The organism is Streptomyces sp. NPDC007945 (assembly GCF_042958885.1).
Classification (GTDB): Bacteria; Actinomycetota; Actinomycetes; order Streptomycetales; family Streptomycetaceae; genus Streptomyces.
Window position 1 is genome coordinate 59,139 of the sequence record NZ_JBIBJV010000003.1, and the last position, 56,468, is coordinate 115,606.

Annotated in this window: 47 protein-coding genes, 8 tRNA genes, 1 other RNA gene and 1 pseudogene (1 of these 57 only partly in view); 31 read left to right on the top strand and 26 right to left on the bottom strand. The window is 72.6% G+C overall.

What is annotated here, in order from left to right; genetic code table 11:
• The 3 genes from ACFZCF_RS10980 to ACFZCF_RS10990 form a co-directional block, all read right to left on the bottom strand.
• Window positions 1–1,761 (bottom strand): DEAD/DEAH box helicase (locus ACFZCF_RS10980; RefSeq protein WP_391286110.1); only part of this gene is annotated, 1,761 nt, incomplete at its 3' end.
• A gap of 213 nt (window positions 1,762–1,974) precedes the next feature.
• A complete protein-coding gene (locus ACFZCF_RS10985; RefSeq protein WP_391286113.1) occupies window positions 1,975–2,631 on the bottom strand; it encodes a hypothetical protein in 657 nt (218 codons plus the stop codon).
• A 232-nt stretch (window positions 2,632–2,863) separates the two neighbouring features.
• Window positions 2,864–3,214 (bottom strand): metallopeptidase family protein, encoded by a 351-nt coding sequence (locus ACFZCF_RS10990; protein WP_030496497.1) that lies wholly within the window; start codon window positions 3,212–3,214, stop codon window positions 2,864–2,866.
• A gap of 106 nt (window positions 3,215–3,320) precedes the next feature.
• On the opposite strand from ACFZCF_RS10990, the gene ACFZCF_RS10995 reads away from it, so the two are divergent.
• From ACFZCF_RS10995 to ACFZCF_RS11005, 3 genes are all read left to right on the top strand, one after another.
• Window positions 3,321–3,393 (top strand) — tRNA-Glu (locus ACFZCF_RS10995).
• Between the two features lie 40 nt (window positions 3,394–3,433).
• Window positions 3,434–3,507: transfer RNA gene (locus ACFZCF_RS11000), tRNA-Asp, on the top strand.
• A 22-nt stretch (window positions 3,508–3,529) separates the two neighbouring features.
• Window positions 3,530–3,603 (top strand) — tRNA-Phe (locus tag ACFZCF_RS11005).
• Between the two features lie 39 nt (window positions 3,604–3,642).
• Here ACFZCF_RS11005 and ACFZCF_RS11010 read toward each other — a convergent pair.
• The 3 genes from ACFZCF_RS11010 to ACFZCF_RS11020 form a co-directional block, all read right to left on the bottom strand.
• Window positions 3,643–4,482, bottom strand: a complete 840-nt coding sequence (locus ACFZCF_RS11010; protein WP_391286116.1) for a cytochrome c biogenesis protein CcdA — start codon at window positions 4,480–4,482, stop codon at window positions 3,643–3,645.
• Window positions 4,479–5,270 (bottom strand): DsbA family protein, encoded by a 792-nt coding sequence (locus tag ACFZCF_RS11015; RefSeq protein ID WP_388441999.1) that lies wholly within the window; start codon window positions 5,268–5,270, stop codon window positions 4,479–4,481. The genes ACFZCF_RS11010 and ACFZCF_RS11015 overlap by 4 nt, the downstream gene beginning before the upstream one ends.
• 62 nt (window positions 5,271–5,332) lie before the next feature.
• Window positions 5,333–5,707 (bottom strand): hypothetical protein, encoded by a 375-nt coding sequence (locus ACFZCF_RS11020; protein ID WP_388442002.1) that lies wholly within the window; start codon window positions 5,705–5,707, stop codon window positions 5,333–5,335.
• A gap of 112 nt (window positions 5,708–5,819) precedes the next feature.
• On the opposite strand from ACFZCF_RS11020, the gene hrpA reads away from it, so the two are divergent.
• Together hrpA and ACFZCF_RS11030 are read left to right on the top strand one after the other, a co-directional pair.
• Complete coding sequence (gene hrpA, locus ACFZCF_RS11025) at window positions 5,820–9,812, top strand: ATP-dependent RNA helicase HrpA (RefSeq protein WP_391286118.1); 3,993 nt, start codon at window positions 5,820–5,822, stop codon at window positions 9,810–9,812.
• Window positions 9,813–9,897: 85 nt separating this feature from the next.
• Window positions 9,898–9,971 (top strand) — tRNA-Asp (locus tag ACFZCF_RS11030).
• Window positions 9,972–10,427: 456 nt separating this feature from the next.
• Here ACFZCF_RS11030 and bldC read toward each other — a convergent pair.
• Together bldC and ACFZCF_RS11040 are read right to left on the bottom strand one after the other, a co-directional pair.
• Complete coding sequence (gene bldC / locus ACFZCF_RS11035) at window positions 10,428–10,634, bottom strand: developmental transcriptional regulator BldC (protein ID WP_003949541.1); 207 nt, start codon at window positions 10,632–10,634, stop codon at window positions 10,428–10,430.
• Window positions 10,635–11,202: 568 nt separating this feature from the next.
• Window positions 11,203–12,057: a hypothetical protein gene (locus ACFZCF_RS11040; RefSeq protein WP_391286120.1), complete on the bottom strand. Its 855-nt coding sequence runs from the start codon at window positions 12,055–12,057 to the stop codon at window positions 11,203–11,205.
• Window positions 12,058–12,210: 153 nt separating this feature from the next.
• Between ACFZCF_RS11040 and ACFZCF_RS11045 the strand changes: the two genes are divergently transcribed.
• Both ACFZCF_RS11045 and ACFZCF_RS11050 read left to right on the top strand, forming a co-directional pair.
• The gene (locus ACFZCF_RS11045; RefSeq protein ID WP_388442011.1) at window positions 12,211–13,293 is read left to right on the top strand and encodes a Leu/Phe/Val dehydrogenase; all 1,083 of its coding nucleotides are present in this window, start codon (window positions 12,211–12,213) and stop codon (window positions 13,291–13,293) included.
• 290 nt (window positions 13,294–13,583) lie between these two features.
• Complete coding sequence (locus tag ACFZCF_RS11050) at window positions 13,584–13,835, top strand: DUF3073 domain-containing protein (protein ID WP_388442014.1); 252 nt, start codon at window positions 13,584–13,586, stop codon at window positions 13,833–13,835.
• A gap of 143 nt (window positions 13,836–13,978) precedes the next feature.
• Here ACFZCF_RS11050 and purM read toward each other — a convergent pair whose 3' ends face one another.
• Window positions 13,979–15,058: a phosphoribosylformylglycinamidine cyclo-ligase gene (gene purM, locus ACFZCF_RS11055; protein WP_388442017.1), complete on the bottom strand. Its 1,080-nt coding sequence runs from the start codon at window positions 15,056–15,058 to the stop codon at window positions 13,979–13,981.
• Between the two features lie 52 nt (window positions 15,059–15,110).
• The gene (gene purF, locus ACFZCF_RS11060; protein WP_388442020.1) at window positions 15,111–16,637 is read right to left on the bottom strand and encodes an amidophosphoribosyltransferase; all 1,527 of its coding nucleotides are present in this window, start codon (window positions 16,635–16,637) and stop codon (window positions 15,111–15,113) included.
• Between the two features lie 306 nt (window positions 16,638–16,943).
• On the opposite strand from purF, the gene ACFZCF_RS11065 reads away from it, so the two are divergent.
• Together ACFZCF_RS11065 and ACFZCF_RS11070 are read left to right on the top strand one after the other, a co-directional pair.
• Window positions 16,944–17,036 (top strand): putative leader peptide, encoded by a 93-nt coding sequence (locus ACFZCF_RS11065; protein ID WP_388442023.1) that lies wholly within the window; start codon window positions 16,944–16,946, stop codon window positions 17,034–17,036.
• A 1,386-nt stretch (window positions 17,037–18,422) separates the two neighbouring features.
• Window positions 18,423–19,826: a sulfatase-like hydrolase/transferase gene (locus ACFZCF_RS11070; RefSeq protein WP_391286124.1), complete on the top strand. Its 1,404-nt coding sequence runs from the start codon at window positions 18,423–18,425 to the stop codon at window positions 19,824–19,826.
• On the opposite strand, the gene ACFZCF_RS11075 is transcribed toward ACFZCF_RS11070, so the two are convergent.
• The gene (locus ACFZCF_RS11075) at window positions 19,820–20,644 is read right to left on the bottom strand and encodes an META domain-containing protein (RefSeq protein ID WP_391286126.1); all 825 of its coding nucleotides are present in this window, start codon (window positions 20,642–20,644) and stop codon (window positions 19,820–19,822) included. The genes ACFZCF_RS11070 and ACFZCF_RS11075 overlap by 7 nt on opposite strands.
• A gap of 271 nt (window positions 20,645–20,915) precedes the next feature.
• Entirely contained in the window at window positions 20,916–21,704 is a 789-nt protein-coding gene (locus ACFZCF_RS11080) for a sterol carrier family protein (protein WP_391286127.1), read from the bottom strand.
• Between the two features lie 66 nt (window positions 21,705–21,770).
• Here ACFZCF_RS11080 and ACFZCF_RS11085 point away from each other — a divergent pair, with 66 nt between their 5' ends.
• Window positions 21,771–22,178 (top strand): nuclear transport factor 2 family protein, encoded by a 408-nt coding sequence (locus tag ACFZCF_RS11085; protein ID WP_388442035.1) that lies wholly within the window; start codon window positions 21,771–21,773, stop codon window positions 22,176–22,178.
• Window positions 22,179–22,268: 90 nt separating this feature from the next.
• Here the strand turns inward: ACFZCF_RS11085 and purL are convergent, their stop codons facing one another.
• The 3 genes from purL to purS are packed head-to-tail and all read right to left on the bottom strand — an operon-like array spanning window position 22,269 to window position 25,440.
• Window positions 22,269–24,518, bottom strand: a complete 2,250-nt coding sequence (purL, locus tag ACFZCF_RS11090; protein WP_388442038.1) for a phosphoribosylformylglycinamidine synthase subunit PurL — start codon at window positions 24,516–24,518, stop codon at window positions 22,269–22,271.
• Window positions 24,518–25,198, bottom strand: coding sequence for a phosphoribosylformylglycinamidine synthase subunit PurQ (gene purQ, locus ACFZCF_RS11095; protein ID WP_388442041.1), 681 nt, complete (start codon window positions 25,196–25,198; stop codon window positions 24,518–24,520). Before purQ ends, purL begins: the two co-directional genes overlap by 1 nt.
• Complete coding sequence (purS, locus tag ACFZCF_RS11100) at window positions 25,195–25,440, bottom strand: phosphoribosylformylglycinamidine synthase subunit PurS (protein WP_015035032.1); 246 nt, start codon at window positions 25,438–25,440, stop codon at window positions 25,195–25,197. Before purS ends, purQ begins: the two co-directional genes overlap by 4 nt.
• A gap of 366 nt (window positions 25,441–25,806) precedes the next feature.
• On the opposite strand from purS, the gene ACFZCF_RS11105 reads away from it, so the two are divergent.
• The 8 genes from ACFZCF_RS11105 (at window position 25,807) to ACFZCF_RS11140 (ending at window position 30,364) form a co-directional block, all read left to right on the top strand.
• The gene (locus tag ACFZCF_RS11105) at window positions 25,807–26,148 is read left to right on the top strand and encodes an Lsr2 family protein (protein WP_388442044.1); all 342 of its coding nucleotides are present in this window, start codon (window positions 25,807–25,809) and stop codon (window positions 26,146–26,148) included.
• 112 nt (window positions 26,149–26,260) lie between these two features.
• A tRNA-Gly gene (locus ACFZCF_RS11110) sits at window positions 26,261–26,332 on the top strand.
• Window positions 26,333–26,413: 81 nt separating this feature from the next.
• A tRNA-Gly gene (locus ACFZCF_RS11115) sits at window positions 26,414–26,486 on the top strand.
• Window positions 26,487–26,624: 138 nt separating this feature from the next.
• On the top strand, window positions 26,625–27,575 hold the full coding sequence (locus ACFZCF_RS11120; protein ID WP_391286130.1) for an ATP-binding cassette domain-containing protein: 951 nt from the start codon (window positions 26,625–26,627) through the stop codon (window positions 27,573–27,575).
• Window positions 27,572–28,369, top strand: a complete 798-nt coding sequence (locus ACFZCF_RS11125; protein ID WP_391286132.1) for an ABC transporter permease — start codon at window positions 27,572–27,574, stop codon at window positions 28,367–28,369. Before ACFZCF_RS11120 ends, ACFZCF_RS11125 begins: the two co-directional genes overlap by 4 nt.
• A 23-nt stretch (window positions 28,370–28,392) precedes the next feature.
• Window positions 28,393–29,658 carry a sensor histidine kinase gene (locus tag ACFZCF_RS11130; protein WP_388442053.1) on the top strand — a complete coding sequence of 422 codons (1,266 nt, stop codon included), beginning with the start codon at window positions 28,393–28,395 and terminating at the stop codon, window positions 29,656–29,658.
• Entirely contained in the window at window positions 29,655–30,269 is a 615-nt protein-coding gene (locus ACFZCF_RS11135; RefSeq protein WP_388442056.1) for a response regulator, read from the top strand. Before ACFZCF_RS11130 ends, ACFZCF_RS11135 begins: the two co-directional genes overlap by 4 nt.
• A gap of 22 nt (window positions 30,270–30,291) precedes the next feature.
• Window positions 30,292–30,364, top strand: a tRNA-Gly gene (locus ACFZCF_RS11140).
• A 107-nt stretch (window positions 30,365–30,471) separates the two neighbouring features.
• Here ACFZCF_RS11140 and ACFZCF_RS11145 read toward each other — a convergent pair.
• The 6 genes from ACFZCF_RS11145 to ffs form a co-directional block, all read right to left on the bottom strand.
• A complete protein-coding gene (locus tag ACFZCF_RS11145) occupies window positions 30,472–31,380 on the bottom strand; it encodes a phosphoribosylaminoimidazolesuccinocarboxamide synthase (protein WP_388442059.1) in 909 nt (302 codons plus the stop codon).
• 105 nt (window positions 31,381–31,485) lie between these two features.
• A complete protein-coding gene (locus tag ACFZCF_RS11150; RefSeq protein WP_388442062.1) occupies window positions 31,486–32,946 on the bottom strand; it encodes a N,N-dimethylformamidase beta subunit family domain-containing protein in 1,461 nt (486 codons plus the stop codon).
• 168 nt (window positions 32,947–33,114) lie between these two features.
• Window positions 33,115–35,283 carry a hypothetical protein gene (locus ACFZCF_RS11155; RefSeq protein WP_391286135.1) on the bottom strand — a complete coding sequence of 723 codons (2,169 nt, stop codon included), beginning with the start codon at window positions 35,281–35,283 and terminating at the stop codon, window positions 33,115–33,117.
• Window positions 35,284–35,533: 250 nt separating this feature from the next.
• The gene (gene purD, locus ACFZCF_RS11160) at window positions 35,534–36,784 is read right to left on the bottom strand and encodes a phosphoribosylamine--glycine ligase (protein ID WP_391286137.1); all 1,251 of its coding nucleotides are present in this window, start codon (window positions 36,782–36,784) and stop codon (window positions 35,534–35,536) included.
• Window positions 36,785–36,845: 61 nt separating this feature from the next.
• The gene (locus tag ACFZCF_RS11165) at window positions 36,846–39,026 is read right to left on the bottom strand and encodes a DNA polymerase III subunit gamma and tau (protein ID WP_391286139.1); all 2,181 of its coding nucleotides are present in this window, start codon (window positions 39,024–39,026) and stop codon (window positions 36,846–36,848) included.
• Window positions 39,027–39,279: 253 nt separating this feature from the next.
• An RNA gene (ffs, locus tag ACFZCF_RS11170) (signal recognition particle sRNA small type) lies at window positions 39,280–39,378 on the bottom strand.
• A gap of 119 nt (window positions 39,379–39,497) precedes the next feature.
• Here ffs and ACFZCF_RS11175 point away from each other — a divergent pair.
• Window positions 39,498–39,582 (top strand) — tRNA-Ser (locus ACFZCF_RS11175).
• Window positions 39,583–40,144: 562 nt separating this feature from the next.
• On the opposite strand, the gene ACFZCF_RS11180 is transcribed toward ACFZCF_RS11175, so the two are convergent.
• On the bottom strand, window positions 40,145–41,377 hold the full coding sequence (locus tag ACFZCF_RS11180) for a DNA sulfur modification protein DndB (protein WP_391286141.1): 1,233 nt from the start codon (window positions 41,375–41,377) through the stop codon (window positions 40,145–40,147).
• Window positions 41,378–42,350: 973 nt separating this feature from the next.
• Between ACFZCF_RS11180 and ACFZCF_RS11185 the strand changes: the two genes are divergently transcribed.
• Window positions 42,351–43,025, top strand: coding sequence for an ATP-binding cassette domain-containing protein (locus ACFZCF_RS11185; protein WP_391286142.1), 675 nt, complete (start codon window positions 42,351–42,353; stop codon window positions 43,023–43,025).
• A gap of 156 nt (window positions 43,026–43,181) precedes the next feature.
• Complete coding sequence (locus tag ACFZCF_RS11190; protein ID WP_189949154.1) at window positions 43,182–43,397, top strand: DUF4287 domain-containing protein; 216 nt, start codon at window positions 43,182–43,184, stop codon at window positions 43,395–43,397.
• Between the two features lie 4 nt (window positions 43,398–43,401).
• On the opposite strand, the gene ACFZCF_RS11195 is transcribed toward ACFZCF_RS11190, so the two are convergent.
• Window positions 43,402–43,875 carry a carboxymuconolactone decarboxylase family protein gene (locus tag ACFZCF_RS11195; protein WP_391286144.1) on the bottom strand — a complete coding sequence of 158 codons (474 nt, stop codon included), beginning with the start codon at window positions 43,873–43,875 and terminating at the stop codon, window positions 43,402–43,404.
• Window positions 43,876–43,946: 71 nt separating this feature from the next.
• Between ACFZCF_RS11195 and ACFZCF_RS11200 the strand changes: the two genes are divergently transcribed.
• Window positions 43,947–44,936: an alpha/beta fold hydrolase gene (locus tag ACFZCF_RS11200; RefSeq protein ID WP_391286145.1), complete on the top strand. Its 990-nt coding sequence runs from the start codon at window positions 43,947–43,949 to the stop codon at window positions 44,934–44,936.
• 56 nt (window positions 44,937–44,992) lie between these two features.
• Complete coding sequence (locus ACFZCF_RS11205; protein ID WP_388442084.1) at window positions 44,993–46,057, top strand: aldo/keto reductase; 1,065 nt, start codon at window positions 44,993–44,995, stop codon at window positions 46,055–46,057.
• Between the two features lie 306 nt (window positions 46,058–46,363).
• Here ACFZCF_RS11205 and ACFZCF_RS11210 read toward each other — a convergent pair whose 3' ends face one another.
• The gene (locus ACFZCF_RS11210; RefSeq protein WP_388442087.1) at window positions 46,364–46,993 is read right to left on the bottom strand and encodes a MarC family protein; all 630 of its coding nucleotides are present in this window, start codon (window positions 46,991–46,993) and stop codon (window positions 46,364–46,366) included.
• 135 nt (window positions 46,994–47,128) lie between these two features.
• Between ACFZCF_RS11210 and ACFZCF_RS11215 the strand changes: the two genes are divergently transcribed.
• The 3 genes from ACFZCF_RS11215 (at window position 47,129) to ACFZCF_RS11225 (ending at window position 50,277) form a co-directional block, all read left to right on the top strand.
• Window positions 47,129–47,545: a YciI family protein gene (locus ACFZCF_RS11215; protein WP_388443473.1), complete on the top strand. Its 417-nt coding sequence runs from the start codon at window positions 47,129–47,131 to the stop codon at window positions 47,543–47,545.
• Window positions 47,546–47,744: 199 nt separating this feature from the next.
• Window positions 47,745–49,853 (top strand): TerD family protein, encoded by a 2,109-nt coding sequence (locus ACFZCF_RS11220; protein WP_391286670.1) that lies wholly within the window; start codon window positions 47,745–47,747, stop codon window positions 49,851–49,853.
• Window positions 49,854–49,989: 136 nt separating this feature from the next.
• Window positions 49,990–50,277: a metal-sensitive transcriptional regulator gene (locus ACFZCF_RS11225; protein ID WP_043224790.1), complete on the top strand. Its 288-nt coding sequence runs from the start codon at window positions 49,990–49,992 to the stop codon at window positions 50,275–50,277.
• 67 nt (window positions 50,278–50,344) lie between these two features.
• Here ACFZCF_RS11225 and wrbA read toward each other — a convergent pair whose 3' ends face one another.
• The gene (gene wrbA / locus ACFZCF_RS11230; protein ID WP_391286148.1) at window positions 50,345–50,953 is read right to left on the bottom strand and encodes an NAD(P)H:quinone oxidoreductase; all 609 of its coding nucleotides are present in this window, start codon (window positions 50,951–50,953) and stop codon (window positions 50,345–50,347) included.
• Between the two features lie 169 nt (window positions 50,954–51,122).
• On the opposite strand from wrbA, the gene ACFZCF_RS11235 reads away from it, so the two are divergent.
• The 5 genes and pseudogenes from ACFZCF_RS11235 (at window position 51,123) to ACFZCF_RS11255 (ending at window position 56,041) form a co-directional block, all read left to right on the top strand.
• Window positions 51,123–51,806, top strand: coding sequence for a TetR/AcrR family transcriptional regulator (locus ACFZCF_RS11235; RefSeq protein ID WP_388442094.1), 684 nt, complete (start codon window positions 51,123–51,125; stop codon window positions 51,804–51,806).
• A gap of 115 nt (window positions 51,807–51,921) precedes the next feature.
• Window positions 51,922–52,497: an RBBP9/YdeN family alpha/beta hydrolase gene (locus ACFZCF_RS11240; protein WP_388442097.1), complete on the top strand. Its 576-nt coding sequence runs from the start codon at window positions 51,922–51,924 to the stop codon at window positions 52,495–52,497.
• Between the two features lie 127 nt (window positions 52,498–52,624).
• Window positions 52,625–53,554, top strand: a pseudogene (pip, locus tag ACFZCF_RS11245) (prolyl aminopeptidase); the annotation flags it as partial.
• Window positions 53,555–53,691: 137 nt separating this feature from the next.
• Window positions 53,692–54,375, top strand: a complete 684-nt coding sequence (locus tag ACFZCF_RS11250) for an HhH-GPD-type base excision DNA repair protein (protein WP_391286151.1) — start codon at window positions 53,692–53,694, stop codon at window positions 54,373–54,375.
• A 115-nt stretch (window positions 54,376–54,490) separates the two neighbouring features.
• Entirely contained in the window at window positions 54,491–56,041 is a 1,551-nt protein-coding gene (locus ACFZCF_RS11255) for a M28 family metallopeptidase (RefSeq protein WP_388442103.1), read from the top strand.
• A gap of 178 nt (window positions 56,042–56,219) precedes the next feature.
• Here the strand turns inward: ACFZCF_RS11255 and ACFZCF_RS11260 are convergent, their stop codons facing one another.
• A protein-coding gene (locus ACFZCF_RS11260) for a helicase HerA-like domain-containing protein (protein WP_391286154.1) crosses the window boundary here: on the bottom strand, window positions 56,220–56,468 show its final stretch. 1,392 nt of this gene lie beyond the right edge of the window; only the last 249 of its 1,641 coding nucleotides appear in the window; the start codon falls outside the window, past its right edge; the stop codon is at window positions 56,220–56,222.

Sequence of the window (56,468 nt, forward strand, 5' to 3'; positions counted from 1 at the left end):
ACGGAAACCGCCCGACGGACGCTCGTTGTCGCGGCGGAAGCCGCCACGGTCGCCACCGCGGTCGTCGCGGTCGCGGAACGACGGACGGTCGTTGTCGCGGCGGAAGCCACCGCGGTCACGGCGCTCGTAGTTGCCGCGCTCGTCGCGGGCGGGGCGCTCCTCGCGGCGCTGCTCCTCGCGGGCGGTGCGCTCGGCCTCGGCGGCAGCGGCGGCCACCTCGGCCTCGGCGGCCTCCGCGACGGCGGCGACGGCGGTCTCCGGGTCCTCACCGCGCTCGCGGGCGGCCTGCGCGACGAGGCGGTCGGCCTCCTCGCGGAGCTCGACGGCGCGGCGCTGGAGGCGCTCCAGCTGACGGGTGAGGTCGACGACCTCGCGCTCGGCCTGCTTGGCCGAGTTGTTCGCGGAGTCGGCCTGGACCTCGGTGAGCGAACGGGCGCCGGTGATCTCGGCGACCTCGGGGTCGAAGGCGCCGGCGCCGCCGACGATGTGGCGCGAGGCGTCGACGCCCGCGTCCTCCATGAGGCGGAAGATCTGGCGGCGCTGGTGCGGCAGGGCCAGGGAGACCACGACGCCGGAGCGGCCGGCGCGGGCGGTGCGGCCCGAGCGGTGCAGGTAGTCCTTGTGGTCGCCGGCCGGGTCCACGTTGAGGACCAGGTCGATGCCGTCGACGTGGATGCCGCGGGCGGCGACGTCGGTGGCGACGAGGACGTTGACGTAACCGTCCTTGAAGTCGGCGAGCGTGCGGGTGCGGGCGCCCTGGGTCATGCCGCCGTGCAGCGCGTCGGCCTTCACGCCGGACTCGCGCAGCTGCTCGGCGACGCGGTCGGCACCGAGCTGGGTGCGGACGAAGATGATCGTGCGGCCCTTGCGGGCGGCGATGGCGGCGGTGACCGGGGCCTTGTCCTTCGGCTTCACGACGAGGACGTGGTGGGTCATGGTGGTGACGGCGCCGGCGGACGGGTCGACCTCGTGGACGACCGGGTTCACCAGGTAGCGCTTGACCAGGCTGTCGATCTCGTTCTCCAGGGTGGCGGAGAAGAGGAGGCGCTGGCCGCCGGCCGGGACCTGGTCGAGCAGCTCGGTGACCTCGGGCAGGAAGCCCAGGTCGGCCATCTGGTCGGCCTCGTCGAGGACGGCGATCTGGACCTGCTCCAGGGAGCAGGCGCCGCGGGTGATGATGTCGCGCAGACGGCCGGGGGTGGCGACGAGGATGTCGACGCCGCGCTCCAGGGCGTAGATCTGGTTGCCCATCGACGTGCCGCCGCAGACGACCTTCATCTTGAGGCCGAGGACGTCGCCGTAGGGCTGGAGGGCGTCCGCGACCTGCATCGCGAGCTCACGGGTCGGGGTGAGGATGACGCCGCGGGGCTTCTTCTTCTCCGTCTGGCCGCCGGCCAGGGTGGCCAGCAGCGGCAGGCCGAAGGAGAGGGTCTTGCCGGAGCCGGTGCGGCCGCGGCCGAGGATGTCCTTGCCGGCCAGGGCGTCCGGGATGGTCGCGGCCTGGATCGGGAAGGGGGTGGTCACGCCGTTCTGCGCGAGCTTGCGGACGATGCCCTCGGGCAGGCCCAGGTCACCGAAGGTGATCTCGGGGGCCGCGTCGGAGTCGGCGTCGTCGGCCTCGTCGGTCAGGTCGGAGACGTCGAGGGCCTCGGTGGCCTCGTCGGTGATCTCCGCGTCGTCGGAGAGCTCGACGATCTCGGTGATCTCGATGATCTCGTCGTTCTCGGGCATGACGGTGTGGTCAGAACTGGAAATGGACATGCGAAATGCGAAACCTTCCGGAGTCTCGGCACGCGCCCGTCAACTCCGTGTTTCGCCTTAAGACCGCCTCAATGCGGTCAGCCACGGCAAGGGGAGAGGTACGCGCCAGTCGCGGCGCTCTTCGATGGTGGCGCCGGGCAAATGGGATCAAACGATCTACCACCATACGCACCCTCCCCCACCGCTGGCAAGTCGCTCCGGGTGACCTACGTCTCATGCCGGGCTGACCTGCGGAGATGCCGCCGGTTCGGTGGCCGCCGCGACCGCCCGCATCCCACCCAGCTGCGTCGAGGGCCCCTCGGTCGGCGGATCGCTCGGGTTCGACGTCGGCTCGGGGGTGGGCTCCGGCGTCGGCTCCTGGGTCGGCTCCGGCGTGGGCGTCGGCTCCGGCGTCGGCTCCGGCGAGGGGGTGCCCCCGCCACCGCCCGGAGCGCCGCCGGCCTCGCCGCCGGTCCCGCCCGTGCCCCCGCCGTCCGTGCCGCCCCCGCCGGATCCGCCGCTGCCGCCGGGACCGCCCGCCTCCCCGCCGCCCGCGCTCCCGGCCGCGCCGCCCGTCCCGTCGTGGCCGCCGGCGGCCGCGCCGCCCGCCGGACGCGTCCCGGACGGCCGCGGCCCGCCGGGCCGGCCCGCCGCGGGGGGCTCCACGCCCCCGGAGGGCGAGGCGGAGGCGGAGGGCGAACCGCTCGGCACCGGGGACCTCCCGCCCCCGCCCGCCGCGTCGGGGCCGCCCGCCTGGCCGCCGCGCCCGTCGCCGTACGCCCCGCCGCCGCCGTCCGGCTCACCGGTGCCGCCGTCGGGCTCGGCCGAGGCCCCCGGCTTCCCCCCGCTCGCTCCGGGCGCGGGCCGGGCGCTCTCGTCGCCGACACTCATACAGCCGCTCAGACCGGCGCACGCGGCGACCGCGAGGGCGGCGGCGGCCCATCGAACGCGGGTGGGGACATGGCGCACGGAGGCACCTCCAGGACACAGAAGGCGGGGAAGGGAACGCGTCCCCCTGCCCAACTCCCCGGCCGCCACAAGGGACACGGGACGACGACACCCTTGTTCGATCCCGTCGGCCGGTCCCACCCGGATCCCGGCCCTCCGGACGGCCGGATCGGGCTCAGCCGTAGCCCAGCGCGTGCAGCCGCTCGTCGTCGATGCCGAAGTGGTGGGCGATCTCGTGGACCACGGTGATCTCGGTCTCGGCCACCACGTCCTCCCGGGACTCGCACATCCGCAGCGTCGGCCCCCGGTAGATCGTGATCCGGTCGGGCAGCACGCCCGCGTACCACTCCCCCCGCTCGGTCAGCGGCGTCCCCTCGTAGAGGCCGAGCAGCTCCGGGTCGTCCGGAGAGGGCTCGTCCTCCACGAACACCGCCACGTTGTCCATCAGCCGCGTCAGCTCCGGCGGGATCCGGTCCAGGGCCTCGGCGACAAGCTCCTCGAACTCCTCGCGCGTCATCTCCAGCACGGGCCCATTCTCCCCCGGGTGGAAACCGTTTTGGCGATACCGCCTGCCATCCCATATGCTTCTCACGTCCCCGACGCGCTGATGAAGCGCCCAGGTGGGGCCGTTAGCCCTCATCGTCTAGTGGCCCAGGACGCCGCCCTTTCAAGGCGGTAGCACGGGTTCGAATCCCGTTGGGGGCACGCACAACCGTGTGCGAGACTAGTGCTCGTACACAAGCAAGGCTCTGTGGAGCAGTTGGTTAGCTCGCCACCCTGTCAAGGTGGAGGTCGCGGGTTCAAGTCCCGTCAGAGTCGCCGAAGCTGGAAACAGCTTCGTGGCTGGGTAGCTCAGTTGGTACGAGCGATCGCCTGAAAAGCGATAGGTCGCCGGTTCGACCCCGGCCCCAGCCACAGCAGAAGGGCCCCGTTCGCGAGAACGGGGCCCTTCGTCTATTCCGGCTGCTCCGCCCGCCGCGCACGGCCCCGGCCCCGCAGCGCGAGGACGAGACCGACCGCCGCCACGACCCCGACCAGCAGCGCCCAGTCCGGGACCGCCCGGCCCCACTCGGCGACCCGCCGCTCCACGGCGAAGGAGCCGTCCACCGAGAGCAGCCCCGGCAGCGCCGTCGTCCCGTCGAAGACCAGGAACAGCGTGCCCAGGGCCACGAAGAAGAGGCCCGACGCCAGCGAGGTCGAGTGGACCTCGAAGCGGCCGACCCGGAGCGGCCGGCCGCGCAGCCAGCGCCGCCGCCCGAGGTCGTACCGCTCCCACAGCAGCGCGAGCACGAACAGCGGCACCGCCATCCCCAGCGCGTACACCGCGAGCAGCAGGCCGCCGTACGCCGGGCTGCCGCTCAGCGCCGCCACCGTCAGGACGCTGCCGAGGATCGGGCCCGCGCAGAAGCCCGCCAGGCCGTAGACGAGGCCCAAGGCGTAGACCGAGACCGCCGAGGTGGGGCGGATCCGGCCGCTCGCCTCCGACATCCGGCGCGAGGCGAAGCCGAGGCCCAGGATCTGGAGGACGCCGAGCCCGATGATCAGCCAGCCGCCCGCGGCGACCAGCAGGTCCCGGTGGCCGTAGAAGAAGCGGCCCGCGAGCGAGCCCGCCGCGCCCAGCGGTACGAGGGTGGTGGCGAGGCCCGCGTAGAGGATCGCGGTCCGCGCCACCAGCTTCGCCCGGTTCTCGATCGAGTACGCGAAGAACGCCGGCAGCAGCAGGGCGCTGCACGGGCTGAGGAGGGCGAGGAGGCCGCCGAGGAAGGCCGCGAAGTAGCCGATCCCCGAGGTCACCGCCCGGCCGCCTTCTCCGGAGCCGGGGCGGCCGACTTCTCCCGCGCCGACGCGGCCGCCGCCTCGATCGTCTCCGTGAAGGTCTCCAGGGGCTGGGCGCCCGCGATCGGCCGCCCGTTGATCAGGAAGGAGGGGGTGGAGGAGGCGCCGAGCGCGTACCCCTGCTCCTGGTCCTTCCGCACGGCCTGCCGGGCCGCCTCGCTGCCGCTGTCCTTCGCGAAGCGGGCGAGGTCGGGCACCCCGGCCTCCTTCGCGAGGGCGGCGAGCCGCTCGGTCCCGAAGCCCTTCTCCTTGGCCCCGTCCGCGTACGCCGCCTGGTGGAACTGCCAGAAGCGGTCCTGCTGCCCGGCGGCCCAGGAGGCGCGGGCCACCGCCTCGGACTCCTCGCCGAAGATCGGGAAGTTGCGCCACTCGATGCGCAGCGTGCCCTTCTCGACGTACTTCTCGATCAGGACCGGCTCGGTGTCCCGGGCGAACTTCCCGCAGTAGCCGCACTTGAAGTCGGCGTACTCGATCAGCACGACCGGCGCGTCGGCGCGGCCCAGGGCGAGCTTGTCGGCGGCGTCCCGGCGGGCGTACTTCTCCAGCTCCGCGTACACCCCGGCCTGCGGGTCGGCGGACACCTCGGCGACGGCGGAGGAGCCGGACGTACCGGGGGAGGAGGGCTTGGTGGCGGTGAACGAGACGACGCCGAGCAGCGCGGCGGCGACCGCCACCCCGGCGACGATCACGATCGGCTTGGACTTGGACGTGGACGCGGGCTTGGGCTTGGAAGCGGAGGTGGACATGCGGAAACGCTCCTGAGGGAGGAAGGCGGCGGAAGGGGCGGACGGCTGGGGCGGCCGTCCGCCTACACCCTCAGGACCGACAGCTCCACCGGCGTCGGCACGCGCGCGGGCGGCTCCCGCCCCGGCGGCGTGGCCGGAGCCCGGAGGTCCGGCTGCCGGACCCCGCTCGGCCCCCGGTCGGCGGCGAGCGCCGGCAGCAGCTCGGCGAAGCCGTGCGCACGAGGCGGTACGACGGGACCCGCGTCGCCCGACTCGGCCGGATGCCCCGGATCGCACCCCGGCACGGCGGCGCCCAGGGCGACCGGGCCCGCGCTCGGAGCCGAACCGCCGCCGGAGACCGTCCCCCCGGGAACCGGACCGCGGACCAGCAGGCCGAGCACCAGGGCCGTCAGCACCGCCACCGCGACGGACGCCGACGCGCGTGTGGTGCGGAACATACGAAACCTCTCCGGTCCGGGGCAGATGCCCGGAATACTACGCACCGCCGGCCGCCCCCCTTCGTAAATCGGTTCGCCGCTTCTCGGCCGCAGGTGCGATCCTGGATTCCGTATGTCTACTTCCTTCGCCGCCCTCCAGTCCGTCCTGGCCGAGGTCTCGCTGCGGGACTCCCACCGGCTCGGCCGCCGTCTCGAAGGCGCCCGCCGCATCCGCAAGCCCGAGGCCCGCGAGGCCGTCCTGGACGAGATCGCCGCAGAGGCGGCCAAGGCCAAGGAGCGCGTCGACGGACGCGCCGCCCGCGTGCCCGCCGTCACCTATCCCGAGCAGCTCCCGGTCTCGCAGAAGAAGGACGAGATCCTGGAGGCGATACGCGACCACCAGGTCGTGATCGTCGCCGGCGAGACCGGCTCAGGAAAGACCACCCAGATCCCGAAGATCTGTCTGGAGCTGGGCCGGGGCGTCCGGGGCATGATCGGGCACACCCAGCCCCGCCGGCTCGCCGCCCGCACCGTCGCCGAGCGCGTCGCCGAGGAGCTGAGCACCCCGCTGGGCGAGGCCGTCGGCTGGAAGGTCCGCTTCACCGACCAGGTGAACCCGGACGCGACCTTCGTGAAGCTCATGACGGACGGCATCCTGCTCGCCGAGATCCAGACGGACCGCGAGCTGCGCGCCTACGACACGATCATCATCGACGAGGCCCACGAGCGGTCCCTCAACATCGACTTCCTGCTCGGCTATCTGGCCCAGCTGCTGCCGAAGCGCCCGGACCTGAAGGTCGTGATCACCTCCGCGACCATCGACCCCGAACGCTTCTCCCGCCACTTCGGCGACGCCCCGATCGTCGAGGTCTCCGGGCGGACGTATCCGGTCGAGGTGCGCTACCGGCCGCTACTCGAAGAGGACTCCGAGGACGCCGACCGGGACCAGATCACCGCCATCTGCGACGCCGTCGACGAGCTCCAGAAGGAGGGGCCGGGCGACATCCTGGTCTTCCTCTCCGGCGAGCGGGAGATCCGCGACACCGCGGACGCCCTCACCAAGAAGAAGCTCTTCAACACGGAGATCCTGCCGCTCTACGCGCGCCTCTCCCACGCCGAGCAGCACCGGGTCTTCCAGGCCCACTCCGGCCGCCGGATCGTCCTCGCGACCAACGTCGCCGAGACCTCGCTGACCGTCCCCGGCATCAAGTACGTGATCGACCCGGGCACCGCCCGGATCTCGCGCTACTCCCACCGCACCAAGGTCCAGCGCCTCCCCATCGAGGCGATCTCCCAGGCCAGCGCCAACCAGCGCAAGGGCCGCTGCGGCCGTACGAGCGACGGCATCTGCATCCGGCTGTACTCCGAGGACGACTTCCTCACCCGGCCGGAGTTCACCGACGCCGAGATCCTCCGCACCAACCTGGCCTCCGTCATCCTCCAGATGACCGCCGCCGGCCTCGGCGAGATCGAGAAGTTCCCCTTCATCGACCCGCCGGACCACCGCAACATCCGGGACGGCGTCCAGCTCCTCCAGGAGCTCGGCGCGCTCGACCCCACGGAGAAGGATCCGAAGAAGCGGCTCACCCAGCTCGGCCGGAAGCTCTCCCAGCTCCCCGTCGACCCCCGGCTCGCCCGGATGGTCCTGGAGGCCGACAAGAACGGCTGCGCCCGCGAGGTCATGGTCATCGCGGCCGCGCTCTCCATCCAGGACCCCCGCGAACGCCCCGCCGACAAGCAGGCCCAGGCCGACCAGCAGCACGCCCGCTTCAAGGACGAGACCAGCGACTTCCTCGCCTTCCTCAACCTGTGGCGGTACGTCCGCGAGCAGCAGAAGGAGCGCGGCTCGTCCTCCTTCCGCCGGATGTGCAAGCAGGAGTACCTGAACTTCCTGCGCATCCGCGAGTGGCAGGACATCTACGCCCAGCTGCGCACGGTCGCCAAGCAGATGGGGATCCACCTCACCGAGCCCCGGGACGACGAGTCCTTCCCCGAGCAGGCCATCCACGTCTCCCTCCTCTCCGGCCTCCTCAGCCACATCGGCCTCAAGGACGTGAAGGACGCCAAGGAGGGCCGGGACCAGAAGCGGGAGGGCACCCGGAACGAGTACCTGGGGGCCCGCAACGCAAAGTTCGCGATCTTCCCCGGTTCCGCCCTCTTCAAGAAGCCGCCGCGGATGGTGATGTCCGCCGAGCTGGTGGAGACCTCGCGGCTCTGGGCGCGGGTGAACGCCCGGATCGAGCCCGAGTGGGTCGAGCCGCTCGCCCAGCACCTGGTGAAGAAGACGTACAGCGAACCGCACTGGGAGAAGGACCAGGCGGCCGTGATGGCCTTCGAGAAGGTCACGCTGTACGGCGTCCCGATCGTCGCCGACCGCAAGGTCAACTACGGCCGCGTCGACCCCGAGGTCTCCCGCGAGCTGTTCATCCGCAACGCCCTGGTGGAGGGCGACTGGCGCACCCACCACAAGTTCTTCGCCGACAACCGCAAGCTGCTCACCGAGGTCGAGGAGCTGGAGCACCGGGCCCGGCGCCGGGACATCCTCGTCGACGACGAGACGCTCTTCGACTTCTACGACAAGCGGGTCCCCGAACACGTCGTGTCCGGGGCCCACTTCGACTCGTGGTGGAAGCACAAGCGGCGCGAGGAACCGGAGTTCCTCGACTTCGAGCGCGAGATGCTCATCAACGAGAAGGCCGGCGCCGTCACCAAGGACGACTACCCGGACTCGTGGCGGCAGGGCGCGCTGAAGTTCCGCGTGACGTACCAGTTCGAGCCGGGCGCGGACGCGGACGGCGTGACCGTCCACGTGCCGCTCCAGGTCCTGAACCAGGTGACCGACGAGGGCTTCGACTGGCAGATCCCGGGCCTGCGCGAGGAGGTCGTCACCGAGCTGATCCGCTCGCTGCCGAAGCCGATCCGCCGCCACTACGTGCCCGCCCCGAACTTCGCCGGCCGCTTCCTGGACGCGGTCGTGCCGGTGCAGGAGCCGCTGACGACGGCGCTGGCGCGCGAGCTCCAGCGGATGGTCGGGGTCCCGCTGACGCCGGAGGACTTCGACTGGGCGAAGGTCCCCGACCACCTCAAGATCACCTTCCGGATCGTCGACGAGCGGCGCCGGAAGCTCGCCGAGGACAAGGACCTGGAGACGCTGCGCCTGAAGCTGCGCCCCAAGGCCCGTCAGGCGCTCTCCAAGGCCGCCCAGGCGGCCACGGCGGGCCCGGACGGCTCCGGGCCCTCCCTGGAGCGCGCGGGCCTGAAGGACTGGACGATCGGGACGCTCACCCGGGTCTTCGAGACCAAGCGGGGCGGGCAGCCGGTGAAGGCGTACCCGGCGCTGGTCGACGAGGGCGACTCGGTGGCCGTGCGGCTCTTCGACTCGGAGGCCGAGCAGGACCGGGCGATGTGGCGGGGCACCCGGAAGCTGATCATGCTGAACATCCCGGTGAACCCGGCGAAGTTCGCCTCCGACAAGCTCACCAACCAGCAGAAGCTGGCCCTGTCGGCCAATCCGCACGGCTCGATCCAGGCGCTGTTCGACGACTGCGCCACCGCGGCCGCCGACCGGCTGATCGCGGACCACGGCGGCCCGGTGTGGGACGAGGCGTCCTTCCGGAAGCTGTACGACAAGGTCCGCGCCGACCTGGTGGAGCTGACGATCCGGACGGTGGGTCAGGTCCAGCAGGTCCTGGCCGCCTGGCAGGCGTGCGAGCGGCGTCTGAAGGCCACCACGAGCCCGGCGCTGCTGCCGAACCTCCAGGACGTGCGCGGGCAGCTGGACTGGCTCATGCCGGCCGGTTTCGTGACCCGTACGGGTCTGAAGCGGCTGCCGGACCTGATGCGCTACCTGGTGGCGGTGGACCGGCGGCTCCAACAGATGCCGACCGGGGTCCAGCGGGACACCACCCGGATGGAGAAGGTCCACGAGATGCTCGACGAGTACGCGTGGCTCCTGGAGCAGCTGCCGAAGGGCCGGCCGGTGCCGGCCGAGGTCACGGACATCCGCTGGATGATCGAGGAGCTGCGGGTGAGCTACTTCGCCCACGCCCTCGGCACGGCCCATCCGGTGTCGGACAAGCGGATCGTGAAGGCCATCGACGCGGCCGTGCCGGGCCCGGCGCGGTAGACCGGGGGCCGACGGGCGGTGGGTTCGACCAGACCGCTGACCTGCTGTACAGTTCTTCTCGCAGCCAAGAACAACCGGTTGCGAGGGTCCTGTGGAGCAGTTGGTTAGCTCGCCACCCTGTCAAGGTGGAGGTCGCGGGTTCAAGTCCCGTCAGGATCGCCTCGGAAGAAGGCCCGCATCGTCTCGATGCGGGCCTTCTTCGTCATGCGTGAACTGCACTCGAACGGGGGACGAAAGTCCCACCATCCGGTGACCATCGGCGGGTTGGGCGTGTTCCCCGGGGTGGGAGGCTGTTCTGTGGCAAGACTTCGCGGGTGTGACGGGAGTCACTGAAACTCGTTCAGAAACCCCCTCTTTTACACGCTCCCTACAACGACTCAATTTAATATGTGCAATTGCACCTGTCTCCGACGTGGGGAGCGGGAGGCGAGGCGAAGGGTCCCGGGCACAAAAAAGACGATCGCGCCGGACCCGGCGGAGTCCAGCGCGATCGTTGACGGTGGCCTGTTGGGGCAGGAACCGCCGGCAGAGCTGTGGGTTGGGCGACCGGATTGGGGGACCCGGAGCTGCCCGGTGTTACGGGGTGCTGCGTGTGCTGCGGCTGTCGCCGAAGCCTCAGGCCTCGCTGCGCTGCTGCGGAATGCCCGCCAGCAGAGCGCGGACCTCGGCCTCGCGGTAACGACGGTGCCCACCCAGGGTGCGGATGGACGTGAGCTTGCCGGCCTTGGCCCAGCGAGTCACCGTCTTCGGGTCCACGCGGAACATCGTGGCGACCTCGGCAGGGGTCAGCAGCGGCTCGGCATCAGGGGTGCGAGCGGTCATGAGCGGCCTCCTCGGGAGAACCGAACCTTCTCGGTTCTTTCCTCTAAATTCTGCACCTTGACCCGCCTTGCCCGAAATGGCAGAAGCGGGTCGAGTCGGTTATAGGACGAACGGCTTGTCCTCGGCACTACAACTACACCATCCGTCCAGCCGCGTCGGCCAAACCGATGGAATTGCCCTCGCAGGTGTTCATCAGCGGCGGAAGTCGACTGACCATGCCATAGCGGACAGTCACACCACTGTGACGATCAGTCACAGAGCGATCAGGAGTCCTCAGACCCCCCATAGAGTGCAATGCTGAGCTTTCCGGCCAAAGTTGGACGGAAGGAACCCTCCCCGGACTCCTTGTCCTATTTTGGCACGAGGGTGGGCGATCGACGCAAGGGTGCGTTTAGTGCTGTCCGTCACGCTTGAGTCAAAGGCCCGGTTCAGGACCAACGTCCCATGTGATTCGGACAGATCGATCCAGCCAGGCGTCTGAAGATCATTTACCCCCGTGGGACATGTCTTGTCCATGCACACCTGACGAAGATGCCCGACCTATGTCAATTCGTGTCCCGCCGGGCCCTCAGTTCGCGTGCCGCAGGTCCCTGACGGCCCGCCAGCGCTCCGCCAGCCGCGCGTACACCTCGCCCGCCGCGTCGTCGTCCCCCGCCCGCAGCGCCGCCAGCCCCGCGGCCACGTCCGCGGCCGACCGGTCCGCCGCCAGCCGCTCCTCCGCCACCGCGTGCACGAGACCGCCGTAGTCCAGCTCCACCAGTGCCCGCGGATGGAACTCCTCCAGCCAGCGGCCCACGTCCACCAGGCCCTGCGCCAGCGTCCCCTCGTCCACCGAGTCCCGCAGCGCGCGCAGCGCCCGCGCGAGCCGCCGCCGCGCCTGCGCCATCGTCGTCCGGTAGCGCAGCACCGGCGCCCGCCCCGCCACCCGGTCCCCCGGCTCGTAACACCGCTCCTCGTCCCCGAAGAGCGCGAACCAGCGCAGCGGCACCTGCCACACCGCCGTCCTGATCCACGGCCGCGCGTCCGGGTTCCGCTCCAGCCACCGCTCGTGGTCCGCCTCCACCTGGGCCCGCACCACCGGCGGCAGCATCGCGTCCAGGACCGACTCCGGCAGCCCGCCCTCCGCCACCAGGTCCCGCAGCGCCAGCCAGCCCCGCAGCCGGGTCCGCCACGGGCAGACCACCACCACGCCGTCCAGGTGCGCCACGAAGGCCTCGCCGCTCTCGTGCACCGGGACCGGCACGGGCGGCACCGGCGCCAGGTCCGCCAGCGAGCGCCGCAGCTCGTCCTGGGCCCCCGGGGTGCGCGGCCGGCGGGCGTACCGCGACCAGTGGGTCCGCTCCGGCTCGGGGAACGCGGCCAGCGGCTCGTACACGCGCAGATACGAGGCGTACGGGACGAGCACCGTGGAGTCGACCGACATGTCCCGATCCTTCCACGCGGGTACTCCGCGAGGGGGTGATCCGGCCCACTCCGCCCTCCCTACGCCCAGGTAGGACTTAATCTCGTGGCGCAATGTGTCCTCCCCCACCCACAGGGAGGACCTTCCGCCGCTTCGTACTTGGGAGTCACCACCGTGACCGCTGTATCCGACGGCGTCCTGCACACCCTGTTCCACTCGGAGCAGGGCGGACACGAGCAAGTCGTGATCTGCCAGGACCGCGCCACCGGCCTGAAGGCCGTCATCGCCCTGCACAACACCGCACTGGGCCCCGCCCTCGGCGGCACCCGCTTCTACCCGTACGCGACCGAGGCCGAGGCCGTCGCCGACGCCCTCAACCTCGCGCGCGGCATGTCGTACAAGAACGCCATGGCCGGGCTGGACCACGGCGGCGGCAAGGCCGTGATCATCGGCGACCCCGAGCTGATCAAGAGCGAGGAGCTGCTCCTCGCCTACGGCCGCTTCGTCGCCTCCCTCGGCGGGCGCTACGTCACGGCCTGCGACGTCGGCACCTACGTCGCCGACATGGACGTCGTGGCCCGGACCAACCAGTGGACCACCGGCCGCTCCCCCGAGAACGGCGGCGCCGGCGACTCCTCGGTCCTGACCGCCTTCGGCGTCTTCCAGGGCATGCGCGCCTCCGCCCAGCACCTGTGGGGCGACCCGACCCTGCGCGGCCGGAAGGTCGGCGTCGCGGGCGTCGGCAAGGTCGGCCACTACCTCGTCGAGCACCTGCTGTCGGACGGGGCCGAGGTCGTCGTCACCGACGTCCGCGAGGAGTCGGTGCGCCGGATCACCGACAAGTACCCGCAGGTCCAGGTCGTCGCCGACACCGAGGCCCTGATCCGGGTCGAGGGCCTCGACGTCTACGCGCCCTGCGCGCTCGGCGGTGCCCTGAACGACGACACCGTCCCGTTCCTCGCCGCGAAGGTGGTCTGCGGGGCGGCGAACAACCAGCTCGCCCACCCGGGCATCGAGAAGGACCTGGAGGCGCGCGGCATCCTCTACGCGCCCGACTACGTGGTGAACGCCGGCGGTGTCATCCAGGTCGCCGACGAGCTGCACGGCTTCGACTTCGACCGCTGCAAGGCGAAGGCCACGAAGATCTTCGACACCACTCTGGAGATCTTCACACGTGCGAAGGCGGACGGCATTCCGCCGGCCGCGGCCGCCGACCGCATCGCCGAGCAGCGGATGGCGGAGGCCCGGCGCGGCTGAGCCGCCCCGGCGCACGGGGAGTGATCGGTCCGCCGCCCGGGAGACTTCGCTCACGCCGGTCGGCGGGTCGGCCCCCCAGAAGAGGTTAAAATCGCGATTGACCAGCGAGGTAAGGGCACCTCGATGGTTCTGTACCGGGGTATGTGATGCGCACGGCGTACCGTAGACCCGAGGAAACAGGTACCGTTGAAGCCCTGCGGACCGGTCTCTCCACCGAGAGCCCGTTTCGCATCATGAACGCGTGTCAAGACTCTGGGGCCAGCGAGCCCCGTCACCGAGGGGGTCGAGCCATGGGGCGCGGCCGGGCAAAGGCCAAGCAGACCAAGGTCGCCCGCCAGCTGAAGTACAGCAGCGGCGGGACTGACCTGTCGCGTCTGGCCAATGAGCTGGGCGCTTCGACTTCGAGCCAGCCGCCGAATGGCGAGCCGTTCGAGGACGACGAGGAAGACGACCCGTACGCGCAGTACGCGGATCTCTACAACACGGACGACGAGGACGAGGACGACGAGTCCGGTCCGCAGTCCTCCCGGCGTCGCGCTTGACCTTCTGAACGCCGAAACTCGGTCCAGGGCACCCCGGACCGAGTTTTCGTGCTGCCCGGGCGCGGTCGGCGGCCGGACACCTCAGGACACGAAGAAGGGGCACCCCGCCCGGCGGGGTGCCCCTTCTCGCGTCTTCGCGGGGACTACTTCGCGTAGTCGCCGACCAGCTCCGCGCCGGAGTCCTTGTCGCCGCGCTCGGTGATCTCGCCGGCGACCCAGGCGTCGAGCCCGCGGTCGGCCAGCGTGGTGAGGGCGGCGTCGACCGACTCGGCGGGGACGACGGCCATCATGCCGACGCCCATGTTGAGGGTCTTCTCCAGCTCCAGGCGCTCGACCTGTCCGGCGGTGCCGACGAGGTCGAAGATCGCACCCGGGGTCCAGGTGGAGCGGTCCACGGTGGCGTGCAGCCCGTCGGGGACGACCCGCGCCAGGTTGGCCGCGAGGCCGCCGCCGGTGATGTGGCTGAAGGCGTGCACCTCGGTGGTCCGGGTGAGCGCGAGGCAGTCGAGCGAGTAGATCCTCGTGGGCTCCAGGAGCTCCTCGCCGAGGGTGCGGCCCAGCTCCTCGACCCGCTGGTCGAGGCTCATGCCGGCGCGGTCGAAGACCACGTGGCGGACGAGCGAGTACCCGTTGGAGTGAAGACCGGAGGAGGCCATGGCGATGACCGCGTCCCCCGTACGGATGCGATCGGCGCCCAGCAGCCGGTCGTGCTCGACGACACCGGTGCCGGCGCCCGCGACGTCGAAGTCGTCCGGGCCGAGGAGGCCCGGGTGCTCCGCCGTCTCGCCGCCGATCAGGGCGCAGCCGGCGAGGACGCAGCCCTCGGCGATGCCCTTGACGATGGCGGCGACCCGCTCCGGGTGGACCTTGCCGACGCAGATGTAGTCGGTCATGAAGAGCGGCTCGGCGCCGCAGACGACAATGTCGTCCATGACCATCGCGACCAGGTCGTGGCCGATGGTGTCGTACACGCCCATCTGGCGGGCGATGTCGACCTTCGTGCCGACGCCGTCGGTCGCGGAGGCGAGCAGCGGACGCTCGTAGCGCTTGAGGGCGGAGGCGTCGAAGAGGCCGGCGAAGCCGCCGAGGCCACCGAGGACCTCGGGGCGCCGGGTCTTCTTCACCCACTCCTTCATGAGCTCGACGGCGCGGTCGCCCGCCTCGATGTCGACGCCCGCAGAGGCGTAGCTGGCGCCGCCTGCGGCACTGGCGATCTCAGACATGGGTGAGAACTTTCGTGTCGTCACTGCTTCACTGCGGGTGTGCAGCGGGGTCTCACGGACGGCGCAGGGCGTCGGACGCCGCGGTGGCGGCGGGGCCGGCGGCCAGCTCCGTCTCCAGGAGCTGCTTGCCGAGCAGCTCGGGGTCGGGCAGCTCCATCGGGTACTCGCCGTCGAAGCAGGCCCGGCAGAGGTTCGGCTTGGCGATGGTGGTCGCCTCGACCATCCCCTCCAGGGAGATGTACGAGAGCGAGTCCGCGCCGAGCGACTTGCCGATCTCCTCGACGGACATGCCATTGGCGATCAGCTCCGCGCGGGTGGCGAAGTCGATGCCGAAGAAGCAGGGCCACTTGACCGGCGGCGAGGAGATCCGGATGTGGACCTCGGCCGCGCCGGCCTCGCGGAGCATCCGGACCAGGGCGCGCTGGGTGTTGCCGCGGACGATGGAGTCGTCCACGACCACGAGCTTCTTCCCCTTGATGACTTCCTTGAGGGGGTTGAGCTTCAGCCGGATGCCGAGCTGGCGGATGGTCTGCGAGGGCTGGATGAAGGTGCGCCCGACGTAGGCGTTCTTGACCAGGCCGGCGCCGAAGGGGATGCCGGAGGCCTCCGCGTAGCCGATGGCGGCGGGGGTGCCGGACTCCGGCGTCGCTATGACCAGGTCGGCCTCGACGGGGGCCTCCGCGGCGAGGCGGCGGCCCATCTCGACGCGGGAGAGGTACACGTTCCGGCCGGCGATGTCCGTGTCGGGACGGGCCAGGTACACGTACTCGAAGACACAGCCCTTCGGCTTCGCTTCTGCGAAGCGGGAGGTGCGGATGCCGTTCTCGTCGATCGCGATCATCTCGCCCGGCTCGACCTCGCGGACGTAGCTGGCGCCGCAGATGTCGAGGGCGGCGGACTCCGAGGCGACGACCCAGCCGCGTTCGAGGCGGCCGAGGACCAGGGGGCGGATGCCCTGCGGGTCGCGGGCCGCGTAGAGCGTGTGCTCGTCCATGAAGACGAGGGAGAAGGCGCCCCGGACGTCGGGGAGGACCTTCGCGGCGGCCTGCTCGATGGTGAGCGGCTTGCCGTCCTCGTCGACCTGGGCGGCGAGGAGCGCCGTCAGCAGGTCGGTGTCGTTGGTGGCGGCGACCTGGGTGGCGCGGCCGTCCTTCTTGGGAAGGTCGGCGACCATCTCGGCCAGCTGCGCCGTGTTCACCAGGTTGCCGTTGTGGCCGAGCGCCAGCGAACCGTGGGCGGTGGCCCGGAAGGTCGGCTGGGCGTTCTCCCACACGGAGGCCCCGGTGGTCGAGTAGCGGGCGTGACCGACCGCGATATGACCCTGGAGGGAACCGAGAGAGGTCTCGTCGAAGACCTGGGACACGAGGCCCATGTCCTTGAAGACGAGGATCTGGGAGCCGTTGCTGACCGCGATTCCCGCGGATTCCTGGCCCCGATGCTGGAGGGCGTAGAGCCCGAAGTACGTGAGCTTTGCGACCTCTTCACCCGGAGCCCAGACACCGAAGACGCCACACGCGTCCTGGGGGCCTTTCTCGCCGGGGAGCAGGTCGTGATTGAGTCGACCGTCACCACGTGGCACGTCTTCGAGTCTAGGGGACCTCGACCACTGGTCCGAATTGGGGAACGGAGCGTAAGCGACGGTCGTACGATCGCACCAAAAGATCGTCGCGTACTTGGAGAGGCCTACAAGGCAGGCGCCGGAAGGGCTCCGGCCCTCCGGCCCCTGTTCCGGCGGGCACCCGCACCCCTCCCCTGAAGGCCCCTCGATGTGACGCAGAACGCAGTCCGCCAGGGTTTCACCGGCGTTTCGATCACGCGAACTACGCGCGTCGACCCACCCTCACCCCGTTGACGCCCCCGCCCGGCTCGGCGAGGCTCCTGCCCCATGCAGCCCCACAGCGACCGACCGGTCACCCTCGTCAAGCGCCGACACGTGGACCTCGCCCGTGTCACGAGCACCGGCTGTCGCCCCACCTGACCGGGCGTGACGCCCCGGCCCGCCGAGTCGGGGCGTCACGCCCGCTGGGCCGAGGGCCTTACGCCCTTGCGCCGGGGGGGTCATGCCGGCCGGGCTGAGGGCCTTCCGCCCGCTGGGCCGAGGGCCTTACGCCCCTGCGCCGGGGGGGGTCATGCCGGCCGGGCCGGGGGCCTTCCGCCCGCCGGGCCGGGGGCCTTCCGCCCGCCGGGCCGGCGGCCTCACGCCCGCCGGGCAGAGGGGCTGACGCCCGCCGGGGCTTCAGGGCCACGCGGCCGTTGTGCCACTAGGGGGGCGGCAAGCCCGCCGCGGCCCCCGGACCCTCAGGGCCACGCGCCCGTCGGGCCCTCGGGGCGGCGAGCCCGCCGCGCCCGCCGGGCCCTCGGGGGTGGCAGGTTCGCCGGAGGCGGCGGGGCCTTCCGGCTCCGGACCGCGGTCACCCGCCCCACCGGGCCAGGGGTCGCCGCCGGGCCGGGGGTCGCCCGCCCGCCGGGCCGGGGGCCTGCGCCCGCCTGGCTCTGGGCGGCCGCAGGCTCGCCGCGCCGGAGCGCCGGAGGCCCGCCGCGCCGTGAGGGCCACAAGCCCGCCGCGCGGGGGCCTAGCTAGGCGCCGACCGGCGGGGACCTTGCTGGGCCCGGACCGGCCGGGACCCGCAAGCCGGACCGATAGGCCGCCCGCTCGTCGGTCCGGGAGGCGCCCCTTCGATAGACCGGGAGCCGTCCACCTGCCAGGCCCCGCTCGTCCGTCCGGGAGGCCGCCCATCGTCAGACCGGGAGCCGTCCGCTCGTCGGCGGAAGCCGTCCACCCGTCGACCCGGGAAGCGCTCCCTCCGTCAGGCCAGGAGCCGTCCGCTCGTCGGCGGAAGCCGTCCACCCGTCGACCCGGGTCGCGCTCCCTCCGTCGGACCGGGAGCCGTCCACCCGTCGGCGGGAACCGTCTGCCCGTCGATCCGGGAAGCGCTCCCTCCGCCAGGCCGGGGGCCGTCCGCCCGTCGGCGGGAGCCGGCCGCTCGTCGACCCGGGACGCGCTCCCTCCGTCAGACCGGGCGCCGGCCGCCCGCCGGGCGGGGACGTGTCCCGTCGTCGGACGGGAGCCGTCCGCCCGTCGGTCCGGGAGGCGCCCCTCCGCCCGCCCGGGAGGCGCCCCTCCATCGGACCGGGAGCCGTCCACCCGTCAGGCCGGTACCCGACCCGTCGGAGCGGGAGGCGCCCCTCCGTCGGAGCGGGGGCGTCCGCCCGCCGGGTCCGCTCGTCCGTCCCCTCCGCCGCCCCCGCTACCCCGTCCCCTCCACCCCGCCTCCGCCTCCCCGTTCCCCCGTGCCTCCGCCCGCGGTGCCGTCCCCCACCGCCGGGTTTGGAGGCGTACCCGTACGTTCCCTGGAGATTCGCCATGCCCACGCCCTTGTCCCGTCGCGCCTTCGGGGGTGCCGCCGCCGGTGCCGCCGCGGTGGCCGCCCTCGGAACCGGCACCGCCGATGCCGCTCCCGTCCCCGCCGCGCCCACGGTGGAACGCCCCTTCCGGGCCGCCCGGCCGCGGCGCCACTCCCGCCGGCCGAACGTCCTCTTCATCCTGGGCGACGACCTCGGCTGGGCCGACCTCTCCTCCTACGGCTCCCCGCACATACGGACCCCGCACCTCGACCGGCTCGCCCGCCAGGGCGTCCGCTTCACCGACGCGTACTCCGGTTCCTCGACCTGCTCCCCCACCCGCTTCAGCCTCTACGCGGGCCGCTACCCGGGGCGTACCAAGGGCGGGCTGGCCGAGCCGATCGCCGACAAGTCCGTTGGCCTCGAACCCACCCACCCCACGCTCGCCTCGCTGCTCCGCGACTCCGGCTACGCCACCGCCCTCATCGGCAAGTGGCACTGCGGCTACCTCCCCGACTACTCCCCCACCAAGTCCGGCTGGGACGAGTTCTTCGGCAACTTCGGCGGGGCCCTGGAGTACTACTCCAAGCTCGGCCTCGGCGGCGAGTACGACCTCTACGAGGGCGACGCCCCGTACAAGGACCTCCGCTACTACACCCGCATCCTGACCGAGCGGGCGAGCGAGTACGTGAGCCGCGACCACGGGAAGCCGTGGCTGCTCAACCTCAACTTCACCACCCCGCACTGGCCGTGGATCGCCGACGGCGACGAGGAGGCGAGCGCCGAGATCGTCCGCCGCATCGAGGCGGGCGACCGCTCCGCCCTCTGGCACCAGGACGGCGGCTCGGTCGAGAAGTACAAGGAGATGGTCGAGGACCTCGACCGCTCCATCGGCCGGGTCCTCGACGCGCTCAGGAGGTCCGGGCAGGAGGAGGACACCCTCGTCTTCTTCGCCAGCGACAACGGCGGCGAGCGCTTCTCCTACAACTGGCCGCTCGCCGGCAACAAGGGCTCCCTCCAGGAGGGCGGCATCCGCGTCCCCGCGATCCTGCGCTGGCCCGCCCGCGTCGACGGCGGCCAGGTCAGCGACCTGCCGGTCTTCACCCCCGACTGGACGGCGACCCTGCTCGAACTCGCCGGCGCCCGCCCCCACCCCGCGTACCCGCTCGACGGCACCAGCCTCGCCGGGCACCTGCTGCGCGGCGAGGACGTGCCGGAGCGGGACCTGTTCTGGCGGGTCAGGGGCGAGCGGGCGCTTCGCCGCGGCGACTGGAAGTACTACCGCGGCAAGTCCGGCCGCGACCAGCTCTTCCACCTCGCCGAGGACGCCCGGGAGCAGGCCGACCGGGCCCCCTTCGAGCAGGCCAGGCTCGCCGGGCTGCGGGCCGCCTGGGAGCGGATCGACGCGGGGCTGCTGCGCTACTGAGCGGCCTCGGCCCGCGCGCTCAGGCCCTCGCCGGCGCCGTCGACGAGGGTCAGGGTCCGGTGGTCGAGCCGGTAGGAGAGCGGGCCGTCGAGGAGCTCGTACAGCTGCGTCTCCAGCCGCATCTGGGGGCTCGTGCACATCATGCGGGTGGTGGCGGCCGGGCCCTCGACGGTCAGGGTGCGGGCCTTCTCGTCGAGCCTCGCGGTGGCGGAGAAGTCGTTGCAGCCGAGGTTGCCGGTGATCCGGCCGTCGGTGCCGATGACGAAGCGGGCCTTCTCGCCGCCGCCGGCCGGAAGGGAGGCGGCGGTGCCGCCGGAGACCAGGCCGTCGATCTTCCAGGTGGTGCCGCGCAGCGGCGGGGACGGCTCGGCGGCCAGCTCCACCTTCCGGGCGCCGTCCGCGGAGACCAGGGTCAGCGCGCCGTCCGTGAGCGTGCCCTTCAGGGGGCCGGCGAAGGCGGCGAGGAAGGCGGTCTCGAAGCGCCGCAGGTCCGCGGGGCAGCCTTTCTCGGTGACCTCGTCTGGGGCGACCGTGACCGTGCTGCCGGCCACGGTGACGGCCGCGCCGAAGTGGTTGCAGCCGGTACTGCCCTGGGCGCGCCCCTCGCCCGTGAAGTCGACGCGGGCGCCCTCGGGGGCCTGCGCGCGGCTGCCGTCGACGGTGACCGCCCCGACGGTCCACTCGCTTCCGGAGAGCGGCAGGTCGGGATCGCCGGCGCTCCCGCCGGCGTCCCCGCCCTGACCACAGGCGGAGAGCGACACAGAGAGCGACGCGGCGAGCAGGACGGCGGCGAGGGTGGTGCTGCGCGGCTTCGGCATGCCGATGGGACGCGGCGGACCCGCGCCGGGTTCCCGGACGCGTCCACCCGGGTGGCGCGGACGCGCCCGTAACGCGGCCCGGGACCGGGCCGGGCTCACGGCGCGCCCGGCACGCCCACTCCGATCCGGCACGCCCGCGCTCCCGATCCGGCCCGATCCGGTCCGGTCGGCCCGGACGGCCCAACCGGCCCGGACGGCCCGGACGGCCCAACCGGCCCGGACGGCCCAGCCGGTCCGGACGGTCCAGCCGGTCCGGTCGGCCCAGCCCGCCCTACCCCATCACGGGAAGCAGCCCCGCCAGGTCCGCGCGCTCGCCGCTGGCGGCGATCCGGGCCGCGGCGCGCTCGGTGGCCCAGTCGGTGCGCCCGGTGGCGAGGCGGATCCAGGTCAGCGGGTCCGTCTCGACGACGTTCGGCGGGGTGCCCCGGGTGTGCCGGGGGCCCTCCACGCACTGCACCACCGCGTACGGCGGGATCCTGACCTCCACGGCGCCGCCGGGGGCCTTCACCGCCAGGGCGTCGGCGAGGAGCCGGGTGCAGGCGGCGAGGGCCTGCCGGTCGTAGGGGATCTCCGTGCCGGTCGCGGCGGCGAGGTCGTCGGTGTGGACGACGAGTTCGACGGTGCGGGTGACGAGGTGGTCGTCGAGCGTCATGGCGCCGAAGCGGGTCGGCAGGAGCCGTTCCCCGTCCGCGCCGGCCAGCGCCCTCGCGAATTCCTCGGTCACGCGCGCGTACAGCCCCGGCAGGTCGGCGGCGTCGAGCGCCCGGACGTCCCCGTCGATCCCGGCGGCTGCGCCGGCGGTGGCCAGGGGCCAGTCCAGGAGGGTGAGTTCCCGGGCGGCCGGCTCGGGCGCGTCGAGCCCCCGCACGACCGCGCCGAGCGCCATCGTGACGTGCGCGGCCAGCTCCCGCACCGTCCAGGTCCCGAGCCGCGTCGGACCGTCGAGCGCCTCGGGCGGCAGGGCGAGCACCGCGTCCCGTACGTGCCCGAACTGGGCGGTGACGGCGGCGCGGGTCCTGGCGGGGTCGTAGCTGCGGGTGCGTTTCCTGGCGGGTGGCATGGCCCGAGGCTAGCGCCGAGACTTGAGGGGAGGGGGGCAACCCCTGTGGAAAGGCAGTGGGGGACCATGACCCACCACGAGCACCCCGACGCGGCTGTCGTGCGCCGGGGGTACGAAGCGTTCGGTACCGGTGACGTGGAGACGCTCGCCTCCCTCATGACCAGCGACTGCACGCACCACTCGCCCGGTGAGAGCCAGATGTCCGGGCACTTCAAAGGGCGGGACAACGTCCTGGCCCACCTCGGGAGGCTCTCCGAGCTGACCGGCGGCACCTTCCGCGTGGAGCTGAAGGGCGTCTATCCGGACGGCCGTGGACACGTGATGGCCGTCCACCGGTGGCACGGCGACCGGAACGACCGGGGCATCGAGATGGACGGCGGCCTGTTCTTCACCCTCGTCGGCGGCAAGATCTCCGACGTCGACGAGTGCGTGGCGGACATCCCCGAGTCGGACGCCTTCTGGGGCGCCGGCTGAAGCGCGGACCTCGGACTCTCCCGGGCCCGGGTCCGGGCGGAACGCGGAAACCCCCGCCCGAGCGGAGCGGGGGTTTCCGGGTGAACCGACTCAGGCCAGCAGGCCCGGGATGGTCGCCTCGTGGGCGGCGCGCAGCTCCTCCAGGGAGAGGCTGAACTCGCCCTGGACGTCGACCGCGTCGCCGTCGACGACACCGATGCGGGTCGCCGGCAGGCCGCGGGCGCCGCACATGTCGGTGAAGCGGAGCTCCTCGCTGCGCGGGACGGCGACGACCGCGCGGCCCGCCGACTCCGAGAAGAGGAACGTGAAGGCGTCCAGGCCCTCGGGGACGATCAGGCGCGCGCCGTTCCCGCCGCGCAGGCAGGACTCGACGACCGCCTGCACGAGACCGCCGTCGGACAGGTCGTGCGCCGCGTCGATCATGCCGTCGCGGGAGGCCGAGATCAGGATCTCGCCGAGCAGCTTCTCGCGGTCGAGGTCCACCGCCGGCGGCATGCCGCCGAGGTGCTGGTGGATCACCTCGGACCAGGCCGAACCGCCGAACTCCTCCTTGGTGTCGCCGAGCAGGTAGAGGAGCTGGCCCTCTTCCGCGAAGGCGATCGGGGTGCGGCGGTTGACGTCGTCGATCACACCGAGGACGGCCACGACGGGCGTCGGGTGGATGGCGACCTCACCGGTCTGGTTGTAGAGCGAGACGTTGCCGCCGGTCACCGGGGTGCCCAGCTGGAAGCAGCCGTCCGCGAGACCGCGGGTGGCCTCGGCGAACTGCCACATCACGGCCGGGTCCTCGGGCGAACCGAAGTTCAGGCAGTCCGAGATGGCGAGCGGCTTGGCGCCGGAGGCGGCGACGTTGCGGTACGCCTCCGCGAGGGCGAGCTGCGCGCCGGTGTACGGGTCGAGCTTGGCGTACCGGCCGTTGCCGTCGGTCGCCATGGCCACGCCGAGGTTGGTCTCCTCGTCGATGCGGACCATGCCCGCGTCCTCGGGCTGCGCCAGGACCGTGTTGCCCTGCACGAAGCGGTCGTACTGGTCCGTGATCCAGGACTTCGAGGCCTGGTTCGGGGACGAGACGAGCTTCAGGACCTGGTCCTTGAGCTCGGCGCCGTCCTGCGGCCGGGGCAGCTTGCCGGCGTCGTCGGCCTGGAGCGCGTCCTGCCACTCCGGGCGGGCGTACGGCCGGTGGTACGTCGGGCCCTCGTGGGCGACGGAGCGCGGCGGCACGTCGACGATCTGCTCGCCGTGCCAGAAGATCTCCAGGCGCTCGCCCTCGGTGACCTCACCGATGACGACCGCGATGACGTCCCACTTCTCGCAGATCTCCAGGAAGCGGTCGACGTGCTGCGGCTCGACGATCGCGCACATGCGCTCCTGCGACTCGCTCATGAGGATCTCCTCGGGCGAGAGCGTCGCGTCGCGCAGGTGCACCTTGTCGAGGTCCACGCGCATGCCGCCGGAGCCGGCGGAGGCCAGCTCGGACGTGGCGCAGGAGAGCCCGGCGCCGCCGAGGTCCTGGATGCCCGCGACGAGCTTCTCCTTGAAGATCTCCAGGGTGCACTCGATGAGGAGCTTCTCCTGGAACGGGTCGCCGACCTGGACGGCGGGGCGCTTGGTGGGCTTCGTGTCGTCGAAGGTCTCGGACGCGAGGACCGAGACGCCGCCGATGCCGTCGCCACCCGTGCGGGCGCCGTACAGGATGACCTTGTTGCCGGGGCCCGAGGCCTTGGCGAGGTGGATGTCCTCGTGCTTCATCACGCCGATGCAGCCGGCGTTGACCAGCGGGTTGCCCTGGTAGCAGGAGTCGAAGACGACCTCGCCGCCGATGTTCGGCAGGCCCAGGCAGTTGCCGTAGCCGCCGATGCCGGCGACGACACCGGGCAGCACGCGCTTGGTGTCGGGGTGGTCGGCCGCGCCGAAGCGCAGCGGGTCGACGACCGCGACCGGGCGGGCGCCCATGGCGAGGATGTCGCGGACGATGCCGCCGACGCCGGTGGCCGCGCCCTGGTAGGGCTCGATGTACGAGGGGTGGTTGTGCGACTCGACCTTGAAGGTGACCGCGTACCCCTGGCCGACGTCGACGACGCCCGCGTTCTCGCCGATGCCGACGAGCATGGCGTCGTTCTCGGGCGTCTTCTCGCCGAACTGCTTCAGGTGGACCTTGCTGCTCTTGTAGGAGCAGTGCTCGGACCACATGACCGAGTACATGGCGAGCTCGGCGCCGGTGGGACGGCGGCCGAGGATCTCCCGGATGCGCGCGTACTCGTCCTCCTTGAGGCCGAGCTCCTTCCAGGGCTGCTCGCTGTCCGGCGTCTCGCTCGCGTGCTTGACGGTGTCGAGGCTCATCAGGCGTTGACCAGCTTCTTGAGGATCGAGGTGAAGAAACCGAGGCCGTCCGTCTTGCCGGTGCCGACCAGCGGCTCGACGGCGTGCTCCGGGTGCGGCATGAGGCCGACCACGTTGCCCGCGGCGTTGGTGATGCCCGCGATGTCACGCAGCGAGCCGTTGGGGTTCACGTCCAGGTAGCGGAAGGCCACCCGCCCCTCGGCCTCCAGCTCGTCGAGGACGCGCTCGTCGGCGACGTAGCGGCCGTCCATGTTCTTGAGCGGGACCTCGATCTCCTGGCCCTGGACGTAGTCCGAGGTCCAGGCGGTCTCCGCGTTCTCCACCCGCAGCTTCTGGTCGCGGCAGATGAAGTGGAGGTGGTTGTTGCGCAGCATCGCGCCCGGCAGCAGATGGGCCTCGGTGAGGATCTGGAAGCCGTTGCAGATGCCGAGGACGGGCATGCCCGCCTTGGCCTGCTCGATGACGGTCTCCATCACCGGCGAGAAGCGGGAGATGGCGCCGGCCCGCAGGTAGTCGCCGTAGGAGAAGCCGCCGGCGAGGACGACCGCGTCGACCTGCTTGAGGTCCTTGTCGCGGTGCCACAGCGAGACCGGCTCGGCGCCGGCGAGGCGGGCGGCGCGCAGGGCGTCCTGGTCGTCGAGCGTGCCGGGGAAGGTGACGACGCCGATGCGAGCGGTCACGACTCGACCTTCACGACGAAGTCTTCGATCACGGTGTTGGCGAGGAAGGTTTCGGCCATCTCGTGGATGCGGGCGAGGGCGGCGTCGTCGACCGGCCCCTCCACCTCCAGCTCGAAGCGCTTCCCCTGACGGACGTCGGCGATTCCGGCGAACCCGAGGCGGGGCAGTGCACGCTGCACCGCCTGTCCCTGCGGGTCGAGGATCTCCGGCTTGAGCATGACGTCGACTACGACGCGTGCCACTGGCACTCCCGGTGGTGTGTTGCGTGGGCGGTTCCCTCAGCGTACCTGCCTCCAAATTCTACGCGGGTAGAGATCTGAAGGATCCTACAAATGCCCAGGCCGGAAGGCACCGCCACGGCTGATCCACTCCAAACGCCCCCCACACCCCTCCGCGCATGAAATGCACGTGAAATATCGCGCCGTGCATTGCCCGGGACACGCTGAGACAATTGCCAGGGCTTCACAATGCGACGCCCGTCGCTGTACAAAGGAATCCAGAGGAAAGCAGTATTGTCCCTGGGCAGCCAGAGGCCTGGTGTCACCGCACGTCAGAGGCGTACCCAAAGTCCCTGGCAGGTGGCGGGCCACAGGAAAGGACCGATATCCGTGGCGCAGCGAGTAGTGGTCACCCTCTCCGACGACATCGACGGCGGAGAAGCGGCGGAAACGGTCGCGTTCGGTCTCGACGGGAAGATGTACGAGATCGACCTGAATGCTGCCAATGCAAAGAAACTCCGCAAGGCGCTCGCGCCCTACCTCGCGGCCGGGCGGAAGCAGACGGGCAAGGCGAGCGGCGGTGTGACCGGAACCACCACCGCCTACACGCACACCGACCTCGCCCCCGACCCGGCGGCGGTCCGCGCCTGGGCCCAGTCCCACAAGATGGACGTGCCGGCCCGGGGCCGCATCCCCAAGCGGGTCTACGAGGCCTTCCGCGAGGCGAGCTGACACCCGCCCCCAGGGGCCCGGCGGAACGGATTTGCGTTCCACCCCCCTTGATCGGCTAGAGTCTGGATCACGCCGAGGGGCGAGGCCGAAAAGGCCGAGTCCCACGCAGCGTGCGGGTGTAGTTCAGTAGTAGAACATCCCCCTTCCAGGGGGAAGGCGCAGTGTGCGATCCCTGTCACCCGCTCTGCATCACGGTTACCGACCACTCCGGTGGATCAGGTACAGTGGTGCTCGCACCGCCCGGTGAAAGCCGGTCGGGAGCAATGCGGACGTGGCTCAGTTGGTAGAGCATCACCTTGCCAAGGTGAGGGTCGCGAGTTCGAATCTCGTCGTCCGCTCAGGGTGAAGGACCCGGTTCTCAGGAACCGGGTCCTTCTGCGTTTTCCGAGTGCGCCCTCCCGCCCCATGACATTTGTCAGTACGGGTGATGACACCGCGCACTGCCCGCCGCCCCGGCCGGACGGAAGGTTGGAGCCATGACAGCTGAAGCCCTGACACCGGCCATCGAGGCGACCGACCTGAGCCGCACCTACGACGGCGGCTTCGCGGCGGTGCGCGGCATCTCGCTCACCGTGCCCCGGGGCGAGGTCTTCGCGCTCCTCGGCACCAACGGCGCCGGCAAGACCTCCACCGTCGAACTCCTGGAAGGCCTCGCCGCCCCCACCGGCGGCACCGCCCGCGTCCTCGGCCACGACCCGTACCGGGAGCGCTCCGCCGTCCGCCCGCGCATCGGCGTGATGCTCCAGGAAGGCGGCTTCCCTTCCGACCTCACCGTCACCGAGACCGTACGGATGTGGGCCGGCGTCACCAGCGGCGCCCGGCCCGCCGGGGAAGCCCTCGCCGCCGTCGGCCTCACCGGCCGCGAGAAGGTGCGGATCAAGCAGCTGTCCGGCGGCGAGCGCCGCCGCCTCGACCTCGCCTGCGCCCTCCTCGGCCGCCCCGAGGTCCTCTTCCTCGACGAACCCACCACCGGCCTCGACGCCGAGGGCCGCCGCGACACCTGGGAGCTCGTCCGCTCCCTGCGCGACCAGGGCACCACCGTCCTCCTCACCACGCACTACCTGGAGGAGGCCGAATCCCTCGCCGACCGGCTCGCGATCATGCACGCCGGCCGGATCGTGCTCTCCGGCACGCCCGCCGAGGTCACCGCCGCCCAGCCCGCCCGGATCCGCTTCGCGCTCCCCGACGGAATGCCCGCCGCCCGGCTGCCGCTCGCGCTGAAGGCGGCCGAGGACGGCGGCCGGATCGAGATCCGCACCCACGCCCTCCAGGACGACCTCACCGAACTCCTCGGCTGGGCCCGTGAGCACGGCGTCCGGCTCGACGGGCTCGACGCCCGCTCCGCCTCCCTCGAAGAGGCCTTCCTCGACATCGCCTCCCGCACGGAGACCACCCCCGGCGGCCAGAAGGAGACCGTGACCCGATGAGCACGACCACCGCGACCGGCACCGGCCGGCCCTCCACCCCCCTCACCCGGCTCGCCGCCCTCGGCCGGGCCGAGCTGACCCTCCTCGGCCGCAACCGCAACAACCTCTTCGTCGCGGCCGCCATGCCGGTGCTGATGATCTTCCTGCTGCGGTCCTCGCTCAGGGGCATCGACGAGGCCACCCTCGGCAGCTCCTTCGCCTCCGCCACCCTCATCGGCGGCACCGGCATGGTCCTGCTCCTCGTCGTCTACATGAGCCTCACCTCCAGCCTCACCGCCCGCCGCGAGGAGCTCGTCCTCAAGCGGCTGCGGACCGGCGAGGCCACCGACACCGAGATCCTCGCCGGCGCCGCCCTGCCGGTCACCGCCATCGCCCTCGTCCAGTGCGCGATCCTGACCGTCGGCGGCGTCACCCTCCTCGACGCCGGCGCCCCGGCCCGGCCCGACCTGCTGGCCCTCGGCCTCGCCGCCGCCATCGTGCTGCTCGCCGGGCTCGCCGCCGTCACCACCACGATCACCCGCACGGTCGAGAGCGCCGGCCTCACCACCCTGCCGCTCTTCCTCGTCTCCTCTTTCGGCTCCGGCCTCTTCGTCCCCCGCGAGGTCCTCCCCGGCCTGGCCGCCGACCTGGCCCAGCTGCTCCCGCTCAGCGGCGTCATGGAGTTCGTCCGGGCCGGCTGGCTCGGCACCGCGCACAGCGGCAGCCTGCTCACCGCCGCACTCAATACAGTGGCCTGGGGCGTCCTGACGGGGTGGGCGGTCCGCCGCTGGTTCCGCTGGGAGCCCCGGCGCTAACCGACCGGAGGGAAAAGGACCGGATGCCCACGATGACCGGATGGTGGTCACGGCGCAGCATCGCCGGGAAGGTCGAGCTGTACACCCGGTGGACCTTCCACCTGATGGCGCCGGTCGAGCTCTTCGCCCTCAGCAGCATCCCGCTCAGCCTGGGCGGACCCGGCGGTCTCGACACAGGCGCGGTCCTCGGCCTCACGCTGTGGATCGTCGCCCACAGCGCGTTCTGCGCGGTGGTCGCCTCCCGCGGCCTCGACCACACCACCGGCATCCGCGTCCGGCCCGTCCGGCTCGCCACCGCCCTCTGCGCCGTCACCGCGCTCGCGAACCTCACCATCGCCGCCCTCTGGACGGCCCGGATCCTGCCCGACGGCTCGGTCAACGCGAGCGTGATCGTCGTCAGCGGCGTCTTCACCGTCGGCGCGCTGGTCCTCTGCCTCGACCGCGTCCGGCACATGGCGTACGCGGTCGCCGCCACCGCCGTCGCCACGGCGCTGCCCGTCCTCCTCTTCGGCCACGGCGCCCCGGAGTCGCTGGCCGCCCTGGTCGCCGTCCTCCTCGGCGGCGGCGGATACGCCTCCGCCTGCGGCTTCTCCTCCTGGCTCCTCGGCGTCGTCCAGGAGCTGGAGCGCTCCCGCGACCTGAAGGCCCGGCTGGCCGTCGCCGAGGAACGGCTCCGCTTCGGCCGCGACCTCCACGACGTCATGGGCCGCAACCTCTCGGTGATCGCGCTCAAGAGCGAGCTCGCCGTCCAGCTCGCCCGGCGCGGCCGCCCCGAGGGCGTGGACCAGATGGTGGAGGTCCAGCGGATCGCCCAGGAGTCCCAGCGGGAGGTCCGGGAGGTCGTCCGCGGCTACCGCGAGGCCGATCTGCGGGTCGAGCTGGAGGGGGCACGGGGCGTCCTCGACGCCGCCGGCATCGACTGCGCCGTCGACGCCCCCGCCCTCGGCCTGCCCGGCGGGGTGCAGTCCGCGCTCGGCTGGGTCGTCCGCGAGACCACCACCAACGTGCTGCGGCACGGCGACGCCCGCCGCTGCGCGATCACCCTCTCGCGGACGGCCGACGAGGTGCTGCTGACCGTGGAGAACGACGGGGCGGCGGTACGGGACGGGGCCGGCGCTCCCGGGCGCACCGGCTCCGGCCTCGCCGGGCTGCGGGAGCGGCTCGGGGCCGTGGGCGGCACCCTGGAGGCCGGGTTCACGGACCCGCACTCCTTCCGCGTCACCGCCCGGGTGCCGCTGGCCGTGCCGGAACGAGCCGGCACCCGACACGAGAAGGAGACGGTCGCGTGAGCGAGCCCGTACGCGTCCTGCTCGCCGACGACGAGCACCTGATCCGGGGGGCGCTCGCCGCCCTGCTCGCCCTGGAGGACGACCTGGTCGTCGTCGCGGAGGCCGCGACGGGACCCGAGGCGCTCGCGATGGCGCGCGCCCACCGGCCCGACGTCGCGGTCCTCGATCTCCAGATGCCCGGGGCGGACGGTGTGACAGTGGCCACATCGATCCGGGACGAACTCCCCGACTGCCGCACGATGATCGTGACCGGTCACGGCCGCCCAGGGCACCTCAAGCGGGCCCTCGCGGCGGGCGTCCGCGGCTTCGCGCCGAAGACCGTCAGCGCCCAGCGGCTGGCCGAGCTGATCCGTACCGTGCACGCCGGAAACCGTTACGTGGACCCGGAGTTGGCGGCCGACGCGATCGCCTCGGGCGACTCCCCGCTGACCGCCAGGGAGGCCGAGGTGCTCGAACTCGCCGCCGACGGCGCCCCCGTCGCGGAGATCGCCCGGCGGGCCGCGCTCTCCCCCGGGACCGTCCGGAACTACCTCTCCTCCGCCACCGCGAAGCTCGGTGCGGAGAACCGTCACGCGGCAGTGCGTCTCGCGCGCGCCAAAGGTTGGGTATAGTTAGCAGCGCGCTACGGCGCATGCGGACGTGGCTCAGTTGGTAGAGCATCACCTTGCCAAGGTGAGGGTCGCGAGTTCGAATCTCGTCGTCCGCTCAGCGTGAAGGCCCCGGTTCATCGAACCGGGGCCTTCGTTGTGTGCACGGCACGGCCGGACGTGCCGGAGCCGTACGGGTCCGGGGAACCCGTACGGCTCGATGCGGTCAGAAGGCCGCGGACCAGGGCTTGCCGGTCAGCAGCTCGTACGCCTCCAGGTACTTGGCGCGGGTGGCGTCCACGATCTCCTGCGGGAGGGCCGGCGGCGGCTGCTCGCTCCGGCGGTCCCAGCCCGAGGCCGGGGAGGTCAGCCAGTTCCGCACGAACTGCTTGTCGTACGAAGGCTGGGCGCGGCCCGGCTGCCACTGGTCGGCCGGCCAGAAGCGGGAGGAATCCGGGGTCAGCACCTCGTCGGCGAGGACCAGCGTCCCGCCGTCGAAGCCGAACTCGAACTTCGTGTCGGCGAGGATGATGCCCCGCTCGCGGGCGATGTCCCGGGCCCGGCCGTAGACGGCGAGGGTGGTCTGGCGCAGCAGGGCGGCGGTCTCGGCGCCGACCTGGCGGGCCACCTCCTCGTAGGAGACGTTCTCGTCGTGGTCGCCGACGGCGGCCTTGGTCGCCGGGGTGAAGATCGGCGCGGGCAGCTCGGAGCCGTCGCTCAGCCCCTCGGGGAGCGCGAGACCGCAGACCGTGCGGGACTCCTCGTACTCGACCAGGCCGGAGCCGGTGAGGTAACCACGGGCGACGCACTCGACCGGGACCATGTCCAGGGACTTGCAGACCAGGGTGCGGCCCGCCCAGTCGGCGGGGGCGCCGGCCGGCAGCTCGGTGGAGAGGACGTGGTGCGGGACCAGGTCGGAGAGCAGGTCGAACCACCACAGGGAGAGCTGGGTGAGCACCCGGCCCTTGTCCGGGATCTCGGTGGGCAGCACCCAGTCGTACGCGGACATGCGGTCGCTCGCCACCATCACGAGCTCGCCGGCCTCGTTCCGGTACAGGTCACGCACCTTGCCCGTGTGCAGGTGGGTGAGACCCGGAACCTCGACGGGCTCGGGCTTTTCTACGAATCCGGACACGGTTCCTCCGCGTAGGTTGATCCAGGAACGGTCCGATTCTCTCGTACGCGCGACCGGGCCGGGTCGCCGGGCCCCTCGCAGCCACCGGATGGCGGCTTCTCCTGGTCAGTCCCTCTTACAGATCCGGTCGAGGAGGTTGGCGGTGGCGCGCTGGACACGGGCGTCGACATGGCCCGGCCGGTCCAGCGCGGGCGACCAGGCGAAGGTGCCGGAGGCGAAGACCCACGCGCCCGAGGGCGCCCGGTAGAGGCTGGTCTCCTGGTGCCGCAGGGCCCCGTCGCCGTCCCGGTAGGGCGAGTGGGCGAGCAGGATGCGGTTCTCGTGCTCGGGGAGCGGGGTGCGCGGGAAGTAGCGGTCGGCCTCGCCGGCGACGAGGCCGGGCAGCTCGTCGCCGTCGCCGGCGCCGGTGGCCTCCCAGAGCCAGTGCCCGGCGTTCCGCACGACGAGCGGGTGCGGTTCGGGCACCCGGCCGGCGTACTGGATGCCGAGGAGCTGCTGCTCGGGCCGGTCGACCTCGCGCCAGAGGGCGGAGCGGCCGGGGCCCCGGCGCTTGCGGCAGGTCAGCAGCCGGTCCGGCACACCGGACGGCGAAGGGCCCAGCTCCACCTGCCAGTACATGGTGTTGGCGGAGAGGAAGACCAGCGAGGTGCCCTGGTCCCGGGCGCGCTCCGCGGCCTTCCGCATCGGCGCCGACCAGTACTCGTCGTGACCGGGGAAGACCAGGCCCCGGTAGCGGGTCGGGTCGATGAGGCCGGCGTGCAGGTCCCGGGTCTCGGCGTAGGCGAGGTCGTAGCCGTACCGCTCCGCCCAGCGGATGAAGTCGTAGGCGTGGCCGACGTGCAGGGGCAGGCCCGCGCCCGCGTACGGCCGGTCGAAGGAGACGGTGACGGCCGCCTCCTCCTCGCCGAGCAGCCGGCCCTCCTCGTCCCAGGCGTGGTACAGGCTGGCGCCGGTGCGGCCGTCCTCCGGATAGAGGTTGTACGCCTGCCAGGTGATGTCCGGCAGGACGAGGAGGAGGTCCGCGGGGTGGGAGTCCCGCACCGTGAAGGGGATGTGGGAGCGGTAGCCGTCGGCGGTCGTGAGGACGGCGACGTACGCGCCGATCGTCCAGTAGCTGGGGACCTGGAGCCGCCAGGACTGCCACCAGTGGTGGCAGGAGACCGTGCGGTCGGCGGTGAGCGGGGGCGGCTGGACGATCCCGGAGAGCCGCGGGCTCGTGGTGATCTTCGCGGCGCCGTCGCCGCCGTAGTGCCCGATCCGGTACACGTCGACCGAGAACGGCTGCGGCGGGTCCACCGTGACGTGGAAGTCGATCGACTCGCCGGGCGCGACGGCACCGCCGGACGCGAAGCCCTTGATCTGCCGGCGCACGTCGTCGGCCGTCCGGGGGCCTCCGGCGCCGCCCCGGGCCAGGGTCTCGTCCGCGTACCAGGGCACCAGCTGCCCGGTGTCGTCGAAGTAGTTGTCCGACCCGCGCAGCCAGGGCAGCGGACCCTGCCCGAAGGGATCGGAGACGGCGTGCGCGAACGCACCCGACTCCCAGCGCCTGATCTGCTCCGCCCCCATGCCGCGCCCTCCCTCGTCTCCCCCGGCCGGTGCCGACGGCCCCTGCCCCCGGGTATGCCCCTGTCAGTGCCATTCCCCAGCACATCACATAACGCACGCGGACCGTCACCGTTCGTCGTGAATCGGCAAAGGTGGAACACGACCGTCCGGTAGCTCGGACCCGACCGGTCAGAGGAGACGGACCGGCTTCTCCGGGCGTACCCCCGTCGTGGCCAGCCAGGCCCGCAGGGGGGCCGGGTCCCCGTCCTCCACCAGCGCGAGGACGTGCGGAGTGAGGTCCGTGGCCCGGACGCCGTCCACCAGCAGAGCGGGGCCGTCGAGCCAGTCCAGTCCTGGGGCGGCGCCGGTGGTGTCGACGGCGGCGCAGCAGACCAGCGCGGTGACGTGGTCGGCGAGCAGGTCGCGGCCGGTACGCGGCGGGACCAGCGGGCAGAGGGGCCAGGGGCCGTCCGGGCCGGAGAAGCCCGCGGCGTCGGCGGTGACCCGGGCCTCCCACTCGGCGTCCTCGCGCGCCACCCGGGCGCTGAGCGCGGCGGCGAGCGTGTCGGCGGCGGGGTTGCGGATCTCGTCCTCGGCGGAGACCGGGTAGTCCTCGTCCGCGACCGGAACCGGGTCGTCCTCGTCCCCCATCGGCACGGGGGCGTGCCCGTCCGCGACCGGATCCGAGTAGTCCTCGTCCAGGACCGGCACGGGGTCGCCCTCGTCCGGGACCGGCACAGGGGCGTGCCCGTCCGCCCCCGGCGCGGGGGTGTGCTCCTCCACCACCGGCGCGGGGGCGTGCGCGCCCGCCGCGGGCTTCGGGTCGTCCTCGCCCGCGGCCGTCGGCAGGTCGGCCTCGTCCGCCGCGGGCTTCGGGTCATCCCCGTCCGCGACCGTCGACAGGTCGGCCTCGTCCGCCGCGGGCTTCGGGTCATCCCCGTCCGCGACCGTCGACAGGTCGGCCTCGTCCGCCGCGAGCCGCGGGGCGTCCCCGTCCGCGACCGTCGACAGGTCGGCCTCGTCCTTCGTGGGTGTCAGGCGCGCCGGGTGGGCGGACCGCGACGGTGCCGGGTGCTCGGCCGGGGTGGTCGTCAGGTGGGTGAGGACGCGGGTGAGCGTCGGGGCCTGCGCCGCGTCGGCCGCCTCGGGGTCCTCGGTGGCCGCCAGCCGGTCGAGGACGTCGTGGAGCCGGGCCGCGTCCGCCCGCCACTTCCGGTCGACTACCTCCTCCGGGTAACGGCTCCATTCGACCGGCGCCCAGTCCGGGCCCGCCTCGGCGGGGCCGCCGTGGAAGAGCCGGGCGGCGAGCAGCGAGGCCGCCTCGTCCACGGCCCCGGGCTCCTCCAAGAGGTCGCAGGCCGGGCGCTCGCCGAGCCGGGAGGAGTACCCCTCCGCGAGCCGGTCGCGGCGGGAGAGTTCGGTGAGGGCGGAGACCACGCCCGCGTCGAGCCCGGACGGCCAGCGGCCCATCCGCCAGGCGGGCAGCGCGACCCGGGTGAGGAGCCGGTCCCAGCCCGCGTACGCGAGCCCCACCTGCTCCTGCGCGACGATCCGGGTCCCCTGGTCCACGGCCTGGGCCCGCTCGGATCCGGCGGCGGCGACGCCGCGCTCCATCTCGGCGGCGTGCGTGCCGCAGGCCCGCAGGAGCAGCCGGGCCACCCGCCCGACGCCCCGGGCGCCGAGCCGGCGCAGCGGGCCGAGGTCGGGCGCGTCCGCCACGACGGCGGCGGCGTCGAGGCCGCGCACGAAGCGGCGGGCGGCGGCTATGTCGGGGTCGGCGGCCGGTCCGGTGCCGGCGACGACCGGCGCGAGGACCGCGCGCAGCTCGGCGACCCGCATCCACCACAGGAACGGGGAGCCTATGACGAGGACCGGCGAGCCGGCCGCGCCGGCCTGCCGGTGCACCCGGTGCGAGCGGTCCTCCAGCCAGCTGTCGCAGTCCGGGGTCAGGGCTATCGCGGCGGGCGCGGGCACGTCGAGCCGGTCGGCGAGGTCCCGCACGAGGCGGTGGAGGTCGGGGGCGGCGGCCTCGGTGAGCTCCACCGTCGGCGTCACGGCCGGGCGGGCGCGGGCGACGACGAGCGCGACGGCCGCGGCGGCCAGCAGGACGAGGACCGCGAGGACGGTGACGGTCCAGCGGGCGGTGGCCCAACCCGCCCCCGTGAAGTGGCCGGTGACCTCGCCCGCGTACAGCACGACGGCGACCGCGGCGGGGAGGATGGCGGCGCCGAGCGCCCGTCCGCGCACGCGCAGGATGGCGAGGGCGCGGGAGCGCGCGGCCCGCACACCCCACTCCTCGCCGAGGCCGCTGTCGCTGCCGCCGTTTCCGAAGCCGCTGCCGGACACGCCGTACCTCACCCCCTCTCCCCGTCCTGGACGGGACTACCCGTGGCGGTGTTGCTCACTCCCCCACTGTGGCACCCGCCACCGACATCGCAATGTCGGTGGGCCAAGTGCCGGAACGCCTGCGCCGCACCCTAGTTGGGGCTTCGGCGGGCGTCATCCAGATGGCCGAGCCGTCACTCGATCGAATGGCTTTGGGTAAAGGTGGTGCCGGTGGCGCGGCCGGTCGCTTGACTTCCCGGCCGCGCTCCCGCTCCGGTACGGATCAGCCCTGGGCGGCCTTGAGCGCGATGTCCGTACGGTGCTGCGCACCGTCAAGGCGGATGCGGCCGACTGCCGCGTAGGCGCGCTCGCGGGCCTCGGCCAGGTCCGAACCGGTGGCGGTCACGGACAGCACCCGGCCGCCCGCGCTGACGACCGCGTCGCCGTCCCGCCTGGTGCCCGCGTGGAGCACGTACGCGTGCGGGGCGTCCTGCTCCACGACCTCGGCGAGGCCCTCGATGGGGTCGCCGGTGCGCGGGGTGCCCGGGTAGTTGTGGGAGGCGACGACCACGGTCACGGCGGCCTCGTCGCGCCAGGCCAGCGGGGGCTGGTCGGCGAGGGTGCCCTGGGCGGCGCGCAGCAGGACGCCGGCGAGCGGGGTCTTCAGGCGGGCCAGGACGACCTGCGTCTCGGGGTCGCCGAAGCGGGCGTTGAACTCGATGACCCGGACCCCGCGGCGGGTGATCGCCAGACCGGCGTACAGCAGGCCGGAGAAGGGGGTGCCGCGGCGGCGCAGCTCGTCGACGGTCGGCTGGAGGACGGTCTCCATGACCTCGTCGACCAGCTTCGGGTCCGCCCACGGCAGCGGCGAGTAGGCGCCCATGCCACCGGTGTTGGGGCCCTCGTCGCCGTCGAGCGCGCGCTTGAAGTCCTGCGCGGGCTGGAGCGGGAGGACGGTGGTGCCGTCGGTGATCGCGAAGAGGGAGACCTCGGGGCCGTCCAGGTACTCCTCGATGACCACGCGGTCGCAGGCGAGCGCGTGGGCGCGGGCCGCCTCGACGTCGTCGGTGACGACGACGCCCTTGCCGGCGGCGAGACCGTCGTCCTTGACGACGTACGGCGCGCCGAAGGCGTCGAGGGCCTCGTCGATCTCGGCGGGGGTGGTGCAGACGTAGCTGCGGGCGGTCGGCACGCCGGCGCCGGCCATGACGTCCTTGGCGAACGCCTTGGAGCCCTCCAGCTCCGCCGCCTCCTTGGACGGGCCGAAGACGGGGATGCCGACGGCGCGGACGGCGTCGGCGACACCGGCGACGAGCGGGGCCTCTGGGCCGACGACGACCAGGTCGGCGCCGAGCTCGGTGGCGAGCGCGGCGACCGCGCCGCCGTCCAGCTGGTCGACGGCGTGCAGCTCGGCGACCCCGGCGATTCCGGCGTTGCCGGGCGCGCAGTGCAGAGCGGTGACGTCGGGATCGAGGGAGAGAGAGCGGCACAGGGCATGTTCGCGGGCGCCGCCGCCGATGACGAGGACCTTCACGCCAGCCAGGGTAGCCCGCCGACCGGGAAGGTCCTTGTGCGGGCCACCGAGCGAGACGGCCCTAGTCGTTCGTGTATTCCTCCACAACGGTGGCGCCGAGCTCGCGCACGATCAGCTCGTGCCCGGAGAGCGCCGACTCCACGAGGTCCGGATCGTCCTCCTCCGGCACGTCGTCCTCGGGCGCCACGGGCGGCGGCTGCGGCGACCGCTGCTGTACGGGGCCGGGCGCCGGGGCCTGCGCGGGCGCCGCCTGCGGGGCGGGCCGCGCCGGAGCCTGCGCCTGGACGGGAGCGGGCGCGGCGGCCGGGGCGGGGGAGGACGCGGGCGGGGCGGGGGGCCGGCCGCCGCCTCCGCCTCCGAAGCCGCCGCCTCCCCCGAAGCCACCGCCGCCTCCGCCTCCGAAGCCGCCGCCACCGGAGAAGTTGCCCCCGGGGCTGCCGGCCCCGGGCGGGGGCGCGGAGCCGCCCGACGGGTCGACGATCGCCTCGATCTTCCACTGCACGTTGAACTGCTCGGCGAGCGCGGCCTTGAGGACCTCCTCGCTGCCGCTGCTCGCGAAGTTGTCCCGCGCGCCCGCGTTGAGGAAGCCGATCTGCAGCGTGGTGCCGTCGAAGCCGGCGACCTGCGCGTTCTGGCTCAGGAGGATCCACGTGAAGCGGCGCCGGTTCTTGACCGCTTCGAGGATGGACGGCCACATGTTCCGCACCTGACCGGCACCGGCGGCCATGTCGCCGCCGCCGGGCGCGGCGGCGGGGGCCGGAGAAGGCGCGGGCGCGGCAGCGGGCGCGGGCGCGGCGGGAGCCGGGGCGCCGGCGGTCGGCCACCCGCCGGGCCGCGCTGCCCCCGGCCAGGCACCGGGCCGCGAGGCGTCGGCCGGCGCCGACTGAGCCGGGGCCGGGGCCTGGGACGGGGCGTGCGGCTGGGGCTGGGACTGCGGCTGGGTCGGCGCGGGGGCGGCCGGGGCCGGGCTCGGCGGCAGGGGCGGCGGGGCGATCGGCGTATGGGCGTCGGGCCCGGGGACGTACCCCATCGACGGCCCGGCGGGCGGGGCCGGTGTGAAGACGGCGGCGGCCTGGGCGTTCTGGGCGCCGCGCTCCAGCCGGTCGAGCCGGGCGAGCAGCGACCGCTCGTCGTCGAAGGCGGCGGGCAGCAGCACGCGCGCGCAGATCAGCTCCAGCTGGAGGCGCGGCGAGGTGGCGCCGCGCATCTCGGTGAGCCCCTCGTTGACGAGGTCGGCGGCGCGGCTCAGCTCGGCGGCGCCGAACACCGACGCCTGCGCCTGCATCCGCTCCACCACGTCGGCGGGCGCGTCGATGAGCCCCTTCTCGCCGGCGTCGGGCACGGCGGCCAGGATCACGAGGTCCCGCAGCCGCTCCAGGAGGTCGGCGACGAACCGGCGGGGGTCGTTGCCCCCCTCGATGACCCGGTCGACGACCTCGAAGGCGGCGGCGCCGTCGCCCGAGGCGAAGGCGTCGACGACGGAGTCGAGGAGCGAGCCGTCCGTGTAACCGAGGAGCGAGGTGGCCATGGCATACGTCACACCGTCCTCGCCCGCGCCGGCGAGGAGCTGGTCCATCACGGACATCGAGTCACGCACGGACCCGGCGCCGGCGCGCACCACGAGCGGCAGCACGCCGTCCTCGACGGGGATCCCCTCGCGCCCGCACACCTCGCCGAGGTACTCGCGGAGGGTGCCGGGCGGCACGAGCCGGAACGGGTAGTGGTGGGTCCGCGACCGGATGGTCCCGATGACCTTCTCGGGCTCGGTCGTGGCGAAGATGAACTTGAGGTGCTCCGGCGGCTCCTCGACCACCTTCAGCAGGGCGTTGAACCCCGCCGAGGTGACCATGTGGGCCTCGTCGATGATGTAGATCTTGTAGCGGCTGGAGGCGGGCCCGAAGAAGGCCTTCTCCCGCAGGTCACGGGCGTCGTCGACACCACCGTGCGAGGCGGCGTCGATCTCGATGACGTCGATGGACCCCGGTCCGTTGCGCGCCAGGTCCCGACAGGACTGGCACTCGCCGCACGGCGTCGGCGTCGGCCCCTGCTCGCAGTTCAGGCACCGCGCGAGGATCCGCGCACTGGTCGTCTTGCCGCACCCGCGGGGCCCGCTGAACAGGTACGCGTGATTGACCCGGTTGTTCCGCAGGGCCTGCTGCAACGGGTCGGTGACATGCTCCTGCCCGATGACCTCGGCGAAGGACTCGGGGCGGTAGCGGCGGTACAGCGCGAGAGACGACACGTATACGAGGTTATAGGCGCCCACCGACAACCCGGGAAAACCGCCCGCCCCCCACGACCACCGGGAACCACCGCGACACCGGCCCTGCCGGGACGGCGAACCTCGCCCCTGCCGGGCCACCGGACCACCGGGCCACCGGCGAACGCGCGGGCCTCCGGTCTCCGGCCCCGGGCCACAGACCGCTGGGAACGCACGGCCCGCCAGGCGCCCACCGGCCGCCAGGCATCGACGGCCACCGACCACCGTCGCCGGGAACGCAAGCGCCCCCCACGCACCCGCCAGAGCCGACCTACCCTTGCTGCCTTCCGGCCCTGGGGGAGTTCAGTCAGATAGCGCCGCGTGAGGGGCTCCGCCCAGCGTACCCGATCCGAACCCCCACATCAGCCCCCTCCCACCCGACCTCCTCCCCTCCCCCTCCCCCTCGTGGATCACGTTCGCGAGCACCCTCCGCGGTCATGTAATGTTCTCCACGGAGGATTCGCCTAGAGGCCTAGGGCGCACGCTTGGAAAGCGTGTTGGGGGCAACCCCTCACGAGTTCGAATCTCGTATCCTCCGCAGCCGCCTGAACAGGCGAACGAAGGGCCCCGCTGGTTACCAGCGGGGCCCTTCGTCGTTACCGTCAGGCCCCGTTGTCCTGATCTTCGTCCACGGGACCCTTGCCCCCGCCGCTTCGGCCGCCGGGCCGTCGGTGCGGCGCATGACCATGCGCACGTCCCACGACAGCGCGACCACGGGCACGCCCATGAGGAACGGGTCGTCCAGTGGCCCGGCCGTCGGTCCGGCCAGGCAGGCGCCGGTCAGCCACGCCGACCCGGCCGCCACCGTGATGGCGGAGTGCCGGCGGCACCGCTGGGTGGTGTTGCGGCCGATCCACCACGCCGTCCCGTAAGGGCGACGGAGGCCAGGGCGAGGCCGTCATCGACGGCGCGCTGTCGGCCCAGCGCAGATGGGGCGCCCTCGCCACCGCTTAGGCATTCCCCAACCTGTGTCGTTCGTGCGCGGAAAGGTGATGGCCCCTGACCACGAGTTCCTGGTCAGGGGCCATCACCTGCGGTAATCGAAACCTATGCTTGCATCGCCGCTCCGGCAGGCGTACGCGCGTTTCGCGGCATCGGAACTAGAACCGTCCGCGGATCTGCTTACCCGCAGCACTCTCAGGGTGGTTCAACGCGTCGTAGACCTTGTGCCCAGAGTCGCGGGCGCCACCGGCCCAGGACACGCCCCGCCCGGTTTCCTTGGCGGCGATGCCGCTCCAGTACTTCGCCTCACGTTCCCACTGGATGCCCTCCAGCAGGCGCTCCAGGGTGACGCCGTCGGGCAGGGGGTCCGTGCTCCAGGACATCGTCCGGTTCATGGTCGCACCGAGGCCGGCCACGACTGCAGGGGCGGTGATGGCAGTCTTGGCGTGGAAGAGTGCGGCGTTCTCTTGAAGGAACTCACCTACGGTCTCCATGACCTCACGCTGGACGACAAGCTTGTCCGGGCGGTCGCCGTTGGAGTCAGCGGGAATGTCCTCGTGCTCGATGCCGGTCGACGCGGCATGGATGCCAGCCTTACCGAGCATGGCCGTGGAGATGAGAGTCCGCAGGACCGACAACGTCATCCACTCCGGAGCCTTGTCCGACACCTGACGCTTGCCGGTGAGGATCAGGTTGGACAGCGGGACCGTGGTCTCATCGACCGACACCTTCAGTGACTCCATCAACTTGCGCGTCACGGTCGTGCCGAAGTCCCGCCCATCCATCGACATGGCCAAGGACTTGTCGACCGGAACGCCCTTCAGGTTGCGGTCGTGGAAGATCTGGCGGGCGGCGATGGTACTGATGCCGTGGAAGATCTCGAATGACAGCGGGATCGCGCCAAAGTCGAAGTCTTCCTCCAGCTCGAACGCAGCCGGGTTCCTCTTGATCCGGTGCCAGGCAGTGACCTGGGTCTCGCTGTCGAGAGCGTAGAGGCCGTCCTTGATAGGCAGGGCCGACGAGCCCTCCTCAGAGATGACCAGCGGACGCGGCGACCACAACGTGATCTGCGGCAGCGACCAGCCTTCGCCGTAGTCCCCCCGCAGGCCAGCCGCGATGTAATCGGCGTACTCGCCGACGTTCTTGGCCTTTTTACTGCCTGCCGTGCCGATGAGCCTCTGGATCTCGGCACGCGTACGGGCGTACTCGCTGACCGGCTGTCCGGCCTTCTGGGCGCGCTTGGTCGCGTCCTCGACCTCCTGGGGGTCGTTGACGATGGCGAGCAGGTTCTCACAGTCGATGACGCCGTTCGCCATAACCCCCTTACGAATCTCCCGGAGGTCGACGGGCAGGCCGGTGGTGACCGGCTTCAGAGACTTGGGAATGGCCATGAGTTATTCCCCCCAACCATGCGTCATTTTGACGCATCATCATCTATTGAGACGCTATCGGACGCCCCGTCAGACGGTCAACCGAGGTGGGCAGAATCGTCAACTTTCCTTGCCGCAGCAGGCGATCCGTCAACTGAGGTGCATAGATACTTTGCTCAAATGCGACTGCGGCAATCGCTCTCTACGTCAGACCAGCCACACCCGGAAGTCCCTTCCGCACGTCAGGCAGTAAGCCACGGAGGATGCGGACGGCACCCCTCTTTGCCCTCCTTCTTTGTCCAATGCGCTGGTGATAACCAGGGTTCACCGCCGTTCGCGCTTCCCGTCCGGCTGCCGCATGAACCCTTGCGAACGCCGGCGGCATCCCACGGACAGTCGAAAGCGAGTCGGAGGGCAACCCCTCACGAGTTCGAATCTCGTATCCTCCGCCAGCGCCCAGCAGGACGTACGAAGGTCCCGACCGCCGCGCGGTCGGGACCTTCGTCGTTCCGGGGTCGATGCCTTGGTCACCGTTGCCGTCCGGCGTCCGGCGCACGGCGTCCGGCGCACGGCGTCCGGCGCACGGCGTCCGGCGCACGGCGTCCGATCGAACGTGCGTCAGGGATGTGCGGGCGGACACCCCTACGGGCCCTGACCCTCTTCCGTTCTTCCGGTCACCGGATCGGGCGGTGGTCCGGTCGAAATGACGTTCCTGCCACGTTCCGGGCGCAGTGCAGCCGATACGTTCTGCGACGACCCGTCGATCCCAGCCATGAGGAGTGCTCCATGGGCCAGTTGGAGGAGTCGATCACTGCGGCGGTCGTCGGGGGGCCGGCGGTGCCCGTGACCGATCAGGTGGCGATCCGGCCTGCCGGGGCTCAGGGATCCCTCCCGCCGGACGACTGCTCGCGGCTCCGGGAGTTCCTTCGCTGCCCTCGACCGCCCGAGGGGGCCCGTGCTCGGCGGCTCCCCTTATCGCAGGAAGGCCCAGCACGTGGACCTCATCCTCCGCGCCGAGGGCGTGGACTTCTTCTACGGAGAACAGCAGGCCGTCAACGGCGCGGACTTCTCGCTCGCGCGTGGTGAGGTGGCGGCGATCACGGGCGGCAGCGGCTCCGGGAAGTCCTCGCTGCTGTACTGCCTCGCGGGTGTGCTGCCGCCCGCGAACGGCACGGTCACCTTCGACGGGGTGCGGCTGTCGTCGCTGTCCGACGCCGACCTGAACGCCCTGCGCCGGGAGCGGATCGGCTTCGTCGTCCCGTACGGGGAGCTGCTCGACGAACTGACCGTGGAGGAGAACGCCGCGCTGCCCCTCCGCCTGGCAGGGGTCGCGAAGGACCGGGCGCACGCGGCGGCGGCGCGCGTCCTCGGGCGGCTGGGGATGGACGACCTGCTCCGGCGCCGGGTGGCCGGGCTGTCCGGTGGGCAGCGCCGGCGGATCGCCGTCGCGCGGGCGCTCGTCCACCAGCCTGACGTGGTCTTCGCGGACGAGCCGAGCGGAGCTCTCGACAGCGCCGACGCGCAGACGGTCCTGAAGGAGTTCCTGCGCCTCGCGCGAGAGCTGGACACGGCGGTGGTGGTCGCCACCCACGACCCGGACGTGGCCGCGCGGGCCGACACCCGGTACGTGATGGTGGACGGCGTCCTCGCCCAGCGGGTGACGGTGTGAGGCCCTCGCTCCTGGGCCTGCCTCCGGTGAGGCGCGGGAGCGGAGGGCGTACTCACCCTCGGCGATGAGTTTCCGGGGGCAGCGGGGTCTTCATGGGTGCGCATACGTTTCGATTGCGTTCTGTTCCGTTCCGTTCCGCTAGTTCCGGAGGTCATCGTGTCCACCGCACCCGCCCCCAAGGGCCCCGCCAGCTACTTCCCCTCCATCGAGAAGAAGTACGGGCGGCCCGTGTCCGAGTGGTTCGAGGTGATCCGCTCCTCACCGCTCGACAAGCACATGGAGCTCGTCGCCTGGCTGAAGGGGGAGCACGGTCTCGGGCACGGGCACGCCAACGCGCTGGTGGCTCATGTGCGGGCCGAGGACGGGAAGTAGGCCGTCAGGAGAACTGGCCGGGGACGTAGTCGCCGGCCGGCGTCCGCGCCATGACGTTGAGGCGGTTGAAGGCGTTGATGAGGGCGATCAGCGAGACCAGGGCGGCGAGCTGCTCCTCGTCGTAGTGCTTGGCCGCGTTCTCCCAGGCGGCGTCGGTGACGCCGGTGTGGTGGTCGGCGAGGCGGGTGCCCTGCTCGGTGAGTTCGAGGGCAGCGCGCTCGGCGTCCGTGTAGACCGTGGCCTCGCGCCACGCGGCGACCATGTGGAGCCGCAGGGCCGTCTCGCCGGCCGCGGCGGCGTCCTTGGTGTGCATGTCGAGGCAGAAGCCGCAGCCGTTGATCTGGCTCGCGCGGATCTTCACGAGTTCCTGGGTGCTGTGCGGGAGCACCGCGTCCGGGATCGCGAAGCCGGCCGACGCGAGGTGCTTGACGACCTTGCCGGCGACGGGGCTGGCGAAGAGGTTGAGGCGGGGGTTCATGTGATTCTCCGTGGTGTGTTCGGGGGTTCTCTCCGGGCTTTCATGGGGTTGACGGAGGGCGGGGGATGAATGTGACCGAGCCAGATGTGGCGTACGTCACTCGGGAGTTCACGCGTGGCGGCGTCCGGCTGTCCGTGCGCGACTGGGGCGGCGACGGGGCCGGGGTGCTGCTCCTCCACGGGCTCGCCGGGCACTGCGGGGAGTGGGACGGGCTCGCCCGGTCGCTCCGCCGGGACGGGTACCGCGTGCTCGCGCTCGACCAGCGGGGCCACGGGAGGAGCGAGCGGGCCCCGGCGGACGTGTCCCGGAAGGCGTACGTCGACGACGTGCTCGGGGTCGTCGAGGAGTTCGGGCGGGACGAAGGCGGAGACGGGGTCGGGCGCGGGAGCGGGGACGGGCGCGGGTTCGGGGGCCCGGACGGAGACGGGGACCGGGACGGACGCGGGTACGGGGGCCCGGACAGACACGGGAGTCGGGACGGACGCGGGTACGAAGGCGGGTACGGGCGCGGGGAGCGGGGCTTCGTGCTCGTCGGGCAGTCCTACGGCGGGCACGCCGCGCTGCTCGCCGCCGCCCGGCGGCATCCGCGGATCGCCGGCGCCGTCCTGGTGGAGGCCGGGCCCGCCGGGTCCACGCCCGAGGACGTGGCGGGGGTCGCCGGGTGGCTGCGCGGGTGGCCGGTGCCCTTCGCCGGCCGGGAGGCGGCCGTCTCGTACTTCGGCGGCGGGGCCGTCGGGGAGGGCTGGGCCTCCGGGCTCGAACGGCGCGACGGCGGGTGGTGGCCCCGGTTCGACGCCGAGGTGCTGGCCGCCTCGCTCGACGAGAACGCCGTCCGTTCCTGGTGGGAGGAGTGGGACGCCGTCGACGTACCGCTGCTCGCGGTGCTCGGACAGCACGGGATCATCGACGCGGAGCAGTGGGACGGGATGGCGGGGCGGCAGCCCGCGCTGCGCGGCGTCTGTCTGCCGGGGGCCGGGCACGACGTGCATCTGGAGCGGCCGGAAGAGGTGTACGGGGCAGTGGTGGCGTTCCTCCGGGAGGTGGACCGCGCGCGGCGGTAGCCGGTGGCGCCCGGGGGCTTGCGTTGGAGTCCGCTCCAACCCCTAGGGTGCGGCGCATGCGCTATCGGGTACTCGGCGGGACCGGGATCGAAGTCAGCACCTACTGCCTCGGCACCATGATGTTCGGGGCGGTCGGCAACCCCGACCACCAGGACGCCGTACGGATCATCCACTCCGCCCTCGACCGGGGGATCAACTTCGTCGACACCGCCGACATGTACTCGGCCGGCGAGTCCGAGGAGATCGTCGGGAAGGCGCTGCGCGACCCGCGCCGCCGCGACGAGACCGTGCTCGCGACGAAGGTGTACTTCCCCGTCGGCGGCGACGGGCCCGCGAGGGGCGGGCTCTCGCGGCGCTGGATCGTGCGGGCCGTCGAGGCCAGCCTGGCGCGGCTCGGGACGGACCGGATCGACCTGTACCAGGTGCACCGGCCCGATCACCGCACCGACATCGAGGAGACCCTCGACGTCCTCGGCGACCTCGTCTCCCAGGGGAAGATCAGGGCCTTCGGGTGCTCGACCTTCCCCGCCGACCGGATCGTGGAGGCGCACGCGGTCGCCGAGCGGCGCGGGCTGCGGCGGTTCCGGACCGAGCAGCCGCCGTACTCGCTGCTCGCCCGCGGGGTGGAGACGGCGGTGCTGCCGGTGGCGCAGCGGTACGGGATGGGCGTCCTGACCTGGGCGCCGCTCGCCTCCGGCTACCTCTCGGGGGCGTTCCGCAAGGGGCGTCCGGTGGACATGTCGCGGGGGCGGGCGGCGATCACCCCGCACCGCTTCGACCCGGCGCTGCCGGAGAACGCGGCGAAGCTCGACCTCGTCGAGCAACTCGCGCTGCTCGCCGAGGAGATCGGCTGCTCGCTGCCCGAGCTCGCGGTCGCCTTCGCCGCCGCGCATCCGGCCGTCACCTCCGTGATCCTCGGGCCCCGGACCATGGAGCAGCTGGACGGGCTGCTGAAGGGCGCCTCGCTCGTCCTCGACGACGCGGTGCTCGACCGCATCGACGCGATCGTGCCGCCGGGGACGGACGCCTACCGCGCCGACGGGGTCTGGCGACCGCCGTCCTTGACCGAACCGGCGCTGCGACGGCGCCCGTTGGAGGAGCGGGCCGCGTCCGACGGCTGAGGGGCGGCGCGGCGACACGGGGGACGGAGCGGATGGAACGGCCGGCCGCGGCTGCAACGGCCACCCGGGGCGGACCACTCGACCAAGGGCGAACCACTCGGTCCGGAGGCGAACCGCTCGGCGCCGCCCACCGCGAGGAGCGCCGGGCGGTCGGCGGTGTGGGTGCCCGGCGGCCGGGGGCCTTGCCCGGCTGCGGTGCCCGTGCCCGGCGGCGGAGCGAAGGGGAACGCGGGCGGCCGACCCGGCTTCGTGCGGACGGTGACGTACTTCCTCGACGCGTGAGCCCCTAGTGGCCCCTAGTGGCCCCTAGTGGTACCGGTCCAGGCCCGGTACGCCCAGCTCGGAGAGGCCGTCGAGGACGAGGTCCACGCCGACCGCGGCGAGCAGCAGGCCGAGGAGCCGCCCGAGGAGCGCGATGGTGGCGTGGTGGGTGCGGCGCAGGATCGGGGCGAGGAGCAGGACGCAGACGACGTCGAGCGCGATGACGGTCATGTACGCGCCGACGACGGTGGACCGCCAGCCGATCGAGTCGCGGGCGGCCGCCTCGATGAGCAGGGCGGTCATGGCGAGGGGGCTGACGACGTACGGCATGAGGAGTTCGCGGACGCCGCTGACGGTGTCGGGCGAGTCGTCGTGCGGGCCGTCGGAGCCGAGGTGCACGCCCAGGACGAGGCCGACGGCGTAGATGAAGAAGATGACGCCGCCCGCCAGCTGGAGGGCCGGGGTGCTGATGTGGAAGAGGTCGAGCAGCCAGGGGGCCGTGCTGCCGGTGACGATGCCGACGACGACGGCCGCGGCGGAGGAGATCAGGGCGATGGTGCGGAGCTGCCGCACCGGGTGGACCTGGGCCAGGCCGGCGAAGGAGAGGAGCACCTTCGGCGGTCCGACGACGGAGAAGAACGTGATGAACGCGGCGGCAAAGGTGAAGGACGGCACAGCGGACATCATGGGGCGGTCGGGTGATTACCGTGGGATTTCGATGGGTCGCCCGCGCGGTGTCGAGATCTGCAGGCCGGTTCCGACCCACCTTCGAGAGAGGTTCACACGGCACGCACGCATGCGGAGGACACCATGAAGTACCTCGTGATGGTCCAGGGCTCGCACGCCGACTACGAGGCGATGTCCGGGCGCGGCTCGGCGCACAGCCCGGCCTGGGACAAGGAGTCCCTGACGGCCATGTTCGACTTCATGAACACGCTCAACAAGGAGCTGCTGGAGAGCGGCGAGATGCTCGACGGGCAGGGCCTGGCCGACCCGGGCGAGACCCGGCACGTCTCACTGGACGCCGACGGCCGCCCGGTGGTGACCGACGGCCCGTACGCCGAGACCAAGGAGGTCCTGGCCGGCTACTGGGTCCTGGAGTGCGAGAGCCTCGACCGGGTGACGGAGATCGCCGCCCGCGTGGCCCGCTGCCCCCAGCCCGAGGGCGCCCCGGAGTACCCGGTCGTCATCCGCCGCATCGACGAACAGGGCCCTTCCCAGTCCTGAGCCCGCCGCCCCGCCTGTCCGGGCCCGCGGGCCTCGGCTCCGGCCGCTCCGCCGGTCCCGGGCCCGCGGGCCTCGGTTCGCGGGCGGGGCCCGCGGAGTCGTCCGAATTTCACATTCCCTCCCCGAGCTCTGGGTGCGGACGCTACGGTTCCCCGGGGCGTACATCACTTCGCAGAGTCCGGGGGGACGCGTGCACGAGCTGCCCAAGGGAGCCAACATCGGCCTTGCCTCGCTGAGCGAGGACACGGGATCGGTGGTCGTCGGATTGAGCTGGAGCAGCGCGGCGGGAGACGGCGACGCCGACGTCTCGGTGCTGCTCCTCGACGGCAGCGGCAGGGTGCGCAGCGACGCGGACTTCTACTTCTACAACCACCCCGCCGCGGAGGACGGCAGCGTCCAGCTCCTCGGCAAGGTCCCGACGGAGAACGGCAGCGAGGACCGGATCGGTCTGGACCTCACGGCGATCCCCGCGGACGTCGAGCGGATCCTGGTGGCGGCGAGCCAGTACGGCGGCGCGTCCTTCGGTGATCTGAACGACCTGCGCCTCACCCTGTCGGACCGGTCGGGCGAGGCCCTGCTCGGGTTCTCGATCACGGACGCCACGGTCGAGACGGCGTTCATCTTCGGAGAGCTCTACCGGCGCCACGACGAGTGGAAGTTCCGGGCGGTCGGGCAGGGGTACGAGACGGGGCTCTCGGGACTCGCCACGGATTTCGGCATCGACATCGCCGAGGAGGAGGAAGCGGCCGTCCCCGTCGTCGACGGGATCCCCGCCCAGCCCACGTCCTCGCCGCACGACGCCCCCGTCTCCGTCTCCGGCTCCGTCGCGGGCTTCGGCTCCGGTTCCGGCCTGTCGGACGCCCTCTCCGCCCCGCCGCCCTCGTCCCCCGGTGACGCCCCGGCGGGGTCGCCCGCGCCCTCGGGGGTCACCGCCGCGGAGTCCGACGAGCCGCCTGCCGCGGGGCGCCGCCGCGGGACGAGGACCGCCAAGAAGAAGGTGACTCTGCCGCGGACCGCGAAGAAGTCCCTGGCGGAGAACGACTCCTGGAAGCCCGCGCGGCTCTTCCCGGTGCCGTCCTACAAGAGCGACCGGGAGCGGGAGGTGCGGGCGACCTCGGTGCTGCTCTCGGTCATGGCCGAGGTTCCGGAGTTCGGCCGGCGGCTGACCGCCGGGTTCGGGGCCCCGGCGGGCCGGATGCAGACCTTCACCGAGGTGTCCCTCCCGCACGGCGACACTCCGAAGCGGCCGGACGGCGTCATCCGGGTGGAGCGGGCGGGCAAGCTCTGGACCGCGCTCGTGGAGACGAAGACCAACGGCAATCCGCTGAAGTCCGAGCAGGTCCAGAACTACATGGACATCGCGGCGAGGCGCGGTTACGAGGCCGTCGTCACGCTCTCGAACGACGTGGCCCTGGAGGGGACTCCGCTCGTCGAGGTGAAGACGGACGGGCGCCGCAAGCACAAGGTCTCGCTCTGGCACCTCTCCTGGGCCGAGGTGGCGCACCAGGCGCAGATGCTGATCCGCCACGAGGGGGTGGGCAACGCGGCGCACGTCTGGCTGCTCCAGGAACTGCTCCACTACCTCCAGCACGAGAACTCGGGCTGCCACGGCTTCCAGAACATGGGGGCCAGCTGGGTCCCCGTGCGCAACGGCATCGACGACGAGACGCTCTGCCAGGGCGATCCTCGCGCCGTCGAGGTGGTGGAGAGCTGGGAGCGCCTGATCCGGCAGGTGTGCCTGCGGCTCGGCGGCGAGCTCGGCCAGAAGGCCCTTCCCGTGCAGCGCGCGCAGCGGGGCACCGACCCGAAGTCCCGGCGCGCGGCGCTCGCCGACCGGCTCTGCGAGGAGGGCAAGCTCGGCGCGGAGCTGCGCATCGACGGCACGCAGTCGGTGCTGTCGATCACGGCGGACCTCCGTACCGGCAAGATCCGTACGTCGGTCGACCTCCCCGCCCCCGCCGGCGGTTATCCGCTGGCGGTCGCGAAGCGGCTCGTCCGCGCCCTGGAGGCCGCACCGGCCGACCTCCACGTCGAGACCCTCGTGGAGGGCCGGACGGGGCCCCGCGGCACCCTGGAACGCCTGCGGCCGGAACCGGGTGACCTGCTGCCGAAGGACGGCGCGGCGATGGCGGGCTTCCGGCTCTCGCTCTTCAAGGGGATGGGGAACACCCGCGGCGCGGCCGAGTCCGGCTTCATCCGGAGCGTGGACGACGCCGTCGACCGGTTCTACGGCTCCGTCGTCGCCCACCTCGGCCCGTTCGAGCAGCGGCGGCCGTCTCGCGCGAAGGCCACCGCCGGGACCGCCTGAACCGCCCGCCCCGCCGGTCCCCCCGGGGTGCCGGGTCGGGGGGCGGGGGAATGGTTCGGTGGGTGTCATCCTTGGGTGGAGGGATCCTCGTGGTGGGGGTCGGGCTGCCCCCTGGGGTATCTGCTGAGGAGTGGTTGTGGAACTCGATCTCGCGGGCGCGGAGCTGAAGGCCGTGCTGAACCGGCTGCGCCGGGCGCAGGGCCAGATCTCCGGGGTGATCCGGATGATCGAGGAGGGGCGCGACTGCGAGGAGGTCGTGACGCAGCTGGCGGCGGCCTCGCGGGCGCTGGACCGGGCCGGATTCGCGATCATCGCGACGGGGCTCCAGCAGTGCCTGACCGAGATGGAGAACGGGAAGCGGGACGGCGAGGACCCGGACAAGATGCGGGCCCGGCTGGAGAAGCTGTTCCTGTCGCTGGCCTGAGAGCGCTGGACGTGGGCGCGCCCCGGTGGAGGTCCTCCGCCGGGGCGCGCTCCGCGTTCGGGCCGGGTCAGTCGACCGCCAGGCCCTTGAGGCGCTTGGCGATGGTGGCGAGGCGGGTGCCCTGGTAGCGCGCGGCGGCCAGGACCTCCTCGCCGGGGGCGCCGTTGGCGGCGGGGTGGGCGGTGCCGTAGGGGTTGCCGCCGGCCGCGTAGACGGCCGGGTCGGTGAAGCCGGGGGAGACGATGACCGAGCCCCAGTGGTGGAAGGTGTTGTAGAGGGCGAGCAGCGTGGACTCGTTGCCGCCGTGGAGGTTGTGCGCGCTGATGAAGGCGGTGGCGGGCTTGTCCGCCATGACGCCGCGCTGCCACAGGCCGCCGGTGGTGTCGACGAACTGCTTGAGCTGGGCCGCCACGTTGCCGAAGCGGGTGGGCGAGCCGAGGGCGTACGCGTCCGCCCACTCCAGGTCGTCCAGGGTGGCTACCTCGACGCCCGCGGTGGCGTCGACGTGGGCTCGCCAGGCCGGGTTGGCGTCGATCGCGGCGTCCGGCGCCAGCTCGGGCACGCGGCGCAGGCGGACCTCGGCGCCGGCCTTCTCGGCGCCCTCGGCGACGGCCTGGGCGAGCTGGTGCACGGCTCCGGTGGACGAGTAGTAGACGACGGCGACCTTGACGGACATGACGGGCTCCTCGCACGCGACCACGATCAATGGAACAGATAAGCGGATCGGTTTCCGTTTAGCCGTTCCGAGGGTAAGCGGATAGCGATCCGCTTCGCAAGGGGGGCGGGTATGCTCGAAGGACGGGGACATCGACGACGGGGGCGCGACGAAGGGCAGGAACGGGCCGATGAGCACGAGAACACCGGGCACGCCGGCAGCGGACGGCGACGGATCCGCGCGACTGCTCACCGTGCTGTCGACCGCCCCCGGCACCGGGCCGCACGCCGGCCCCGGTACCGGCGCCGCGCCCGTCTCCGAGCGCGCCGACGCCGCCCGCAACCGCCGCCGGATCCTCGACGCCGCCGCCCGGATCGTCGCCGAGCAGGGCCCCGACGCCGTCACCATGAACCAGGTCGCCCACGCCAGCGGCATCGGCGTCGGCACCGTCTACCGCCGCTTCGGCGACGTCTCCCAGCTGCTGTGGGCGCTCCTCGACGACCGCGAGCGCCAGTTCCAGGAGGCGTACATGAGCGGGCCGCCGCCGCTCGGCCCGGGCGCCCCCGCCGACGAGCGGCTCGACGCCTTCCTCGACGCGCTCGTCGACCGCGTCGCCGAGCAGCGCCCCCTGCTGCTCGCCGCGCACTCCGCCGCGCCCCGCGCCCGCTACCACAGCGGCGCCTACCAGGTGATGCACACGCACGTGGCGATGCTGCTCTCCCGGCTCCGGCCCGGCGGCGACTCCGCCCTCCTCGCCCATCTCCTCCTGGCGCCCTTCTCGCCGGACCTGATGCACCACCTCTCGGTGGAGCAGGCCCTGCCCGCCGAGCGGGTCAAGGCGGGCGTACGGGAGCTGCTCCGCCTTCGGGCCTGACGGGAGGACGGGCCTGACGGGAGGAGAAGGGGCGGCGGCGGTTCACGCCGCGGGCGCCCCGTCCAGCCCTCGGAACCCTCTGGACCGGCGGGCCCGCGCGCCTCACCATCACCGCATGACCACCACCCCGAAGACCTTCCTCATCCTCCACGGCTTCGAGAACCACCGGCCCGCCGGCCACTGGCAGCACTGGCTCGCCGGGGAGCTGCGGGCCCGCGGGCACGAGGTCCGCTATCCGCAGCTGCCCGAGCCGGACGCACCCGTCCTCGACGACTGGCTCGCGGCCCTCGACGAGCACGGGAAGCGGCCGGCCGAGGGCGAGTTCGTCGTCCTCGCGCACAGCCTGTCCGTACTGCTCTGGCTGCGGGCCGGCGCGCGGCGGCCCGACGCCGACCGGGTGCTGCTCGTCGCCCCGCCCTCCCCCGGCGTCACCGCCGGCATCCCGGAGATCGCCGCCTTCGCCGAGGGGCTCGACCTCGCCGAGCAGGGCGTGACGGCCCGGCTCGTGTACGGCGACGGGGACACGTACTGCCCCGAGGGCGCCGACCTGCACTACGGCGCGCCCCTGGGCCTGGACCTCGACCTCGTCGCGGGCGGCGGCCACCTCACCCCCGACAGCGGCTTCGGGCCCTGGCCCGCGGTGCTGCGCTGGTGCGAAAACCCCGAGACCAGGATCACCGGCGCCGAGTAGCGTCGGGCGGATGCGCTCCGACACTCCTCCCCCGCCCGCGTCCCGGCCCCCCGCCCGGGCCGAGGACCACCGGCCGACGCGGGACCCGGGGCCGGATGCGGTTCCCGCCCCGGTTCCCGCCCCTGTCCCTGTCCCTGTCCCGTACGAGAGCGGACTGCTCGACGTCGGGGACGGCAACCGCGTCCACTACGCCGTGTACGGGAACCCGGACGGCAAGCCCGCGCTCGTCGTGCACGGCGGGCCGGGCTCCGGGTCCTCCCCCACCGCTCCCCGGCTCTTCGACCCGGAGAAGTACCGGGTCGTCCAGTTCGACCAGCGCGGCTGCGGGCGCTCCCTCCCGCACGCGAGCGACCCGGCCGCCGACCTCTCCGTCAACACCACCGCCCACCTGGTGGCCGACATGGAACGGCTCCGCGTCCACCTGGGGATCGACCGCTGGCTGCTGTACGGCGGCTCCTGGGGCTCGACGCTGATCCTGGCGTACGCGGAGGCGCACCCGCGGCGGGTGAGCGAGATCGTCATCGCCGCCGTCACCACCACCCGGCGCTCCGAGACGGCCTGGCTGTACGAGGGCGTCGGCCGCTTCTTCCCCGAGGCGCACGAGCGGTTCCGGGCCGGTGTGGACGACGCGGAGGACCTGGTGGGGGCGTACGCGGCCCGGATGAACCACCCCGACCGGGCCGTCCGGGAGCGGGCGGCGGCCGACTGGTGCGCCTGGGAGGACGCCGTCCTGTCCATGGAGGGCATGGGGACCCCGTACACCGACCGCGTCGACGACACCCGGCTCGCCTTCGTCCGGATCTGCTCGCACTACTTCGCGCACGGCGCCTTCCTGGAGGAGGGCGCCCTGATCAGGGACGCGCACCGGCTCGCAGGCATCCCCGGCGTGCTGGTCCACGGACGGCTCGACATGGGAGGGCCCCTCACCACCGCCTGGGAGCTCTCCCGCGCCTGGCCGGACGCCGAACTCCACGTGGTCGAACAGGCCGGCCACCTCGGCGGCGGCGAGACCCGGCGACTGATCACCGAGGCACTGGAACGCTTCGCGGACGCCTGAGAACGCGGGCGGGGGCACCCGGAGGCTCGGGCTCCTCCGAGAGCACCCGGGGGCTCGGGGCTCCTCCGGGAGCGTCCGGGGCTCCCTCCGGGGGTCTCCGCCAGGCGCGCCGACCCGCCCGGCGGGATCATCGGAACATGAGCCCCGAGATCCACCTCGCCCAGCATCCCGAGGCCGACGCGCTCCTCGGGCGGTCGCCGCTCGCCGCGCTCGTGGGGATGCTCCTCGACCAGCAGGTCCCGATGGAATGGGCCTTCTCCGGCCCGTACACCATCGCCGAGCGCATGGGCCGGGACGACCTGGACGCGCACGAGATCGCCGCCCAGGACCCCGAGGCCTTCGCCGCGCTGCTCTCGGAGAAACCGGCCGTGCACCGCTACCCGGGGTCCATGGCCCAGCGGATCCACCAGTTGTGCCGGTACCTCGTCGAGGAGTACGACGGCGACGCCGAGGCCGTCTGGCGCACCGCCGACAGCGGCACGGAGCTGCTGGCGCGGCTCCAGTCGCTGCCCGGCTTCGGGAAGCAGAAGGCGCAGATCTTCCTCGCCCTCCTCGGCAAGCGGTACGACGTCCGCCCCACGGGCTGGCGGGAGGCGGCCGGACCCTACGGCGAGCAGGGCGCGTACCGCTCGGCCGCCGACATCACCGGCCCCGCCTCGCTCGCGAAGGTCCGCGCCCACAAACAGGAGATGAAGGCGGCCGCCAAGGCGGCGAAAGCCTCCAAGGCCGCCGAGGGCACCGAGGGCACCGGCGACACCGGCGCGGCGAAGGCGACCAAGACCCCGAAGTCCGGCAAGAGCGGCAAATCTTCCGGGAATTGAGAATTCCAGATGTCAATCCTGTTCAAGCTGACATGATTTGCGCCAGACGTGTTCACAGATCGCCCTTCCCGTGGCTAACTTCCCCTCAACCTCATCCCCATCGGGAAGGACTTCCGTGAACGCAACCCAGCGTCGTACCGCGGCCGTCATCGCCGCGGCGGCCCTCGCCACCCCCCTGGTCCTCGCCTCTCCGGCCACCGCCGTGAAGGACCCCGCGGCCGCGCCCGCCCGCGACGCCGCCAAGCTGGCGAAGAAGCTGGTCCGGGAGACCACCGGCGCGGACGCCTTCCGGCACCTGGAGAAGTTCCAGGCGATAGCCGACTCGGCCGGCGGCCACCGCGCGGCCGGCTCCCTCGGCCACGACGCCTCGGCCGCGTACGTGTACGCGCAGCTCAAGAAGGCCGGCTACAACGTCTCGTACGAGAAGTTCGACTTCATCTACACCGAGACCCTCGCCCAGAAGGCCTCCGTCCTCGGTGCCGCGCCCCGCACGCTCGGCGTCCGGGCGATGACCTACACGCCGTCCACGCCGGTCGGCGGCATCACCGCCGCCCTGGCCGCCGTCCCGCTGGACGCCGACGGCTCGTCCGGCTGCGAGCCGGGCGACTTCGCCGCCGGCGCCTTCACCGGCAAGATCGCCCTGATCAAGCGCGGCGTCTGCCCCTTCGCGACCAAGCAGGCCAACGCCGCCGCGGCCGGCGCCGTCGGCGCGATCGTCTACAACAACACCACCGGCCTGCTCTCCGGCACCCTCGGCGACGCCGACGCCGGGAAGATCCCGACCGCCGGCGTCTCCCAGGCCGAGGGCGAGCAGCTCCTCGCCGACCTCGCCAAGGGCCCGGTGAACCTCTCCTACGAGATCCGCCAGCTCAAGGAGAAGCGCTCCACCAACAACGTCATCGCGGAGACCAAGGGCGGCAACGCCGCCAACACCGTGATGCTCGGCGCGCACCTCGACTCCGTCACCGACGGCCCCGGCATCAACGACAACGGCTCGGGCTCCGCCGGCCTCCTCCAGACCGCCCTGGAGCTCGCCGCGTCGAAGGAGAAGGTCCGCAACAAGGTCCGCTTCGCCTGGTGGTCCGCGGAGGAGGTCGGTCTCCTCGGCTCCGAGCACTACGTCGCCAACCTGACGGCGCTCGACAAGAAGGAGATCAAGCTCTACCTCAACTTCGACATGATCGCCTCGCCGAACTACGGCCTGTTCGTGTACGACGGCGACGACTCGGACGGCGTCGGCGAGGGCGCGGGTCCCGAGGGCTCCGCGCAGCTGGAACGCGACATCACCGACTTCCTCGACCGGCGCGGACTCCCGCACGAGGGCACCGACTTCAGCGGCCGCTCCGACTACGGCCCGTTCATCAAGGCCGGCATCCCCTCCGGCGGCACCTTCACCGGCGCCGAGGGCATCAAGACCGCGGCGCAGGCCGCCAAGTTCGGCGGTGAGGCGGGCGTCGCCTACGACGTGAACTACCACGCCGAGGGCGACGACATCACCAACGTCAACCGCGCGGCCTTCGACGCGAACATCGACGTCATCGCCAACGCCGTCGGCACCTACGCCCACGACATCTCCTCGCTGCGCCGCCCGGTCGCCTCCGTCCCGACCACCGGCGAGGGCAGCGACGGCGGTCTGCACGACGACCACCACGAGGTCACCGAGTAGGCGCCACCGGGCCTGACGGGCCCCCACGTCCACCGGGCCTGCCGGGTCCCCGGATCCCCCGGGCCCACCGGGCCCACCGGGCCTGCCGGGTCTGCCGGGTCTGCCGGGTCTGCCGGGTCGACCGAGGGTCTCCCTCCGTCTCCCCCCCCGTCCGCCCCCGCCCGCCGCCGCCGCCGTCCTATCTGCGGCGGCGGGCCGTCCCGAAGAGCGAGCGGCTGATCTCCCGGCCCAGCTGGGTTCCGACCGAGCGCGCGAGGGACCTGAACATCCCGCTGCCGACGACCTGTTCGACGAGCGAGGGCTCCTCTTCGGGGGCCCTCGCCCGTGTCGTCCCGGCCGCTCCCGTCTTCGCGGCCTCCGCCTCCGCCTTCGCGGCCTCCGCGCGGGCCGCCTCCGCCGTGCGCGCCGCCTCGTCCGCCGCCAGGCG

Excerpts from the sequence above, each read along its gene's own strand:
- ACFZCF_RS10985 (WP_391286113.1), bottom strand. The coding sequence starts at position 2,631 with ATGAGTGTCGGCGACGAGAGCGCCCGGCCCGCGCCCGGAGCGAGCGGG.
- ACFZCF_RS11015 (WP_388441999.1), bottom strand. The coding sequence starts at position 5,270 with ATGTCCACCTCCGCTTCCAAGCCCAAGCCCGCGTCCACGTCCAAGTCC.
- ACFZCF_RS11020 (WP_388442002.1), bottom strand. The coding sequence starts at position 5,707 with ATGTTCCGCACCACACGCGCGTCGGCGTCCGTCGCGGTGGCGGTGCTG.
- hrpA (WP_391286118.1), top strand. The coding sequence starts at position 5,820 with ATGTCTACTTCCTTCGCCGCCCTCCAGTCCGTCCTGGCCGAGGTCTCG.
- bldC (WP_003949541.1), bottom strand. The coding sequence starts at position 10,634 with ATGACCGCTCGCACCCCTGATGCCGAGCCGCTGCTGACCCCTGCCGAG.
- ACFZCF_RS11040 (WP_391286120.1), bottom strand. The coding sequence starts at position 12,057 with ATGTCGGTCGACTCCACGGTGCTCGTCCCGTACGCCTCGTATCTGCGC.
- ACFZCF_RS11050 (WP_388442014.1), top strand. The coding sequence starts at position 13,584 with ATGGGGCGCGGCCGGGCAAAGGCCAAGCAGACCAAGGTCGCCCGCCAG.
- purM (WP_388442017.1), bottom strand. The coding sequence starts at position 15,058 with ATGTCTGAGATCGCCAGTGCCGCAGGCGGCGCCAGCTACGCCTCTGCG.
- ACFZCF_RS11065 (WP_388442023.1), top strand. The coding sequence starts at position 16,944 with ATGCAGCCCCACAGCGACCGACCGGTCACCCTCGTCAAGCGCCGACAC.
- ACFZCF_RS11070 (WP_391286124.1), top strand. The coding sequence starts at position 18,423 with ATGCCCACGCCCTTGTCCCGTCGCGCCTTCGGGGGTGCCGCCGCCGGT.
- ACFZCF_RS11075 (WP_391286126.1), bottom strand. The coding sequence starts at position 20,644 with ATGCCGAAGCCGCGCAGCACCACCCTCGCCGCCGTCCTGCTCGCCGCG.
- ACFZCF_RS11080 (WP_391286127.1), bottom strand. The coding sequence starts at position 21,704 with ATGCCACCCGCCAGGAAACGCACCCGCAGCTACGACCCCGCCAGGACC.
- ACFZCF_RS11085 (WP_388442035.1), top strand. The coding sequence starts at position 21,771 with ATGACCCACCACGAGCACCCCGACGCGGCTGTCGTGCGCCGGGGGTAC.
- purL (WP_388442038.1), bottom strand. The coding sequence starts at position 24,518 with ATGAGCCTCGACACCGTCAAGCACGCGAGCGAGACGCCGGACAGCGAG.
- ACFZCF_RS11120 (WP_391286130.1), top strand. The coding sequence starts at position 26,625 with ATGACAGCTGAAGCCCTGACACCGGCCATCGAGGCGACCGACCTGAGC.
- ACFZCF_RS11125 (WP_391286132.1), top strand. The coding sequence starts at position 27,572 with ATGAGCACGACCACCGCGACCGGCACCGGCCGGCCCTCCACCCCCCTC.
- ACFZCF_RS11130 (WP_388442053.1), top strand. The coding sequence starts at position 28,393 with ATGCCCACGATGACCGGATGGTGGTCACGGCGCAGCATCGCCGGGAAG.
- ACFZCF_RS11150 (WP_388442062.1), bottom strand. The coding sequence starts at position 32,946 with ATGGGGGCGGAGCAGATCAGGCGCTGGGAGTCGGGTGCGTTCGCGCAC.
- ACFZCF_RS11180 (WP_391286141.1), bottom strand. The coding sequence starts at position 41,377 with ATGGCCATTCCCAAGTCTCTGAAGCCGGTCACCACCGGCCTGCCCGTC.
- ACFZCF_RS11195 (WP_391286144.1), bottom strand. The coding sequence starts at position 43,875 with ATGAACCCCCGCCTCAACCTCTTCGCCAGCCCCGTCGCCGGCAAGGTC.
- ACFZCF_RS11205 (WP_388442084.1), top strand. The coding sequence starts at position 44,993 with ATGCGCTATCGGGTACTCGGCGGGACCGGGATCGAAGTCAGCACCTAC.
- ACFZCF_RS11215 (WP_388443473.1), top strand. The coding sequence starts at position 47,129 with ATGAAGTACCTCGTGATGGTCCAGGGCTCGCACGCCGACTACGAGGCG.
- wrbA (WP_391286148.1), bottom strand. The coding sequence starts at position 50,953 with ATGTCCGTCAAGGTCGCCGTCGTCTACTACTCGTCCACCGGAGCCGTG.
- ACFZCF_RS11235 (WP_388442094.1), top strand. The coding sequence starts at position 51,123 with ATGAGCACGAGAACACCGGGCACGCCGGCAGCGGACGGCGACGGATCC.
- ACFZCF_RS11240 (WP_388442097.1), top strand. The coding sequence starts at position 51,922 with ATGACCACCACCCCGAAGACCTTCCTCATCCTCCACGGCTTCGAGAAC.
- ACFZCF_RS11250 (WP_391286151.1), top strand. The coding sequence starts at position 53,692 with ATGAGCCCCGAGATCCACCTCGCCCAGCATCCCGAGGCCGACGCGCTC.